The sequence below is a fragment of the Microcoleus sp. PH2017_09_SFU_O_A genome, from assembly GCF_020738625.1.
Classification (GTDB): Bacteria; Cyanobacteriota; Cyanobacteriia; order Cyanobacteriales; family Microcoleaceae; genus Microcoleus.
In genome coordinates, this window is sequence record NZ_JAEQCF010000017.1 from 38,659 (window position 1) to 91,412 (window position 52,754).

The 52,754-nt window shown below is 45.5% G+C and carries 48 protein-coding genes and 1 pseudogene; 31 read left to right on the forward strand and 18 right to left on the reverse strand.

Annotation, left to right across the window (positions count from 1 at the left end):
- Positions 1-123: 123 nt before the first annotated feature.
- Positions 124-1,374, reverse strand: a complete 1,251-nt coding sequence (locus tag JGK16_RS09175; RefSeq protein WP_293190296.1) for an RNA polymerase sigma factor — start codon at positions 1,372-1,374, stop codon at positions 124-126.
- 257 nt (positions 1,375-1,631) lie between these two features.
- Here JGK16_RS09175 and JGK16_RS09180 point away from each other — a divergent pair, with 257 nt between their 5' ends.
- From JGK16_RS09180 to JGK16_RS09270, 20 genes and pseudogenes are all read left to right on the forward strand, one after another.
- Positions 1,632-2,204 carry a TetR/AcrR family transcriptional regulator gene (locus JGK16_RS09180; protein WP_293176345.1) on the forward strand — a complete coding sequence of 191 codons (573 nt, stop codon included), beginning with the start codon at positions 1,632-1,634 and terminating at the stop codon, positions 2,202-2,204.
- Between the two features lie 97 nt (positions 2,205-2,301).
- A complete protein-coding gene (locus tag JGK16_RS09185; protein WP_293176347.1) occupies positions 2,302-3,183 on the forward strand; it encodes a sterol desaturase family protein in 882 nt (293 codons plus the stop codon).
- Between the two features lie 20 nt (positions 3,184-3,203).
- Complete coding sequence (locus tag JGK16_RS09190) at positions 3,204-4,082, forward strand: ABC transporter six-transmembrane domain-containing protein (RefSeq protein ID WP_293176349.1); 879 nt, start codon at positions 3,204-3,206, stop codon at positions 4,080-4,082.
- A 165-nt stretch (positions 4,083-4,247) separates the two neighbouring features.
- Positions 4,248-5,033: a CPBP family intramembrane glutamic endopeptidase gene (locus tag JGK16_RS09195; protein WP_293176351.1), complete on the forward strand. Its 786-nt coding sequence runs from the start codon at positions 4,248-4,250 to the stop codon at positions 5,031-5,033.
- 614 nt (positions 5,034-5,647) lie between these two features.
- A pseudogene (locus JGK16_RS32715) lies at positions 5,648-5,932 on the forward strand (transposase); the annotation flags it as partial.
- A gap of 395 nt (positions 5,933-6,327) precedes the next feature.
- A complete protein-coding gene (locus tag JGK16_RS09200; RefSeq protein ID WP_293190298.1) occupies positions 6,328-6,684 on the forward strand; it encodes a YciI family protein in 357 nt (118 codons plus the stop codon).
- A gap of 70 nt (positions 6,685-6,754) precedes the next feature.
- Complete coding sequence (locus JGK16_RS09205; protein WP_293176355.1) at positions 6,755-7,177, forward strand: VOC family protein; 423 nt, start codon at positions 6,755-6,757, stop codon at positions 7,175-7,177.
- Between the two features lie 61 nt (positions 7,178-7,238).
- On the forward strand, positions 7,239-7,721 hold the full coding sequence (locus tag JGK16_RS09210; protein ID WP_293176357.1) for a VOC family protein: 483 nt from the start codon (positions 7,239-7,241) through the stop codon (positions 7,719-7,721).
- A 56-nt stretch (positions 7,722-7,777) separates the two neighbouring features.
- The gene (locus tag JGK16_RS09215; RefSeq protein WP_293176359.1) at positions 7,778-8,182 is read left to right on the forward strand and encodes a VOC family protein; all 405 of its coding nucleotides are present in this window, start codon (positions 7,778-7,780) and stop codon (positions 8,180-8,182) included.
- Positions 8,183-8,266: 84 nt separating this feature from the next.
- On the forward strand, positions 8,267-8,746 hold the full coding sequence (locus JGK16_RS09220; protein WP_293176361.1) for a GNAT family N-acetyltransferase: 480 nt from the start codon (positions 8,267-8,269) through the stop codon (positions 8,744-8,746).
- Between the two features lie 95 nt (positions 8,747-8,841).
- The gene (locus tag JGK16_RS09225; protein ID WP_293176362.1) at positions 8,842-9,228 is read left to right on the forward strand and encodes a VOC family protein; all 387 of its coding nucleotides are present in this window, start codon (positions 8,842-8,844) and stop codon (positions 9,226-9,228) included.
- 41 nt (positions 9,229-9,269) lie between these two features.
- The gene (locus JGK16_RS09230) at positions 9,270-9,788 is read left to right on the forward strand and encodes a GNAT family N-acetyltransferase (RefSeq protein WP_293190300.1); all 519 of its coding nucleotides are present in this window, start codon (positions 9,270-9,272) and stop codon (positions 9,786-9,788) included.
- A 43-nt stretch (positions 9,789-9,831) separates the two neighbouring features.
- Complete coding sequence (locus tag JGK16_RS09235) at positions 9,832-10,365, forward strand: dihydrofolate reductase family protein (protein ID WP_293176366.1); 534 nt, start codon at positions 9,832-9,834, stop codon at positions 10,363-10,365.
- A gap of 1,114 nt (positions 10,366-11,479) precedes the next feature.
- Complete coding sequence (locus tag JGK16_RS09240; protein WP_293176368.1) at positions 11,480-12,589, forward strand: phosphotransferase; 1,110 nt, start codon at positions 11,480-11,482, stop codon at positions 12,587-12,589.
- A gap of 108 nt (positions 12,590-12,697) precedes the next feature.
- Positions 12,698-13,120 carry a hypothetical protein gene (locus JGK16_RS09245; RefSeq protein WP_293176370.1) on the forward strand — a complete coding sequence of 141 codons (423 nt, stop codon included), beginning with the start codon at positions 12,698-12,700 and terminating at the stop codon, positions 13,118-13,120.
- A gap of 245 nt (positions 13,121-13,365) precedes the next feature.
- The gene (locus tag JGK16_RS09250) at positions 13,366-14,223 is read left to right on the forward strand and encodes a hypothetical protein (RefSeq protein ID WP_293176372.1); all 858 of its coding nucleotides are present in this window, start codon (positions 13,366-13,368) and stop codon (positions 14,221-14,223) included.
- A 151-nt stretch (positions 14,224-14,374) separates the two neighbouring features.
- Positions 14,375-14,569, forward strand: coding sequence for a hypothetical protein (locus tag JGK16_RS09255; protein WP_293176374.1), 195 nt, complete (start codon positions 14,375-14,377; stop codon positions 14,567-14,569).
- A 120-nt stretch (positions 14,570-14,689) separates the two neighbouring features.
- Positions 14,690-15,772 (forward strand): transposase, encoded by a 1,083-nt coding sequence (locus JGK16_RS09260; RefSeq protein WP_293176376.1) that lies wholly within the window; start codon positions 14,690-14,692, stop codon positions 15,770-15,772.
- Positions 15,773-15,960: 188 nt separating this feature from the next.
- Positions 15,961-16,362 (forward strand): GNAT family N-acetyltransferase, encoded by a 402-nt coding sequence (locus JGK16_RS09265; RefSeq protein WP_293190332.1) that lies wholly within the window; start codon positions 15,961-15,963, stop codon positions 16,360-16,362.
- 128 nt (positions 16,363-16,490) lie between these two features.
- The gene (locus JGK16_RS09270; protein ID WP_293202986.1) at positions 16,491-16,619 is read left to right on the forward strand and encodes a hypothetical protein; all 129 of its coding nucleotides are present in this window, start codon (positions 16,491-16,493) and stop codon (positions 16,617-16,619) included.
- Here JGK16_RS09270 and JGK16_RS09275 read toward each other — a convergent pair.
- Genes JGK16_RS09275 through JGK16_RS09285 form a run of 3 tightly spaced genes read right to left on the reverse strand, consistent with a single transcriptional unit; the run spans position 16,599 to position 17,750 of the window.
- Positions 16,599-17,330 (reverse strand): WecB/TagA/CpsF family glycosyltransferase, encoded by a 732-nt coding sequence (locus tag JGK16_RS09275; protein WP_293176378.1) that lies wholly within the window; start codon positions 17,328-17,330, stop codon positions 16,599-16,601. The two genes, JGK16_RS09270 and JGK16_RS09275, sit on opposite strands and share 21 nt — an antisense overlap.
- Positions 17,331-17,366: 36 nt before the next feature.
- Positions 17,367-17,597, reverse strand: coding sequence for a hypothetical protein (locus tag JGK16_RS09280; protein ID WP_293190301.1), 231 nt, complete (start codon positions 17,595-17,597; stop codon positions 17,367-17,369).
- Between the two features lie 15 nt (positions 17,598-17,612).
- Complete coding sequence (locus JGK16_RS09285) at positions 17,613-17,750, reverse strand: hypothetical protein (protein ID WP_293190302.1); 138 nt, start codon at positions 17,748-17,750, stop codon at positions 17,613-17,615.
- Between the two features lie 111 nt (positions 17,751-17,861).
- Between JGK16_RS09285 and JGK16_RS09290 the strand changes: the two genes are divergently transcribed.
- Positions 17,862-21,071, forward strand: a complete 3,210-nt coding sequence (locus JGK16_RS09290) for a glycoside hydrolase family 15 protein (RefSeq protein ID WP_293190304.1) — start codon at positions 17,862-17,864, stop codon at positions 21,069-21,071.
- A 104-nt stretch (positions 21,072-21,175) separates the two neighbouring features.
- On the opposite strand, the gene hisB is transcribed toward JGK16_RS09290, so the two are convergent.
- The gene (hisB, locus tag JGK16_RS09295) at positions 21,176-21,838 is read right to left on the reverse strand and encodes an imidazoleglycerol-phosphate dehydratase HisB (protein ID WP_325314964.1); all 663 of its coding nucleotides are present in this window, start codon (positions 21,836-21,838) and stop codon (positions 21,176-21,178) included.
- Positions 21,839-21,985: 147 nt separating this feature from the next.
- Complete coding sequence (gene fabI, locus JGK16_RS09300; protein WP_293130545.1) at positions 21,986-22,762, reverse strand: enoyl-ACP reductase FabI; 777 nt, start codon at positions 22,760-22,762, stop codon at positions 21,986-21,988.
- A 317-nt stretch (positions 22,763-23,079) separates the two neighbouring features.
- On the opposite strand from fabI, the gene ntcA reads away from it, so the two are divergent.
- From ntcA to ruvX, 5 genes are all read left to right on the forward strand, one after another.
- The gene (gene ntcA, locus JGK16_RS09305) at positions 23,080-23,745 is read left to right on the forward strand and encodes a global nitrogen regulator NtcA (protein ID WP_293145473.1); all 666 of its coding nucleotides are present in this window, start codon (positions 23,080-23,082) and stop codon (positions 23,743-23,745) included.
- A 77-nt stretch (positions 23,746-23,822) separates the two neighbouring features.
- Positions 23,823-25,511, forward strand: coding sequence for a DUF3084 domain-containing protein (locus JGK16_RS09310; protein ID WP_293190306.1), 1,689 nt, complete (start codon positions 23,823-23,825; stop codon positions 25,509-25,511).
- Between the two features lie 96 nt (positions 25,512-25,607).
- The gene (locus tag JGK16_RS09315) at positions 25,608-25,745 is read left to right on the forward strand and encodes a hypothetical protein (RefSeq protein WP_293202988.1); all 138 of its coding nucleotides are present in this window, start codon (positions 25,608-25,610) and stop codon (positions 25,743-25,745) included.
- A gap of 58 nt (positions 25,746-25,803) precedes the next feature.
- Entirely contained in the window at positions 25,804-26,925 is a 1,122-nt protein-coding gene (locus tag JGK16_RS09320; protein ID WP_293190308.1) for a formylglycine-generating enzyme family protein, read from the forward strand.
- Positions 26,926-27,411: 486 nt separating this feature from the next.
- Positions 27,412-27,804 (forward strand): Holliday junction resolvase RuvX, encoded by a 393-nt coding sequence (gene ruvX / locus JGK16_RS09325; RefSeq protein WP_293190310.1) that lies wholly within the window; start codon positions 27,412-27,414, stop codon positions 27,802-27,804.
- A gap of 100 nt (positions 27,805-27,904) precedes the next feature.
- On the opposite strand, the gene JGK16_RS09330 is transcribed toward ruvX, so the two are convergent.
- The 3 genes from JGK16_RS09330 to JGK16_RS09340 all read right to left on the reverse strand — a co-directional run bounded on the left by JGK16_RS09330 (position 27,905) and on the right by JGK16_RS09340 (position 31,293).
- Positions 27,905-28,504 carry a hypothetical protein gene (locus tag JGK16_RS09330; protein ID WP_293176390.1) on the reverse strand — a complete coding sequence of 200 codons (600 nt, stop codon included), beginning with the start codon at positions 28,502-28,504 and terminating at the stop codon, positions 27,905-27,907.
- Positions 28,505-28,575: 71 nt separating this feature from the next.
- Entirely contained in the window at positions 28,576-29,481 is a 906-nt protein-coding gene (locus tag JGK16_RS09335; RefSeq protein WP_293176392.1) for an Rpn family recombination-promoting nuclease/putative transposase, read from the reverse strand.
- 231 nt (positions 29,482-29,712) lie between these two features.
- Positions 29,713-31,293: a photosystem II high light acclimation radical SAM protein gene (locus JGK16_RS09340; RefSeq protein WP_293176538.1), complete on the reverse strand. Its 1,581-nt coding sequence runs from the start codon at positions 31,291-31,293 to the stop codon at positions 29,713-29,715.
- A gap of 375 nt (positions 31,294-31,668) precedes the next feature.
- On the opposite strand from JGK16_RS09340, the gene JGK16_RS09345 reads away from it, so the two are divergent.
- Both JGK16_RS09345 and JGK16_RS09350 read left to right on the forward strand, forming a co-directional pair.
- Positions 31,669-32,058, forward strand: coding sequence for a DUF1830 domain-containing protein (locus JGK16_RS09345; RefSeq protein WP_293176394.1), 390 nt, complete (start codon positions 31,669-31,671; stop codon positions 32,056-32,058).
- A gap of 482 nt (positions 32,059-32,540) precedes the next feature.
- The gene (locus tag JGK16_RS09350; RefSeq protein WP_293190334.1) at positions 32,541-33,125 is read left to right on the forward strand and encodes a hypothetical protein; all 585 of its coding nucleotides are present in this window, start codon (positions 32,541-32,543) and stop codon (positions 33,123-33,125) included.
- A gap of 180 nt (positions 33,126-33,305) precedes the next feature.
- Here JGK16_RS09350 and JGK16_RS09355 read toward each other — a convergent pair whose 3' ends face one another.
- Positions 33,306-33,986: a calcium-binding protein gene (locus tag JGK16_RS09355; RefSeq protein ID WP_293195834.1), complete on the reverse strand. Its 681-nt coding sequence runs from the start codon at positions 33,984-33,986 to the stop codon at positions 33,306-33,308.
- Positions 33,987-34,458: 472 nt separating this feature from the next.
- Here JGK16_RS09355 and JGK16_RS09360 point away from each other — a divergent pair, with 472 nt between their 5' ends.
- Positions 34,459-35,358, forward strand: a complete 900-nt coding sequence (locus JGK16_RS09360; RefSeq protein WP_293190314.1) for a BTAD domain-containing putative transcriptional regulator — start codon at positions 34,459-34,461, stop codon at positions 35,356-35,358.
- Between the two features lie 5 nt (positions 35,359-35,363).
- On the opposite strand, the gene JGK16_RS09365 is transcribed toward JGK16_RS09360, so the two are convergent.
- Positions 35,364-39,041 carry an NB-ARC domain-containing protein gene (locus JGK16_RS09365; RefSeq protein ID WP_293176400.1) on the reverse strand — a complete coding sequence of 1,226 codons (3,678 nt, stop codon included), beginning with the start codon at positions 39,039-39,041 and terminating at the stop codon, positions 35,364-35,366.
- Between the two features lie 470 nt (positions 39,042-39,511).
- On the opposite strand from JGK16_RS09365, the gene JGK16_RS09370 reads away from it, so the two are divergent.
- Positions 39,512-40,876 carry a calcium-binding protein gene (locus JGK16_RS09370; RefSeq protein WP_293176402.1) on the forward strand — a complete coding sequence of 455 codons (1,365 nt, stop codon included), beginning with the start codon at positions 39,512-39,514 and terminating at the stop codon, positions 40,874-40,876.
- A 139-nt stretch (positions 40,877-41,015) separates the two neighbouring features.
- Here JGK16_RS09370 and JGK16_RS09375 read toward each other — a convergent pair whose 3' ends face one another.
- The 7 genes from JGK16_RS09375 to purL all read right to left on the reverse strand — a co-directional run bounded on the left by JGK16_RS09375 (position 41,016) and on the right by purL (position 50,142).
- On the reverse strand, positions 41,016-42,092 hold the full coding sequence (locus JGK16_RS09375; RefSeq protein WP_293176404.1) for a DUF3474 domain-containing protein: 1,077 nt from the start codon (positions 42,090-42,092) through the stop codon (positions 41,016-41,018).
- A gap of 1,064 nt (positions 42,093-43,156) precedes the next feature.
- Positions 43,157-44,623, reverse strand: a complete 1,467-nt coding sequence (gene purF, locus JGK16_RS09380; protein ID WP_293176406.1) for an amidophosphoribosyltransferase — start codon at positions 44,621-44,623, stop codon at positions 43,157-43,159.
- A 778-nt stretch (positions 44,624-45,401) separates the two neighbouring features.
- Complete coding sequence (locus tag JGK16_RS09385) at positions 45,402-45,836, reverse strand: hypothetical protein (protein WP_293176408.1); 435 nt, start codon at positions 45,834-45,836, stop codon at positions 45,402-45,404.
- Positions 45,837-45,868: 32 nt separating this feature from the next.
- Positions 45,869-46,273 (reverse strand): hypothetical protein, encoded by a 405-nt coding sequence (locus tag JGK16_RS09390; RefSeq protein ID WP_293176410.1) that lies wholly within the window; start codon positions 46,271-46,273, stop codon positions 45,869-45,871.
- 5 nt (positions 46,274-46,278) lie between these two features.
- Positions 46,279-46,494, reverse strand: coding sequence for a hypothetical protein (locus JGK16_RS09395; protein WP_293176412.1), 216 nt, complete (start codon positions 46,492-46,494; stop codon positions 46,279-46,281).
- 124 nt (positions 46,495-46,618) lie between these two features.
- Positions 46,619-47,440: a formylglycine-generating enzyme family protein gene (locus JGK16_RS09400; RefSeq protein ID WP_363319617.1), complete on the reverse strand. Its 822-nt coding sequence runs from the start codon at positions 47,438-47,440 to the stop codon at positions 46,619-46,621.
- 119 nt (positions 47,441-47,559) lie between these two features.
- Positions 47,560-50,142 (reverse strand): phosphoribosylformylglycinamidine synthase subunit PurL, encoded by a 2,583-nt coding sequence (gene purL, locus JGK16_RS09405; RefSeq protein WP_293190316.1) that lies wholly within the window; start codon positions 50,140-50,142, stop codon positions 47,560-47,562.
- A gap of 626 nt (positions 50,143-50,768) precedes the next feature.
- Here purL and JGK16_RS09410 point away from each other — a divergent pair.
- On the forward strand, positions 50,769-51,368 hold the full coding sequence (locus JGK16_RS09410) for a pentapeptide repeat-containing protein (RefSeq protein WP_293176417.1): 600 nt from the start codon (positions 50,769-50,771) through the stop codon (positions 51,366-51,368).
- Positions 51,369-52,754: the final 1,386 nt, after the last annotated feature.

A 52,754-nucleotide genomic window follows, 5' to 3' on the forward strand; every position in this document is an offset into this window, starting at 1 on the left:
TCATCGAAAGTCTAAAGACTGCGATAAGATTCGTTCGTAGTGTGGACTTTAGTCCGCAAAAAGGAGCGGAGTAAAGTCCACACTACAAGCCATTTTTGTGATGCTAATCGACTGGACATCATTTTAAGGCTGAACTTCCCGCAGCCGCCGATCGAGAAAACGGCGTTCGCTATCATTCGTAACTAGCGCCAGTGCTCTCTCATAGCTCTGTGCCGCTTCTGCTGATGCTCCCATACGGCGCAACAAATCGGCCCGCGCAGCGTGAAACAGGTGATAGCCATCGAGTTCGGGGCCGATCGCATCCAGAAGCGCGATCGCAGTTTGCGGCCCATCTACCATCGCGATCGCCACCGCCCGATTCAGCGACACAATTGGCGATGGCTGTAAGCGTTCGAGCAGATTATAAAGCTGAACAATCTGCTGCCAGTTTGTCTCTTGGGCCCGCACCGCCCGACAATGCACGGCTGCGATCGCAGCTTGCAAAGCAAACGGCCCGATCCCGCCACGGAATGCTTCCTCAACCAGCGGCAGCGCCTCGACAATCTGTGCCCTGTTCCAGCGACTGCGATCTTGCTCTTCCAGCAGGATCAGGTCGCCAGACTCATCCAGACGCGCATCGCGCCGCGAGTCGTGCAGCAACATCAGAGCCAGAAGAGCAGTCACTTCCGCTGGCGGTTGCGGTGCCATCAACATCCTCACCAGTCGCCCCAGCCGGATCGCTTCGGCGCAGAGATCCGCTCTCACTATTGTCTCGCCATGCGTCGCCGCATAACCTTCGTTAAAGATCAAATAGATCGCCGTCAGCACCGCTTCCACGCGATCGGGCAAATCCTTCGTATCCGGCACTGTGTAGGGAATGCCCGCGTCACGAATCTTGCGCTTTGCCCGTACCAGCCGCTGCGCCATCGTCGCCGTTGGTACGAGAAACGCCCGTGCGATTTCATCCGTCTCCAGGCCGCCCAGCAAACGCAGCGTCAAAGCAACCTGAGCCTCGATCGCCAGCGCGGGGTGACAGCAGGTGAAAATCAACCGCAATCGCTCGTCGGGGATTTCGCCGATATCGTCATCGATTTCTTCGATAGTTTCGATCGACTCAGAGGCAGCATACACTTCAAGTTTTTCGGCGAGTCGCGTCCGCCGTCTGAGGCGATCGATCGCCTTAAATCGAGCTGTTTTAATCAGCCACGCGCGCGGGAGATCGGGAATTCCGGCAGTCTGCCACTGCTTCAGTGCAGCCGTAAAGGCTTCCTGCGCCGCCTCTTCGGCTACGTCGAAATCTCCAACCAGTCCGATCAATGTGGCGACGATCCGACCCCAGTCCGATCGATAAACGGAGTCAATGGCTTGGGTTACGTCTGGTTTTGCGTTTGGCATCACAACCTGATGAGAAAAATTTTTGGCGAGGTGTCGATTTGAGCGATCGCCCTTCGACTTATACCATTTTTTTAAATTTATGACAGACTTTTGCCAACTAGGGAAACGAGATAATTACAACGTCTTGTCGTCGTATCAAAATCGCCAATAGCCTAACTTCTCGTTGAAACCAAAATAGCCGATAGACTTGACACAGTATAATCGCACTGCTATATTATAATGAGCGCTCGATATAAACTTTATGCCCAAAATCGTCCATGCCCAAAATCGTTGACTCTGAGGAGTATCGTAAAGAGCTTCTCCATAGATGCTTTAACCTATTTGCCGAAAGCGGATATGCTAGTGTTACAACACGACAAATCTCTAAGGCATTGGGTATCTCCACTGGAGCAATGTATCACTACTTTGCTAGTAAACAGGTGTTGTTTGAGCAATTGGTTGAGGAGATCAGTTGGCAGGATGTTTATCTATTTAAGTCGATTGCTGAAGGAGGAACGCTGACCGAACGCATTGAAAGACTTGGATGTATGCTGGTTCAGCATGAAGAACACTTTGTCAAACAGGCAGTAATTTGGACAGATTTCTACCAGCATACCGCCGTGACAGAGATTAACAGTAATCCCATTTTTCAGCAAATAGATCGGCGCTATCAACAAATGATGGAGGAACTGCTTAATCTCTCAGATCCGAAGCTCGCTCGATTTGTCTGGACTTTGATCAATGGTATCTTGATCGAGCAGATAGAACGTGAAAATAGCTTTTCCTTTGCCCAGCAGATTCACTTATTTACCAAGATGTTAATTGCCTACTGCGAAAAATACTGTATCTAGCCTTAACAGGCAGACAACTGTAAAAGCTCTATCGACATTAATTTAAATAATTCGAGCGCTCGAATTAAAACACTCAAAACACCATAGGATGTTGACTATGAACATTTCTGCCCAACCGATTCTAGAAAACTTGCAGCATCTAGAAACTTCGCTGTTCTCCCTATCGCTTATCTTGTTTTGTATTATCTTCGCTGAAATCGGCGTTGACTTTTTCTTTCGTAAACAACGGAATTACCGAGAAACGGCTGCAAATATCGGTGTTGGTATCGTTCATGATTTTCTCAGCGATCAATTAGCAAATGTTGTAGCTGTAGTTGGGCTATCCCTAATTGCGGCAGTCAGTCCTCTAAAGGTTCCTGTAAATGGCTGGACAATGCTATTAGCAGTATTCATCGCAGATTTTCTCTATTACTGGAACCATCGTGCAGAACATCGGATTCGTTTTTTTTGGGCATATCACAGCGTTCATCATAGTTCCACTGATTTTAATTTGACTGTAGCGCTGCGGCTGGCATGGGTTGAAGACTTTATCCTTTGGATTTTCTACATTCCGATGGCACTGCTGGGATTTCATCCCCTACAAGTCTTGATTGCGCTCGAAGTTGTGGGGCTATATCAAGTCTGGATTCACAATCAGAAAATTGGGCGATTGGGAATTCTCGAATCCATGATGAATACAGCTTCCAATCACCGTGTACATCATGGCTCAAATCTGCCATACATTGATAAAAATTATGGTGGCATTCTGATTGTTTGGGATAGGTTGTTTGGAACTTACCAAGCCGAGACGGAAAAGGTGATCTACGGGCTGACTGAAAATATTCAAACCCACAATCCTATTCAGATCAATATTATGGAATATTCCAGAATCATTAGCGATTTACGACGATCGCAGACTCTCAAAGAATGGTTCTTGAGTCTATTCGGTCCGCCTGAATGGAAACCACAAGCATTCAAACAACTGCCTAGCAAAGATTAAACCTACTTGAATCTATCTCTATGAAACTTCATTCTGTCTCGCAAATTTTGGAACGCCTGTTTCGATCAAATTACAGGTCTATCCTGTTTACCTATGGGCTGACGTTGCTGGAAAATACGTTTGAATTGCTATATCCGCTAGCGATCGGATTTGCTATCGATCAGCTTCTAAAGGGAAACTATAGCAACATCATCCCCTTTCTATGCATTTGGCTGGCACATGCGATTACAGCTATTTCTCGTCATGTATACGATACTCGAACCTTTACCAGTATCTATAGCAACTTAGCAACAGCGATGGTTGTAGAGCAGAGTAAGCAGGGCGCTTCAACGGCTCAAATTGCTGCGCGTTCCGTGCTTTCCAGAGAATTTGTCGATTTCTTTGAGCGAAATATTCCCCAAATTATTGCAGGGTTGTTTAGCTTTGTTGGCGCATTGGTAATGCTATTCATCTATGACATACAGATTGGCGCATATTGTTTGGCTTTGCTTATTCCGTTGATTTTGATCAATCGCAGCTATGCTCAGAAATCACAACGGTTGAATCAAAACTTGAATAATCAGCTAGAACAGGAAGTAACAGTTTTAAGCCAATCTGAGGCTGAAGTAGTGAGATCGCACTACTTGTTAATAGCAAAATGGAGAGTCCATCTTTCTAATGCAGAAGCCCTGAATTATGGATTTATAGAACTGTTTACGATTTTACTTGCTGCCACGGTTCTGATTCGTACAGTCTGGATTCCAGGCATTCAAACAGGTGAGATTTATGCCATTATTTCCTACCTGTGGAACTTTTTAAAGAGCTTAGAGAATATTCCAGCACTGGTACAGCAGTTTAGCCGGTTACAGGATATTGGGCAGAGAATGCAACTAAGTTCTGAGGCATTGAGCAAGCTGTGAATCTTGAAGTGATGGCAGCAGCCCAATAACTGTTCTGAACTAGAACGTATCAATACTAATTGATCAGTTGGGGTGCAAAGTTTGGCTGCATCTGATAGGTACATCAGTTATACAGAGAACCTTTGATAGGATCGTGATTAAAGATTAGAGTGTTGGCTCTCAGTATTGAATTTAGCTGTAATTGGAGGAACTATGATGTCAATGAGATTATTTACAATTTTGTGGCTAACAGGCATGGTAGGCATCGTTTCTCTTTGGTGGATGAAATTACCTATTCCTGAGGATGAAGAACTTCAGATGCCGCTCTGGGGAATCAAATTGATTTCTTTGATTCAACCAACCTTTCTTTTGTCTATTACTGTCTTGATTGGTGTTGTACTAGCTCATAAAGTTGGATTATCCGCACCTCTGGCTGAGGCAGTGTCTAATCGAACTTCAATTAGTTTGGCTATTCAGCCCCAAGTGCTTCCAGGAATTATTGGAGGCTTGATCGGAGTTATTGGATTAACTTTTATTCAGTTTTGTGCTAAAGTTTTTCTACCTTCTGATTTTATTACGAAGGCTGAAACTCTATCAAGCAACACCCCATTTTTGACTCGTATTCTGTATGGAGGTATTACCGAAGAATTATTGCTCAGATGGGGAATAATGACGCTTTTAGTATGGATAGGTTGGCGTATTTTTTCAAAAGGGCAGGGTGTGCCTTCCATATTCTGCTTTGTATCGGCGATCGCCCTTTCAGCATTTCTCTTTGGGCTGGGTCATTTACCCCTTGCCTTCGTACTAGGAACACAAGTCACTCCTTCAGTCATTACCTATGTGATTGTGGGTAATTCATTTTTTGGCATCATTGCAGGCTATCTGTACTGGCGTAAAGGTCTTGAAGCGGCAATGATTTCTCATATGTTGGTTCATGTTGTTATGGTTACATTTACCCGTTTAGCCCGATGATACAAGAATGGAATGTTTTCATTGACAACTCACTGTAAATGTTAGCCCCATTCGGTAGTACAATAATCCCAATGCACCAGATTGACACAAAGTTCTTAGTTGAGGATTCGAGGCAATCGGCAACTGGTGATTAGGAACGCCATCGTACAGCAAGCTCTTGGTGCTGGAAGCATAAGGAGAATTTTAGTGTTAAAATTTGCTGGGAAAGTCGGTCGAGGTAGAATCGTTTTATGCTTGCTCAATCCATCCTAGAAACAACCAGATTGATTTTGCGCCCCCTATCTCTTGCAGATGCGCCATCGCTCCAAAGTGTGGCAAGCGTTCGTGAGATTGCCGATACTATGATTTCTATTCCTCATTATAAATTAAAATCTTACCTCAAAGTTCCAAGACCCCAAAGTAATAAGGTGAACGAAGTTGCACAGACAAACTTCAAAAAAAACTGTGGGAGATTATCAAAGTAATGATTAAATATTTCGGAACAGGACAGCCTGTAAGGATATGGTGTCAGGACGAGAGTAGATTTGGATTGATTACTATGCAGGGCAAGATGATTACATTGAAGGGGATAAAACCCATCGGCAAAAAGCAATCTTTAGCGAGAAAACTTCTATCTTTATGGAGTTGTAGAACCATCAACAGGTGAACAATATTATCAAGAATTTTCTCAGCTCAATCACAACTGCTTTCAAGAGTTTTTAAATGGATTTGCTGAAAAATATTCAGAGAGTTTCAATCTAATTATCATGGATAATGGTAGCTTTCATAAAGCTCTCTTGTTAGACTGGCATGACCATGTGATGCCAATATATTTACCTGCCTATAGTCCTGAATTGAATCCGATTGAAAGATTGTGGGAACAAAAAAAGACCTCAAGTTGGCAAATTATTCGAGTTTAGAGAAACTCAAAGAACAGGTAGATATAATTATCAAATCTCTCACGAATGAAGAAGTCTTATCTCTCTGTAGTTGGGACTATATCCTTGAAGCTATATTAAGTGCAGGTTCATAGTGAATTGGTATTACACAGGGCAACAACGGAGGCAAATAGACATCTGGTAAAAAGAAATTAGGCGAGGAGCGAGCGATCGCACTTGCTCGGATCCGGGTGAAGCATTTGGACATAAAATCAAGGGTTTTAGGCATAAATTGTCGCCCTCGGCGTACGCCCTACATTTATCAAACAGATGTCTCTTCAAGATCGTAACCTGACGAGCAAAATTTTTTGGCGAGGTGTCGATTTGAGCGATCGTCCTTCGACTTACTGATACAGGGAAACAACCGAGACAAACCAATGAAATATTTGCTGCTGATTTACATGGAAGAAAACGCCATGAACCAGACCGATCGCGAACATTGTTATGGAGAATCCACACAGCTTGCACAAGAACTCCATGCAAAAGGGCAGTTTTTGTCGGCAGCCCCGCTGCACCCTGTAGCGACGGCGACTAGCGTCCGGGTGCGCGACGGCAAACAGTTTGTTACCGATGGCCCGTTTGCAGAAACTCGCGAACAACTCGGCGGGTTCTTCCTGGTTGATGCCCAGGATCTCGACGAGGCGATCGCGATCGCCGCCCGCATTCCAGGGGCGCGCGCCGGCACGATCGAAATCAGACCAGTAATTGAGGTCGCGGGATTACCTAAGAATTAGTTTTTGCACTTCTTAAAGACAATTTGAGTGCAAAAGATAACGCCTAAAACTCAACAAACAGGAGCAAGCCATGCAACTCAATCCTTATCTCTTTTTCAACGGTAACTGCGAGGCAGCTTTCAAGTTTTACGAGCAATGTTTTGGGGGCAAAATCGTCACAATGCTCACTAACGCGGATGCGCCAACTGCGGAACCAAAACCCTGTGAATTATCTACTGATTGGCTTGACAAAATTATGCACGCGTGTATGGAATTCGGAACGTATCGCTTGATGGGTTCTGATTGTCCGCCTAAGTTTTTTGAAGAAACCAAAGGCTTTTCTGTACAAATCGCGATCGACGATCCAACAGAGGCGGAACGTATCTTTCACGCCCTCGCTGAAAATGGCACAGTGAAGATGCCATTCGGGCAAACTTTTTGGGCTTTTCGGTTTGGAATGCTGGTCGATCAGTTCGGTATACCGTGGATGGTTAACTGCGAGAAAGCTGCCTAAATCAAAGAGAGGCTTAACTGTTTCCGTCACTTCCGCCACTAGAACGATTAGTAGAAACACCATGCAAAACAGTCAAAAAATCACACCATGCCTCTGGTTTAACTTTAATGCCGAAGAGGCTGTCAATTACTACCTGAGCATTTTCAATAACAGCAAGATTTTGGAAGTTTCGCACTACGGCGATGCCATACCCGAACACAAAGGCAAACTGCTTACCCTGCTGTTTGAAATTGAAGGGCAGCAGTTTCAGGCACTCAACGGTGGGCCGCAATTCCCATTCACTGAAGCCATTTCCCTCAGTGTGGACTGCGAGACACAAGAAGAAGTTGACACGCTGTGGAGCCAGTTGTCCGCAGGTGGAAGTGAAAGTCAGTGCGGCTGGCTCAAAGACAAGTTCGGGCTATCTTGGCAAATCGTACCGCGATCGCTCACAGAAATGCTGAAGGACAAGGATGCCGACAAGGCGACGCGCGTGATGCAAGCCCTGTTCGCAATGAGCAAGATTGATGTTGCTCGCTTGCAGCAAGCCTACAACCAGCAATAGCCAACAACGCAACAACTACCATTTACTTTCCCATAAAACAACAAAAGGAGAAGATCGTGGCTACTAAAATTTTCGTCAATCTGCCCGTAAAAAAGCTCGATCGATCTATTGACTTTTTTACTAAACTCGGCTTCACCTTCAATCCTCAGTTTACTGACGAGACAGCCACTTGCATGATTGTCAGCGACGACATATTCGTCATGCTTTTGACTTACGAAAAGTTCAAGACTTTTACGCCCAAAGCAATTTGTGATGCCACCAAAAGCACAGAAGTGCTGGTGTGTTTATCTACTGAGAGTCGAAAAGAAGTTGATGAAATGGTTGAGCGGGCGATCGCCGCTGGTGGAACAACCTATAATCAACCACAAGACCACGGGTTTATGTATTCCCATGGATTTCAAGACTTAGATGGTCACATTTGGGAACTTGTCTACATGGAACCAAGCGCAGTAAACCAATAGTCACTGCGTTCACAATGGAAGAAAGATTGCGATCGCCATTACAAATGTAATACACTGGTTACAACCTTTGAGATGATGATGCAAATGCGGATTGAACCTTACGACGCTCAACAACTGGATGCAATCATTCGCCTTTCTCTTCGGGCATGGACTCCGGTATTTGATTCGATTCAGAAAGCGATGGATCTGGATGTCTACCAGAGTTTCTATCCCGATGGTTGGCGCGTCAGCCAGCAAGAGGCTGTCGAAGGTGTCTGCGCTGCGGAGGATACAAATGTCTGGGTTGCTATTGATGCAGGTTCCACCGTGGGCTTTGTCGCCGTGAAACTCGATTCGGAAAGCAGCATGGGTGAAATTTACATGATCGCTGTCGATCCAGACTTTCAAGGTCGTGGCATTGGCTCCGCTCTGACAGAATTCGCTGTAAATTGGATGAAAGATGCGGGGATGTCTGTTGCAATGGTCGAAACCGGAGGCGATCCAGGTCATGCCGCAGCACGTCGCACCTATGAAAAGGCGGGTTTCGGGCTGTTACCGATCGCCAGATACTTCAAAAAGCTGTAGATTTGTCGATCGGGTGGAACGTTATTGTCATTGAACTCGTCGATCTGGTTACTTCTTCACAAGATAAATAAGCGATAATATAGTAGGAAAAATTGATGATTGACCATACTGGCATTAACATTAGTAATTTCGAGAAAAGCAAAGATTTTTACACCAAAGCCTTAGCCCCGCTTGGTTATCAATTACTGAAAGAGTTTGATGCTTCTGTGACTGGTTCTATATCTCTGGCAGGTTTTGGAATAGACGGAAAGCCCGATTTCTGGATTACACAGGGAGAGGTAAATACCCCTAGAATTCATATTGCTTTCCGCGCAGAAACTCATGAGATGGTTCAGGCTTTTTACACAGCAGCGCTAGCAGCAGGGGGGCGAGACAATGGTACTCCGGGTTTGCGACCTCACTATCATCCTGATTATTATGGTGCTTTTGTTTTAGATCCAGATGGACATAATATGGAAGCAGTATGTCATTTTCCTGTTTAACATTAATCAAGGCAGTGAAAATAAAATTTCAAAAGTAATGAATGATGATAAACCTCCGCTCCGCCACCTCCGCTGATTTAGCTCTACTGCGACATTGGGATGAGCAACCTCATGTGATTGACGCAGATCCTAACGATGATTGGGGTTGGGAAATAGAACTCGATCGCACTCCCGACTGGAGGGAGCAATTAATTGCTGAAATTGATGGCCGTGCGATCGGATTTATTCAGATTATCGATCCAGCACTTGAGGATAGTCACTACTGGGGCGATGTTCCAGCGAATCTACGTGCGATCGACATTTGGATTGGAGAAGAGACAGATTTGGGCAAAGGCTATGGCACACAAATGATGCAGCTTGCACTGACTCGATGTTTCGCCGACTCTGCTGTGACGGCTGTACTCATCGATCCACTGGCCAGCAATACCCGCGCCCACCGCTTCTACGAACGTCTTGGCTTTCAATTTGTTGAACCGCGACAGTTTGGTGACGATGACTGTTTTGTTTATCGCCTGAACCGGGCAGATTGGCACCCCAGTAATGAGAATAACGCTCAATGACTTGTTCGTTGCACAAGCATCGCCCTGGAAAGGAGGTTAATCAATGACAAAAATCGTACTTTATATTGCAACCAGTCTGGACGGTTATATTGCTCGTAAAGACGGCAGTATTGATTGGCTTACAGCTTTTGAGACGGACGAAACTGACCACGGGTATGGTGAGTTTTATCGATCGATCGATGGATTGGCGATGGGACGCAAAACCTACGAACAGGTGTTGAGCTTTGGCGAGTGGCCCCATCCCGGCAAGCCATCCTACGTTTTTACCCAGCAAAGCCGATCGCCCGATCGCGATGATGTGTTATTTACCTCCGCAACGCCCGATCGATTTCTGCACGAAATGGAGTTGCAAGGACTCAAACGAATTTGGCTAGTTGGAGGTGCAGAATTAATCGCCTCATTCCTCCAATGTCAACTGATTGATGAATATATTCTGTCGATCGCACCTATCATGTTAGGCGAAGGAATTCCCTTATTCTTGCCATCTCCCATGGAGATGAAATTAAAGTTAATAGAAGTACAGAAGTATCCGACCGAGTTAGTTCAAGTAAGATACACCAAATATAAAAGTAAATAAAAAATACAGACAAAGGAAGCTCTCACATGAGCAAAGTTCGCATTTAATTCTGCTGAGGAATCAGTACAGGTTTTATTGATCGAGTGATGTCTAGCTTTAAAATGATTAGAGGCGTACCAATTGCATCGGGATAGCGACGGTTAACAACAACTTTGAATGCCAACTCAATTTGAGTCTGAGGAAAGTTTTGTGAAACCCATGCTGGCGAAAAATTGTATTAAGCAGACGATGGCGACAGTCCTAATAATGAATGTAATTGTTGGCAATCCGTTTCAGCAACAAACAATCTCAGATGTACCAGATAGGAATCTCCTCAGAATACAGTCTTATCGTCAGTCAGTTTTCCTGTTCTTGAATTAGTACAGGTCAAGGGAATTTTCAAGGTCAAAATTCATTCTTTATTGTAGAATATCTTTGAGCAAACTCCACAGCAGCAATCGGGTGGGCTCAAAGCCTCTGTCCACAACCAGAAGTTTGATGAAAGCCGACGAACTCCCGCGATTGCTATCAGTCAAGCCCCTCTCTATCCCAGGGCTGATTTATTCTAATATCAATTTACGATTTAAATCTGGACAAAGCTTTTAGTAGCAAGGAAAACAGGAGTTTTTAATAATTTGCTAAGCCTGCTACAGAAAGATCTACCCAACGCCTCATAACATAAGGGTTAGAGAGATTGGAAAATTTTAGAAGGAATCAGCCCTGCTCTCTATCCCAATCTCCTGCTGCTTCAAAAGCAGAGTTTGCCTAATATCGATAGGGACTGTTGACATTTGGTAAAATCCCCATGTATTGTTAACGGAAAATTAGTACCCCGTGAGGACGGTGATTATATCTATTCAGGCGATCGTCTCAATTGAGACTGATTACCAGGAATATTTGGTGAGGTCAGACAGGAAAATGTCAGTGATGCAACCGCATCAAAATCTCGCAATCGAATCGGATTTGCAGCGGTATGGTTAACGGCTTGAAAACACTCAGGCTGTTATGAGTTTCCTTGGGCGCTGCCCTACAGCTTGCTTGGAACAATTGAGATCAATGGTAATGGCGCCGACAAAGTTATTGTCAAACGTGCTCTGAGTATGAAGGCACTAGCTTTGAGTTCTAGGAATACAGAATGGTCAACTCAATCGCATTTTCAGGGGTGAAGGGTACGGTTGTCAAAGTTGTTTTCCAGGAATGTAAATTCGTTGAGGATTTTATGCCAAACTCTACTTTGAAATCATCGATCCCAGAAGCAAAACTCGAAGCAGTTGAAACAGCAATTCAAACTGCTTTTAATACCAGAAATGTCGAAAGTATCCAGCTTCTAACTGGAGGGTTCTCCTCAGCGCTGGTTTATAAAATTACCGTGAATGGTAAAGCTTATGTATTAAGGCTGATTATGCAGATCGATCCGCTCAGCGATCCCGTTCGGCAATATGCTTGCATGAATTTGGCCGCAGAAGCTGGCATTTCACCACAGGTTTATTATTTCAGCACGGAAGATGCTTTAGCAATTACCGACTTTATCGAAGCTGTACCTTTGTCGAAATATGTTGGCTCGCGAGATGATTTGCTGGCAGAATTCGCAAAAATGATTGAATCGATTCATGCTACCTCGCTTTTTCCAAAATTCGTGAATTTCATGGATGGCATTGACGGTTTTATTCAGGAGTTTAAGGCTTCAAAAGTATTGCCAGAAACTGCAACAGCAGAAGTTTTCAAATATTACTCAGAAATCCAGATGGTTTATCCGCGTCACGATCGCGATTTAGTCTCAAGTCACAACGATTTGAACCCACACAATATTCTTTTTGATGGCAATAAATTCTGGGTTATTGATTGGGAGGGAGCCTTTGGGAGCGATCGCTATGTGGATTTGGCGATCCTTGCCAATAGCTTTGTCACCACCGAAAAGCAGGAAAACATCTATCTAAAGGCATACTTCGGTGACGCACTGGATGACTGCAAGCGCGATCGCTTGTTCCTGATGCAGCAAGTTTGTCACATTTTCTACGCGCTACCGTTTATGAAGTTTGCTGCGGCGTTGCGTCCCCCCAATTTCGTCCATGACAGCAGCATGGATACGCCTGGTTACAGACAATTTTGCTGGCAACTTGGGGCTGGTGAAGTTTCGCTTAATTCCTATGAAGGAAAACTATTGTTTGGAAAAGTCTTGTTGAACGAGGCTTTGCACAATATGAAAACAGCGCGATTTGTAAGAGCGATCGAGCAAATGGCATAATAAGATATGATGTTCGCAACCTAACTCTGTGAATTCAGATTCCATCTCTTGAGAGCAAAACAGTTCCATAGATCGCGATTAAGGGGTAGCACATTGATTTCCACAGCAATGCAAAATCAAGAAATCACAGATTTTGGAATCAAACTGATTGCAACGGTGAATGGGATTGCAGCCTTACTGCACTTGGGTTTCTGGATATTTGCTTTCCTGCGGCTGCCCCGTCCATCGGTTGTCGAGACAGAAGCAGAACGTGTTGACCTAATCGTGACTTACGGGTTGGGAGTTGCGGATCTTTTATGGTCTGTACCTCTGTTGATTGTGGGTTGTTTTTGGCTTTACAATGGCAGGGAAATTGGTTGGCTAGCGGCACAAATGGCAAACGTGCTTTATTGGTACTCTTTTACGTTCATTCTGATCCGCGAACTGAATGCTAAGTCTATTCGTTTTGGCACCCTGCTATTTTCGCCGTTTGCGATGTTCTCACTGTGGGCGGCCTGGTATCTATGGCAGGTTCGCACCATGTTTTATTAACCAGAAAATAGATTAGATTAATAGTGCAGAAAAAGTTCTAGCTGGATGATTCTGAAGCAAAACTACTGGTTGGAAAAGTCTTGTTGAACGAGGCTTTGCACAATATGAAAACAGCGCGATTTGTAAGAGCGATCGAGCAAATGGCTCGATAAAATCTACGCTTTAGTCATGACATTCAGGGAAATTGCCTGCGTTTAGTAAGCGGGATAGTTAGATATAAATTCCACCTTTTTGCCGATCGTTGAATGAAACATACCGCAATTGATATGCCGCGCATTCCCACCGCGCCGAGTTCAATTCAGAAGGGAGTTCCTCTGAAGCATCTGCTTGGGTCAGAAGCAGTTGATTGTTTGGCACACAATATCTTGCTCGCGTACCCGCAATTTGATGAAAAATCGTTTCGTCAGGTTGCGTTAGATGGATTGGATTCGCTTGAACTTATGGAACGCGGCCGACATCTGGCATTAGCACTCCGTCAATGTTTGCCTGATAAATATGCGACAGCTATTGAGATACTTGTGGCTTCTTTGACACCGCCACTAACTCAAACAGATGGACTCAAACTAGCAGTATTTTTTTATCTTCCTCATATTTGTTTCATTGCTAAGTATGGTATAGAACTAAAAGATAATGATGGACAAGATCCGTTTGAAATATCCATGCTTGCCCAATACGAACTTACCAAACGGTTTAGTGCGGAGTTTTCCATACGACCGTTTCTAATTCAACAACAATATCGCACCCTTTCGCAACTGCTTGATTGGACATCGGATCCAGACCCCCATGTCCGTCGTCTTTGTTCTGAAGGTACGCGATCCAGACTTCCTTGGGGAACGCGAATCCCCGCTTTCATCGCCAACCCAGCCCCCGTATTCCCAATCCTTGATGCCCTGAAGGACGATCGCAGCCTTTACGTGCGTCGCAGTGTCGCCAACAATCTGGGCGATATTGCCAAAGACCACCCCGAACAGGTATTTGCAATTTGCGATCGTTGGCTAAACGGTGCCTCTAATGAAGTCAAATGGCTCATCCGCCATGCTCTTCGGTACCCAGCAAAAAAAGGAAATAAAACCGCTCTCCAACTTAGAGTCGCAGCTAAATAACGAAAATCACTTTAATAAACCTCTCCTAAAAAGATTCTGGAGGCCTTGCTATATGACGATTTTAAAATACAATAAAAATAAAAGTGTTTTTGTTGCGTAAGTCATATTTGAATTAAATTTCCAATCAAATATCGATCGAGAAGGCAGAACCATGATTGAGACGACTAATCTGCAACTATTCCCCGTCGAACGGATACACATCAAGGCTTTTTTGAGCAGTAAAAGCGAGCTGGCAGAACTTTTGCAAGTCACAGTACCTAATAACTGGCCGCAGTTCCCTCACCGAAAACGAGCGGGAAGCCCCGGGCTACCGACATGGGGAGGAACGCGGCTGCGACTTATTTAGTCGCCTACATCTTTTTTGAGAATAAATCTTTTCATAGTCGCCTACAAAATGTTTTTTATTGGCAAAATCCCACCTTAAATAAGATTGCTATGCTAATCTAATAATCAGGAGGAAATAGAAATGTTTGGATGTCAACAAAATCTCATTAGTCCCGATAATAATCTCAAAGCAATTCTAGAATTCCTGTGCAGTGAGTCATCAAAATTGACGAATTGCGGAATTTATTATGCTCGACAGATGTACTTCAAGACTGGTAAAATACCGACGAGGGCAGAGTTACACAAAGTGTTAGGCACGGAGAATCAAAATCTGCATTACAAGGCATTCTATTCGGACACGGCACAGCAGATTTTAACTACTGTCGCCGAGTCTTTTAAATCCTATATTGGACTTCTAGAAGGCATCAAAAAAGGGACGGTAACTCAAAGACCTAGATTACCTAATTATCGACAAGGTGGTCTAGCTTTGGTGACTTATACAGGTCGCTCCGTTCGACTTAAAGACGGACTTTTGAGATTTCCGCTGGGTACTAAAGTTAAAGCCTGGTTCGGATTGGATGCTTTTTATCTACCTTGGCCTACAAACTTAGACGACAAAGCAATCAGAGAATATCGAATCCTACCTAGAAACGGCTGCTTCTATTTGGAATTAGTCTACAAAACGGCAGATATCCAAGCAGATGTAGACCCATCTAAAGCTTTGATGATCGACCACGGAATGAACAACTGGCTAACTTGTGTTAGTAATATAGGAACTAGCTTGATCGTTGATGGGTTACATTTGAAGTCGCTCAATCAAGGATACAATAAGCGTGTTGCTTTTTTGATGTCAGGGAAGGCAAATGGTTATTGGTCAAAACGACTGGCGCGTTTGACAGAAAATCGCAATCGGACGATGCGAGATGCTATTAATAAAGCAGCTCGAAAAGTGATAAATCATTGCTTAAGCAACAATCTTGGTACTGTTATATTTGGTTGGAATGCTGGCATGAAGAATGCTATTAATCTTGGCTCTCAAACCAATCAGAATTTTGTGCAAATTCCGACGGGTAGACTCAAGAATAGAATTGCTAAACTGTGTGAAGAATACGGGATTAAGTTTGTAGAAACGGAAGAGTCGTATACTTCCAAGGCTTCATTTATTGACCTTGATTTGCTACCTAAATTCTGCGAAAAACTTTCGTGGGTGGCAACCTTGTGGTAAACGAGTTAAGCGCGGATTGTATCGTACTCTTGAAGGTTTGTTGATTAATGCAGACTGCAATGGGGCAGCGAATATTGGTCGAAAAGTAGCGGCAACCTTGGGGATAAGTCTCAAGGGAGTCAGTAGAGGTGCTTTGATAACGCCTTTGAAAGTCCCTTTGTGGTCTTAGTCAAGAATCCCCCTGATTCATCAGTGGGGAGTATCAAGCATTTTCCCTCCCTGAGGATGAATCCTTACCGCTTCCTAATGGTTGGAATGGATATTTGTTTATTCACCCGCAACAGGCAGTGCTTGTGGGTAATGGAGGTTTCAAAGGTGAACCAAATGAGTCGGGCATTGTAGAAATTGGTTATGAAATAGCTGCCGAATACTGGAATCGCGGATTGGCAACTGAGGCAGTACAGGGGCTAATTGACTATGCTTTCGATCGCGAGGAAGTGCGAGCAGTCAACGCTCATACTCTGGGTGAAGCTAATGCTTCCAATCGGGTACTACAGAAGGTGGGGATGCGGTTTGTGTCCGATGTTGTTCATTCTCAATTAGGTACAATCTGGCTCTGGCAGATCGATCGAGATTCTGCCAATCGTTGATGGAATTGATGAGGATTTTTGTAGCAAGGTCAACAGGTGCGATCGATCGCCCGCAATGACTCGCCAGTTGTTTCGAGCATCCGCTTTAACACTCGCTGCATCACCTGTGCTTCATCATCATGTAGAATATGCTGGATCTGTCAAATAAATTAACCACAATTATTGTAGAGACGGGTTCGCGGGCGATCGCAAATATCAGCAATAACACCCGCAAACCGGATTTGATTGGGAACTTTCTAAGCTCGCAAATCGCCTAAAGCTTTCAAGGCAAATTGTGGCAAAGCCAACATCCTGCGCCAGCGCCAAGGTTCTTGATAAAGCCGGTACAACCATTCTAAATGATTGTCGCAAAACCACGCCGGTGCGCGGTCTTTTGTTCCAGCCCAAATATCAAAACTGCCGCCAACTCCCACCCAAATTGACTGCGGACAAAGGTGGCGGTGTTCGGCAATCCAAAACTCTTGGCGCGGCACTCCTAAGCCGACAAAAATAATTTTTGGCTGTATTTGTTTGAGGCTTTCACAGAATTCTGTTTCTTCCTCAGCAGAAAGATAGCCGTGTTGAGCAGAAATAGACAATCGATTAACTTTTTGCTGCCAACTTTCCGCCGCCTTCGCCGTGACTCCGGGTGCACCTCCAAAGAAAAATATTGGTTCGGAATTCGGCAATTTTCCGGCCTGTTGCAGCAGCGATTCTGCTAGTTCAATCCCCGGAAACCGCTGTGCCGATTTGCCGCGCATTCGCAAATACAGCACTACTCCAGAACCGTCGGGTATCACGAGCTCGGCAGAGCGAATTACATCGGCTAAAGCCGGGTTTTGTTCGGCTTGCATTGCCATTTCAGCATTCAGCGTCACGACGTGAGTCCCTAACCCTTGATGCAGGCGCTCTATCAGCCAACCTGCATAATCGTCTAATATGTGAACTGGTAGTCCCAGGACTGAGAATTGCGGGCGCGATCGATCCATATTTCTTTACTTTGAGATTCCTACATACCTAGTTGTTTAAATTAGCTTAGTTTGGCGATCGCCGCACTTGCCACTTCTGGACGCCAAAAATCCGGTTGGTGCCGAAAATAGGGGAAAATTAAGGGTGAGAGCTTTTCTCTGAGTGCGATCGCACTTTTGCTTGCTGGTATAGCGGTTCTCTCGCTTGCTGTGAGGTACCCGCCAGTTAATTACCAATGCCCCAAATGCCCAATCTAAAATATAAAATCTAAAATCTAAAATTTCCACCTGTGCGATCGCCTCTTAGCGTTCCATTTTCTTGACAGAGCCGTCAGCGTACCATTCCATCGGCACGAGTTCAATTTTACCATTAATTTTCACTGTAGAGTAGACAATCTTTACGAAAGCAACGCTGTTGTTATTGTTGTTGCGGCTAGACATGGCAAATACCTTGTTATGTTTGTAGAACTTGAGAAATGATAGAAACTCTGATATATTTAAAAGTCTATTCACCGCAATTCGGCTCGCATCAGGAAAACTAAGGAAAACGAAATGGCGATCGCAACAACCCAGCGGCAAACCCGGTTAGATTATTACTACCAGCAAATCAAAAACGTCATCCTCAAACGCCAGAACCCAATAACCGGTTTGCTGCCGGCGAGTACGGCTGTTAACGCCCACGGCGACTACACCGATGCCTGGGTGCGCGATAACGTGTACAGCATTTTGGCAGTGTGGGGTTTGGGTTTAGCTTACCGCAAAATTGATGGCGATCGCGGCAGAACATTTGAACTCGAACACAGCACAGTCAAACTAATGCGCGGCTTGATGTTTGCGATGATGCAGCAAGCAAACAAAGTCGAACGTTTTAAAAATACTCAATTGCCCCTAGATGCCCTGCACGCCAAATACAATACTCAAACCGGAAACATTGTTGTCGGCGATGACGAGTGGGGACATTTGCAGTTAGATGCTACCTCTATCTTTTTGTTAATTCTTGCTCAAATGACGGCTTCGGGATTGCATATAGTTTTTACAATCGATGAAGTCAATTTTGTCCAAAATTTAGTTTACTACATCGGTAGAGCTTACCGCACGCCCGATTACGGAATTTGGGAAAGAGGCCATAAAATCAATCGCGGTAATGCCGAATTAAATGCCAGTTCTGTGGGTATGGCAAAAGCAGCACTGGAAGCAATCAATGGATTGGATTTGTTCGGAGTTAACGGTTCTCAAGCATCGGTAATTCACGTTTTACCGGATGAAATTGCCAGAAGCCGCATCACTTTAGAATCGCTTTTGCCTCGCGAATCTAGTTCAAAAGAAGTAGATGCTGCTTTATTGAGCGTGATTAGTTTTCCTGCTTTTGCTGTGGAAGACAAAGAATTAGTAGCACGGACTCGCAATAAAATTATTGACAAATTACAGGGAAATTACGGCTGCAAGCGGTTTCTGCGGGACGGACACCAAACAGTTTTAGAAGATGCCGATCGCCTGCATTACGAACCGACAGAATTAAAGCAGTTCGAGCATATAGAATGCGAGTGGCCGCTATTTTTCACTTATCTGCTCTTGGACGGTATATTTGAGGGAAATCAAGCCCAAGTCGAAGAGTACCAGCAGCGTCTGGCATCTCTGGCAGTCGATCGCTCTGGTTTACCTTTACTACCAGAATTGTACTACGTCCCCGCCGTAAATATAGAAGCCGAAAAATTAAATCCCCGCAGCCAGCAGCGCTTACCCAACGAAAATGTTCCCCTAGTTTGGGCGCAAAGTTTATATTTTCTCGGTCAATTGCTGAACGAGAAATTAATTGCAGTGGGCGATATCGACCCGCTAGGAAGGCATCTGTCAGTCGGCCAGCAAAGAGAACCTTTAGTGCAAATTGCCCTGTTAGCTGAAGACGAAGATTTGCAAGCAGAACTAGCCGCTAACGGCATTGCAGCCCAAACGCCCAAGCAAGTAGCACCCATTCAAGTCCGCCAGACTAAGGAATTATCCGCTATTTACGCGGAGATTGGACGCAACGATCCGCTAGGCTTAACCGGCCGCCCCGTGCGCCGTTTGCGGAGTTTGACGACTTCCCGGGTGTTCAAAATTCGCGGAGAGGCGATCGTATTTCTCCCCTCATTTTTGGACAGAGAAGAATTTTACCTAACCCTAGACTACCATTTTCTAGTATCTAAAATCCAAAGTGAAATCGCTCACATTCACCGCCACTGGTATCAGTTAGGACGCCCCACAGTAACGCTGATGTTAACTCATGCGATGCTGGAAACCGGCCGGGAAGCATTGTTAGACTTGATGAAAGAACTCCGGGACGGACACTGCAAAAACACGCCAGTTAAACTCGGGAATCTCAACCAGTTAATGCTGACTGCGGGTACGGAAAGAATTGATTTCATGCACGATTTTGAATTCACCGAATCTCCGGTAACAGGTGCAATAGAAACCCGCAGCTATCTCGGTTACAATCCCGAAAAAACTTGGCCTTTGGGTCACACGCAAGAATTCAAACTAGAGTGCGAAACTAATACTAAATTGCTGCTCGCTAGCCTGCGCGGTTCAGAGAACTTGTACGAACAAATAGAGCTGCTGCACACATTGATTCGACTAAAAGGACTAAATTTCGATACAGGATTTGGAGGCGCCGAAGCAACAGTAAAAGTTGTGGATTTGCTCAACGAAGTTTATACAAAAGCTGGAGAAAGTTCGCAGTCAAAAATCCAATGGGCAGTCATCCGCTATGCCGCAGGTTTGCTCGACAAGGTTGATATCAGCTTGTCTGATGCAGTGACAGACATTTTGGTCAGGCAAAAACAAATTGCTGTGGGGAAAGCCTACAGCGAAGATTCGGTGATTTCGCGGCCTGGTTCTTACATGGAAGTGATGGATAAAATTCGGGAATTCTGCGGAGAAGATGTTCGCGATCGAGTTCTCACCCAAGAAGTTATTATCTATCTCAGCGTCCTAATTAAAGCCGAACCGCAGTTATTTAAAGGTCTGCTGACACTGAGAGTTAGCTACTTTATTTTGTTGTTAACCAGCGAATTAGCCCGCGAATTGGGAGTTACGCAAAACGAAGCTTACGAACATTTAATGCAGCTAAGTCCCTTTGAAATCAAAAATCGCCTGCGCCAAGTTTTGACAGAATACGAGGAAATGAATCAAATCCTCAAAGAGCAAGAATCCCTGCGCGTCAAACAGCCGGAAAAAGATATTGAATGGGTAGTCGCGCCTGTTTTTGAAGAACCACAAATGCCTGCGGGAGGATGGCGTCGCAAGCGGCAAATGGAAGGTGCAGTCAATCGCGTACCGAAAGATTTTTATCCGAGTGTTTGGGGATTACTGCGGCACTGTAAAGGCTTGATTATTGGCGACAAATTAGAGCGCCGAAATCGCTTGGACAGCGATGTTATTTTATCGGAAATGACCCCGGGCGAAAAGAATTTTGCGCTACAAATTGAGCATTTGCTGAACAAGATTGTGGCACCGGAATATCGACAAGTAAATATTGAGGCGCTGATGGAGTTGGCTGCGATCGCCCAGCGGAATCCAGAATTGAAAGTAGAAGAATACATTGTTTTAGATGTATTAGTCGGTCACGCGGTGCGGCTGAATTGGCAAGGAAAACACCCGGAAAGAGCGGACAGGTATGATGAAGATAAGGCGGCGGCGTGGCAAGGTTTTTACAATACTTCGCCCTACGTTTGTGCGAGTCACGTCCTCGATGCTTTCCGATTCTTGACGACGTTTGGATAGGTAGTAGGGTGTTGTGAATTTAAATTGCATATTCGGGGTGGTGCTGCGAAGCCCACCCCACTAATTGTTTGATTGTTTTTTGGGACGCAGTTACTACCCCTAAACTACAAAACTCCTTTAGAGCTCGGAATCCGACTGGCGCGCCGAGGATCGATCGCCACCGCCATCCGCAGAGCCCGCGCAAATGCCTTAAACGCGGCTTCGACAATGTGATGAGAATTCCCGCCCTGCAACTGTCTGACGTGCAGTGTCATTTGAGTGTGGTTCACCACCGCAGCAAAAAACTCTCTCACTAACTCGGTGTCGTAACTACCGATGCGCTGGGTGGGAATTTCCAAGTTGTAACTTAAATGAGGCCTTCCCGAAAAATCTAGCACTACTTCAATTAATGCTTCATCCAGCGGGGCGATGAAGTGTCCGAAACGAGAAATGCCCGATCGATCTCCGACAGCTTTTGCTAGGGTTTGACCTAAGGTAATGCCCACATCTTCGTTCGTGTGATGGTCGTCGATCGCCAAATCGCCGATCGCCTGCACGTCCAAATCAATCAATCCGTGAGAAGAAATCTGCTGCAACATATGGTCTAAAAACGGAATTCCTGTAGACGCCTTGCAAGTTCCCGAACCGTCGAGATTGAGGCTGACAGTGACATCCGTTTCGAGTGTTGTGCGCTTCACCAAGGCGGCCCTGGCGATCGTGTTACTAGAAATTGGAGGAGGTACAGGCGGGCGATCGATTATTTCCATAATTCGCAATTGGTCATTCATTAGAATTAATTAGTAATTTGGGATTAACACTTTTGTAGCGAACAAAAGACAGTTATTGACAGTTGACTGTTTGCAAATCTTGCTGTCAACTGTCTAAAAACTTCGCTGTCAACTGTCAACTGTCAACTGTCAACTGTTTAAAAGCTGTTACATTCCCATGATTTCGTAACCGGCATCGACATACAAAACTTGACCCGTAATCCCGCTAGATAGATTGCTGCACAGAAAAGCCGCAGCATTTCCCACTTCCTGCTGAGTTACCGTCCGCCGCAGCGGTGCCACTTCCTCAACGTGGTGGATCATGTCCAGAATGCCGCCAACTGCTGACGAAGCCAGAGTCCGAATCGGGCCTGAAGAAATGGCATTTACCCGAATATTTAACGGGCCGAGTTCCGCCGCCAGATACCGAACATTCATTTCCAAAGCAGCCTTAGCAATTCCCATGACATTATAATTAGGAACTACCCGCACACCGCCCAAATAAGTTAGCGTGATAATACTGCCGCCTTCGGCCATCAGCGGTTTAGCAGCAGCACAAAGCCGCACCAGCGAGTAAGCGCTAATATCCAAAGCATTGGAGAAGCCTTGACGCGAGGTGTTGCTGAAATCTCCGGAAAGTTCGTCTTTGCCGGCAAAAGCCAGACAGTGAACTAGGACATCTAACTTGCCCCACTTGTCGGCGATGGTTTTAAAAGTAGACTCGATTTCGCTTTCGTCTTGGACATTGCAGGGCAGATACAGACTGGGATTGAGCGGTTCCACGAGTTCAGCGACTTTGCGCTCGTGCTTGCCTTTTTCGTCCTTCAAATAAGTTATGCCGAGATTAGCCCCAGCTTTGTGGAGCTGCTGGGCGATGCCCCAGGCGATCGAGCGATTGTTGGCAATGCCCGTAACAAGAGCATTTTTTCCGGTCAAATCTATCATCTGTATTTTTTTAAGAAGCAACTAGCACCGTTCTCATTGGCTGTATGCGACAACCCCGCCAGTTTAGACACAACCGATTCAGATTTAACTGATTCAGACACAATTGAGACACAATTGATATTAATTTTGCTGTGGAGCTAGATGGGGCGGAATTGAAAAAGTTAAGAGAAGGGCTAGATTTAATCATACAGCGTGTGCTTACCTTAACATTAGATGACAGTAACAGAATCCCTAGAGATTGGAGGTTGGGCAGTATATTTACTCAATAAGGTTAATCGACAAGTTACAAAGTATTGATTAGTACAAAGGATCTCGTCGTGACACATGATAGACCGCTAGCAGCCGTGTTCCGCCAAATCAGCGGCGGGGCGTTTCCGCCCATTGTCGAAAACTTTGAACGGGGCAAGACAATTTTTTTCCCTGGAGATCCGGCTGAGCGCGTCTACGTTCTCATTAAAGGCGCTGTGAAGCTCTCCAGGGTGTACGAAGCAGGGGAAGAAATTACAGTCGCCCTCCTGCGCGAAAACAGCGTATTTGGGGTGCTGTCTCTGATTACGGGACACAGATCGGATAGGTTTTACCACGCGGTAGCCTTTACACCGGTGGAATTGATCTCGCTGCCGATCGAACAAGTCGAGAAAGCGCTCAAGGAAGACCCGGAATTGTCGATGGTGATGCTCCGGGGACTCTCTTCTCGGATTTTGCAAACCGAGATGATGATCGAAACGCTGGCACACCGAGATATGGGTTCGAGACTCGTCAGCTTTTTGCTGATTCTATGCCGGGATTTTGGGGTGCCGAGTACGGATGGGATTACGATTGATTTGAAGCTGTCCCATCAGGCGATCGCCGAGGCGATCGGCTCGACGCGGGTAACTGTGACTCGTTTGCTGGGGGATCTCAGACAAGAAACAATGATCTCGATCCACAAGAAAAAGATCACAGTTCACAATCCGGTGGCCTTAAGCCAGCAATTCACTTGATGCCGAGAAATTATACGATTTTGGATTTTGGATTCTTTCTTCAATCCAAAATCCACAATCTAAAATAAGAAATCGGAATGACTGCTGGATACATCTTAATATTTGTAATGTTAGTGTTGGGCGGCGTGATCGCTACTGTTAGCGATCGCCTTGGGACGAAAGTCGGCAAGGCCAGATTGAGTTTGTTCAAACTGCGCCCCCGCGATACCGCTGTTGTAGTGACAGTGATGGCCGGCAGCATCCTGTCAGCCATTACTCTGGGCATTTTATTTGCTACCAGCAAGCCGCTGCGAACCGGAGTTTTTAGCATAGACGAGATTCAAAAAAGACTCAACAACGCCCGCAGAGAAATCAAACAAGCCACTCAAGAGAAAAATCGAGTTGAAACTGAATTAGCTCAAGCTTTGGCGGCTCAATCCCAAGCTAAAGCCAATTTAGAGCAAATTAATCAATCGCTCCAAGCAGCTAATGCCGAGCAAGCTAAGACGCAAACAAAATTAAATTCGCTGCGGGCCCAACTTAACAGCGTGCAAGCAGCCAAGTCTAAAACTGAACAGCAGTTAAGTCAGGTAGAAGCGGCTAAATCGCAAACGGAAGAACAGCTTGCTACTGTGGAAGCGGCTAAATCTCAGACAGAAGAACAATTGAAATTGGTGGAAACGGCGCGATCGACTACCAGAGTTCAGCTCGATCGCACTGAGAATCAATTGAAGACTGTTTCAGGGCAAAAAACGACTTTGAGCTCGGAAATCGCCCAACTGCAAGCGGAACGCCAACAGTTAATCGAGCAGCGAGAGCAGGTTAAAACTCAAATTGCTCAGCGGGACAAGGAAATTGCCCAGCGAGAGGCAGAAATTACAAAACGAAATGTGGCAATTGTCGATCGCAACAAGCTAATTGCTGAGCGAGACAAGGAAATTGCCCAGCGTGCGGAAAATCTCGCCCAGCGCGATCGCATAATTGTCGAGAGGGACAAGGTAATTGCCGAGAGGGAAGCACTTTTAGAAACCCTGGGACAGCAACAAGCTCAACTCGAACAGCAACAAACTTTATTGCAGCAGCAAATGCAAGTTTTGGAACGCGATTTTCAAGCCATCCGCGAGGGAACAGTTGCGATCAGGCGCGGTCAAATTTTAGCTGCTGGTGTTGTTAGCATCAAAGAAGCGGGTACGGAAAGCCGCGCGATCGATCGACTGTTGCAAGAAGCAAATAAAACCACCGTCGAACTGATGCAGCCGGAAAATAATAAGGTTAGAGAGCAGGTTATTCAAATTACTAAAGCGGAAATCGATCAATTAATCAGTCAGATCAAAGACGGTAAAGACTACGTGGTGCGGATTGTAGCCGGCGCTAATTACCTGCGACAAGAAAAGGTAATTAAGGTATTTGCAGAAGCCGAAATCAATCGAGTGGTGTTCCGGGCTGGAGATGTGATTGCAGGGGTTGCTGTCGATCCCGTAGCTTTACCTGACGAACAGGTGCGACAACAGTTGCAGCAATTGATCGAAGCTTGTCAATTTCGCGCTCGGTTAATTGGTGTTGTCGGCGGTAGAGTCCAAGTTGCGGACAATCGGATTGAAACTTTGGGCGGTTTTGTCGATCGACTACAGCAGTACGATAAACCATTGGAGGTTCGGGCGATCGCCGCGGATGTCACTTACATCGCCGGGCCGCTGAAAATAGATTTAGTTGCCCTCTCAAACGGAGTCGTGGTTTTCCGCACCGGACAACAAGATCCAGGTAGGGGAGATTTGAAACTTAGATAAGAAGTGCGATCGATCTATCGAATTTGATGAAATATTTTGGGCGATCGAACCGCAATTTTGCTTGACATTTTCGCGCCATTGACATATCATTAAATCATGGGAATCCGTGTCGCCATATATATAGCAATCGTAGGGTATGTCGCCACCAAAAATCTGGAAGCACCACCAACAATCTCACAGCGACGCACCGCACCGCTAAAAGGTCAAAGAGAGAAATTAAGAATCGATCCCTGAGATATTGACATCACAAAACAAAATTTTACTCAATTAAAATGCAGGACAGTGCGGTGTAATGTCAGAGAATAAAAATGAACCCAGAGAATACGATGCCGTCCGTGGCGGTCAAAATTCAATTCCTGTCAATGCTGCGGTACTCGGAGGCATTCCCGGTGTTAAAAGCCGCTTAGCCTCACCCATTGTCGAAGCGAGAATCGCCGCACTCTCCGAAGCACTCAAATATGGAGAAGCTGGCTTAGATTTGATAATTCAAGCATTGCACGATGAATCGATGCAGGTGAAATTGGCTGCCTATTCACTCCTGAAATATAGAGATGACTTAAAGATTAAACCTCCGTTTCAAGACTATCTCCCTACATTTGAATTTGATGTCATCACAGTGGATGCTGAAGGAAAAGAAAACAGTCGTAGAAAGTCTTTTGCTCATTACTTCCCGGAAGACTTAGGTAATGGAGTTGTGATCGAAATGGTTTACATTCCCGGAGGCACATTTATGATGGGTTGGCCAGCAACAAAATCAGCTAGGTACGATAACGAAAGTCCGCCGCCTCAAGTAATAGTACCGACTTTTTATGCAGGAAAATACCCCATCACCCAAGCACAGTGGCAAGCAGTGATGGGAAATAATCCATCGCGCTTTAAAGGTGAAAAACGTCCTGTAGAAAGTGTAAGCTGGCATGAGGCTGTAGCATTCTGCCGGAAACTTTCTGAAAAATCAGGCAAGATTTATCGCTTACTTTCGGAAGCTGAATGGGAATATGCTTGTCGCGCCGGAACTATAACACCTTTCTATTTTGGCGAGACAATTACCCCGGATTTAGCTAATTATGACGGGAGTTATCCCTTCGGTGGTGCACCGATGGGATTTGGCCGCCACCAAACAATGGATGTGGGGAGTTTTCCTCCGAATCCCTTTGGACTTTATGATATGCACGGTCAGGTTGGCGAATGGTGCAGCGATAAGGAACACGATAACTATGACGGCGCACCGACTGACGGAAGTTTTTGGAAAACTGGAACAAATGATTACCGTGTGGTGCGTGGAGGTTCGTGGAACTACCATGCGCTCTATTGCCGTGCTGCCTACCGCTGCTACATCTCGGGCCGCGGGCACGGGGACGGGGGTTTTCGGGTAGCGGTAGCTTTGGCTGTCCCTTCCTCCCTGTCTTGTGTGTGAGGACTCTTTTCTACTCTTTAGCCCTTTAGCTTTTTTCCCTGTTTCCTCTTTACCCTCTTGCGCGCGCTTTAATTTTTTTTTGCACTCATCTTTGCACGCGATTCAAAATAGTAGGGTGCGTCGCCATCTGCAATTTGCAAATCAAATCGACAATCTCACAGCGACGCACCGCCTGCACAAGGGTGAAAGAAACCCGGTTTTTGCGCGGGGAGTCAAAGAAACCGAGTTTTTTCGATAAATTAAAACGGGAAAGCAAAGATTGTGACAAAAACCCGGTTTCTGATTTTAGGCATTATATGGCCGCACAGATTCCCATGATGATATAATATGTCAATCCCACAAAAAAGTCAAGCAAAATAAGTGCGATCGCCCGCAAAGATTTAGAGACATTCAGAAATGCAAGTATCAGATTAGATATAGGTTGGCGATGGGTTTCCTCGACTACAACAGCGCAACTACAAACTTAATAACACAGGACTCATAAATATGATTTTAGGTTTCGATCCGGGGAAAGACAAGTGCGGCATCGCCGTGATGGGTAGAGATAAGAACATCTGCTACCATCAAGTAGTGCTGTCCGACGAAGCAATATCTACCATTCAATCACTGTGCAAACAGTTTCCCATTGAGTTATTAGTCATGGGAGACCAAACAACTTCCAAAAGTTGGAAACAAAAACTGACGCAGAGTTTGTCGCCCTTTATAAAAATTGTGCAGATTGACGAGAGGTTCAGCAGTCTAGAAGCGAAGGATCGTTACTGGGAAATGTACCCTGCGACGGGAATTTCTCGCTTGATTCCCCAGGGAATGCGGACTCCGCCGCGGCCTGTAGATGATATTGTGGCGATCGTCCTAATTGAAAGATATTTAAACAGTTGACAGTTGACAGTTGACAGTTGACAGCGAGGTTTTTAAGCAAGTTCTAAAAACTTTGGGTTTAGTGCGAAATCCTATTTTTTACTGAATAAGTGAAATCTAGCTAAGTCTGTTGAACCATCCACACCAAGAATCCTAAAATGGTTTCCACGGGAAGCAGCGGATAATCGGTAAGATCGATCGCCACTGTGGTTCCTGAAAGCTTGAGAAAACGCCATTGAGTGCCGCTGCTGATACAACCGTAGATAGTTGCGATCGGGTGTTCTGCTGCTTCGTTAAAGCGCTGTGCTGCTACCATTTCAGCAATACATTGACCGATCCCTTCGTTCAAATCGGCTTTTTTTGCTTCCACAACTACGATCGCGGGCGCTTCAACGGTAAGCTGTTCGGGCGATCGGCTAATTAAAAAATCGACGTATCCGGTAAGATCGCAACTGGGGTCAACATTAAATTCCCGTCCCGAAAATAAACTGATTTGGCGGTTCATCAAGCGCCGGACTTCTTGCAAAACTGGGTAGACAAGGGCTTCCGATCTCGCTTTTTCGGAACCAACTGCGATCGTCCAAGGCAAATCTTCTAATTCGCTAGTCAATCTCGGACTGGGATTAATTGATTCCACCTCAGGAAAAAACCGAGTTCCCTCCACGATAGTTAACTGAAAGTCTTTTTTAGCTTTAGTAATTGTGAATTGACTGTAAGGCATAATGTGCGATCGCTCTTTATGAAATTGAAAATGCTATAGACAAGATACGCAAGGCGCACTCTGACTTTTTACTATCGATCGCCCATTTCCTGCAACCAACTCACCAAATCTTCCGCGCTATTAAAATCAAGCACAGCTTCTGTCAAACTATCGATTCGATCGCTAGATAACTGTGCAATTCTAGATTTAATTGACTCATCCAACGTTCCCAGCTTTCGTTCCAGCAAACGAATCACAGTATTAATTTGACCCCGCTGAGCTCCGGTTTCTAAGGCTTCTTCTATAGACCTTTGCTGATCTTGGAGATAAAATACCTGTGCTTCCAATTGATCTAATTCTTTGCGACTGAGGTTCACGGTATTAGCAATACCAAAAGCTTGCTGAATCGGTGCAGTTGTTTCCAGCGATTCTGGAACCATTTCCAAATTTGGTGCTTCTCTGATAAAATAAATCCACTTGTCAGATAGAGATTCTAACTCATCAACAGACTTATTAAATTTTGGTAACTCCACAAAAATTAGCGTCATTGTCGGACAGATATAATCAAAATGTTCCTCTTCTTCTTTAAAAGAAAAACGCGAAATAATTTTATTGGTGTTTTCAAACAAAATAAAATCCGTAATTGTGATGGCAATTACTGGGTCTAAACTGAAGTAGCCCTTGCCCCGCGTGAGTTGATTTCCGTAAGCTTTCGCTGCATTGTAGGCAATCCGTTTTTCAAAGGCTTTAACATTCAAAACTTGCATTTCGATAATCACGATCGTCCCGTTATCTAGGGTTGCTTTGACATCTAAATACGAGTCTTTCAATCCCACAACTTCTCCGGCTTGATACGGATCGATCATTTGTAAATCTTGAATTGTGGGATTGCCTTGATAAATCAGACCGTTGAGAAAGCTAATCAGAATAGGTTTACTTTCTGCGGAAGCAAATATTCTTTTAAATGCAAAATCCGTTCTGGGGTCGATAAAAGTCATGATGTTTATCTCCTATTTATGATTCTGTTTTCCAAGTGTTGACAATGTGAAAAAATTAGGTTCGTAGTAAGGACTTTAGTCCGGTTTGTTTTAATTTCCGAAGGACTGAAGTCCTCACTACGAACCTTCTTGAAGGACTAAAGTCCTCACTACGAACCTTTTTGTCGTAAAGACTTTAGTCCGGCTTATCTTAATTTGGAAGGACTGAAGTCCTCACTACAAACCAGGAAATCAACGAACAGCAGTTAACTGTTTGTCTTTGATTTCAACAGGTGCAGTCAAAGCTGCTTCCAAATCCGCACAGCCGAGTTTTTCCTCCAAAATCGCCATCACTTCGCGGCCGAAATCATTGGAATTTCGCTGCCAAGCTTCTAAACAAATTTGTCCGAAAAACGAGCCCAAAGGTTCGGGATTCCACAGCAGTTTGCGCGCTGTCCAAGGCATCAAACTCATCGGATCGTAACCGGGTTGCAGAATATCTTTTTTGAAGGCGTATTCTTCTAAAATTGTGTGCGGCTGTAACCCGATAAAGAAAATCGCTGGTTCTACTTTATCGACTCCGAAAATCCGCTCTAATTCCCGGTGATAGGCAATTGTTTGGCGGATGGTTTCAAGGGTTTCGTCAATGACGTTGAATGAGTAATTTACCGAAACTACATCGTTGTAACCGGCGGCTTTTAAATCGCGGCAATTTTCCAAAACTACTCGCAAGTTGTAGCCCATCCGCATTTTACGAACAAGTTCTTGGGAACCGCTGGTGATGCCGATTTCAAAGTAATTCATTCCCGTTTTTACCATCAAATCGCACAATTCGGGTGTGAGATTGTCCGCACGGATGTAAGCAGCCCAGTGGATGTCACTCATGCCGTCGGCGATGATTTTTTGCAATAATTCGATCGCATCATCGATGAATTTGCGCGCCGGGATAAATTGAGCGTCGGTAAACCAGAAATTGCGGATACCTCGATCGTACAATTGGCGCATCTCCGCCACCACCTCATCCGCCGGATTGATCCGCACTTGCTTCCCTTCAATCACCGTATAGATGCAGTAACAGCAATTGTGAGGACAGCCGCGCTTGGTTTGGACTCCGAGGTAGAAGTCCATATCCTGTAGATAATAGGAAAATTCTGGCCAAATGCTCTCGATGTAGTTATAGTTGCAAGCAGTTTTCTCGATGTTGGCTGGCTTTTCGTGAATTAGTCGATCGCGCGGTACAGTTTCTCCTACTACATAACACCTTTCCTGTGCCAAATCTTCGCCTTTAATCAACTTCTCCAGCAAAGCCTCGCCTTCGCCCACCGAAACCACAGTCCCGGCCGGCAAGCTGCGGCCCAACTGCTCGTAAAACACGCTCACAGCACCGCCACCGACGACTGCGCGCGCTTCCGGATGGTATTTCCGGGCCCGCTTCAATCCGCGCTTAAGCAGTCCCAGATTGCGCCAGAGTTCGGTGTAGTAGGACGTGGCCAAACGCAATCCTCCGAGAGCTCCCCGGAACTTGGTTAGGGGATTTTTGGCGTAGTAAAACTCGAAGGCATTTTGCAGCGGATTTCCGCCTCTACCGCCCACGGGCGCGTAAATTTGAATGTCCCGCCAAGAGAAAACTAACAGCGTTGGCCTAAACTCATCTACGATCGCATCCAAACCTTTAGCGTAATCCAGCGGGGGCACCGCGCCTAAGTCGAAAATCCGCTGTTGGACATCGGGAAACAGCTTGTGCACGTGATCCGAAAGGTACACAACTCCGATCGGGAAAATGGGATTGCAAGGGAGGCGAACGTACAAAACTCGGTTTTCTCGGCTTTCCATGATTGCCATATCCTAATGTGGAACTTTTTTAACTATGTTTATATTCTTTTAATATAACTTTACATTCAATCTAATTTTCGCAATTTAATATTAAATATTCTTAAATTTTGCTAAGAGGCTTAAGGGTGAGCTGGTGGGTGTCGATGGGCGATCGCAGCAGAAAAAAGTTAAATTTTAAGCAAATACAGCGTATATTGACCGAAAATCGCCGGAAAAAGTCAAAAATTTGGTATTTTTTTGGGTAAAGACAAGTATGAGGTGCGATCGGTCTCTCATCTGTTATTCAGTTGGTAGTCGGCTTTACAGTAGGCCGGGATCGCAAGATGTTAGCCTGAGAAGATAACTAAAACTTTTAGGCAAAGCCCCTCAGCATTTATGGCTCAAATTCTTGACCCAGTACCCTCAGACGCCGACAGCAAAATTCTCTGCTGCTACGTCAACGCCACGAGTCAAATTCAGATTGCTCGCATCTGCAACATTCCTAACTGGTATTTTGAACGAGTGGTGTTTCCCGGACAGCGTTTAGTCTTTGAAGCGATGCGGGCCGCAGCATTGGAAATTCACACCGGGATGATGGCCAGTGCAATTTTGTCGGATAAAATTCCTTGCGATCGCTTGCAGATTAACGAAGGCCCTTATTCAAGCGTCAATCCTAGCAGATCCCGAGGCAAAGCTCAGGGCGATCGCGCCATGATGGCCGGCCGCCCCAAATCCCGAGAAATCTCAGAACCTTTGACAGTACCCGCATTAACAGCCGTTGATTAATATAAGTTGTGAGTTTTGAGTTATAAATTGTCCGTTAATTGATAACTGGGCACTCAAGATTCCAACTCCTGCAAATCGGTAAAAACTCAACAGTTAAAAATCAAAGTTTCTGAATAGAATTTTAGCTCGAAAGTCAACAGTGCAAATATAGTCATGTTTTGCATATTTGCCTGAGTATTTGTAGGGTGCGGATCCATCAACAATCCCTCCCATTTAATCGACTTTTCGAGTGGCGACGCACCTTATACCATTTCTTTCAAGTATTGGTACATAATTATTGAGTTTGTTTGCTCGACTATTCACAAGTATAGGTGCGTCGCTATTAGACGAGCGATTTTTATTTGGGGATTTTTAATGGCGACGCACCCTACGGCTCAAAACTTCATGAATATAGCCGATACCCGTGCTGCATCAATGATTTGATTCGGGTTCTGCAACTGTCAACTGTCAACTGTCCACTGTCCACTGCTATAATTTCAGCCATGTCAGCAGAACCGATCGCACTTTCGCCATCTTCCCCCCCAGTATTTGAGCCGGCAGTATTCCGGCTTTCTCCGCTGATTAGAATCACGCTGTTGAGTTTGTACTTCGCCCTGAGTATTCCGTTACCGTTTCTGTCGGAGGTAACGAAAGCACCCGTTCCGCCCGCTGCACTCTGGGTGGCAATTGCGATCGGCGCAGCGGGCCTTTACGGCGTGCTCAGCGAACGGGTAATCCTCACCGAGGAGGTGATTGAAGTTACCTATCCGAACTGGTTTCCGCGCGTGTTTCGCAGGGGTTGGGATCTTCCTTGGACTGAGGTGAAGGCTCTTAAACCTCGATCGACCGGTCAAGGAGGTTTAGTGTACTATTTTTTGAGTCATGCGGGTGAAGGTTATTTGTTGCCGATGCGGGTGGCTGGATTTGCTAAATTAGTGCGTTTGGTGCAAGCGAAAACGGGTATTGATACTAGAGATGTTCGCCCTTTGTCTCAACCTTGGATGTATCTTATTTTACTTTTATGTACGCTGTTGTTGCTGTTGGTGGATGCGTGGACGATCGCAACGGCGATTAGCATAAAAAGTTAAGAATTTCAAGTAATAATTGGTAATCGGTAATTGCTAATCGGTCAGTCCTGGACGCAACCATCAAAGAAATAGGGGCAACCACGAGTGGATTGCCTCTATAAAACGCTATATGTTGGTGTGTTATATGGCGTCATGCACCCTGCATGACTCGATTATGGATCCTTTATTTCGAGCAGATCCCTAAACGCTAAAGAACGAGGAATTAGGCACATTGATCGTGTCTTGAATAACAGCAATCCGGTTTCCGTTTAACAGAATCTCCGTGTCAAATGCGCTGCCCCCCAGTTGAAGGTCACGATCCTTCCTTAGCGTGTACTGAGACAGACTGCCCTTAATCTGAATCTTGTCGCCCTCACCCGGTGCAAAACCTCGGATCAGCGCGAATTGGTTGGATGCAGTGTAGAAGGCAGTGGAGAAATTGCCAAGCACATAGGTATCTGCACCACCTCCACCAAGAAGATCGTCAACTTGAGAACCAGATTGATTGCCGAAGCCATTCAAGGTGTCATTGCCCAATCCCCCCGTTAGGAAATCTGAGCCCGCCTCACCATTCAAGACATCGTTGCCTTGGCCACCGCTCAACTGATCGTTGCCAGTACCACCGAAAAGTACGTCATTGCCACCATTACCCTGGACGTTATCATTTCCGTTTCCAGCAAAGATTGTGTCATTACCATCGCTCGGCAGGGCTGCACCACCGTTATCACCAAAGATGCGATCGTCTCCGTCAAGACCTTGAATGAAATCGTTTCCTCCAAGTCCCCTGATTGTATCAGCTTGTAAAGAGCCGATCAGATTGTTGTTGCCGTTAGTACCTGTAATATCCATGTTGGGTTTCCTGTTTCTTGTTAATTCAGTCATGTGTAGAACCTAACAAGGCATCGTCTACGCATCGTCCACAGCAGCGTGAATCGATCGTGAATTGGTAAAAATTTCTGGCTTTACTGTTTTGGCTCCCATTGCCAAACTCAGCAATTTTATAAAGATCATCTTTTTCCTCAGTACCTCTGTGGGTACTTTGTCTGCTCCTGAATGAATACATACGACTTTTTATGACTTTTTCTGGCTGGCATTGTCAGTGCATTCGTTTAACTTGGGTTTATCAGGTCAAATAAACCCGCTGATACTAATACTATTCCCTAAAACTCATGCAACAGTAAAAAGAGTAGGTTGATTGCCTGAAATCAAGCCAAGGATGCAGAGTGTAGCAAGAGTTTTTAGAATTGGTATCTCCAGCAAAGATAACTGACTCAAACGCACAATTTAAGTTCTGGGAATTGACCCAAATCACACACTATTCACTCAATTAAGTTTTTGTAAGAGGCACAATATTATGACTCGATTAGCGTTAGCATTGCTCGGACAAATGCAAGTAATGGTGAACGGGCAGCCAATCCTGAATTTCCCCTATGAGAAAGTGCGGGCGCTGTTTGCTTATTTAGCGATCGAATCAAGCTATCCCCATCACCGCGATTCTCTGGCTGCGCTGTTGTGGTCAGATCGGTGCGAGTCAAACGCTCGCAGCAATCTTCGCAAAGCCTTATGCACGCTCCGCCATCTGCTAGCAGATTCGACGGTTCACTCACCGCTATTTCTCACCACGCGCAATACGATTCAGTTTAATCCTGCGGGCGAGCATACGTCTGATGTCGCTATATTAACTCAATTGCTTGATGGTCACAGCGAACATTCCTATGCCGGTGGTGAACTCGATCCAGAATGCGTGTCTGATTTAGAACAAGCAGTTGCTTTGTATCGGGGAGCGTTTCTCGATCGCATTCAACTTCCAGATAGCGAAGCTTTTGAAGCATGGGTGATGCTGAATCGCCAACGCTTCCACGAATTTGTTGTCAACGCCTGTATGGCACTTGTCACACACTACGAACACCAGCATAACTATCAAAAAGCACAACATTACGTTCAACGGCAGCTTCAACTAGAACCCTGGAATGAATCAGCCCATCAATGTTTGATACGGATTTTGGCACAGTGCGGGCGGCGCACGGCTGCTTTGAAGCAGTACGATCGCTGTTGTCAGGTTCTCGAACAAGAATTAGCCACTGAACCTGAACCCGCAACGATCGCCTTATGGGAAGCGATTCGATCGGGCACATTTCCTGGCCGGGCGAGTGCAGAGTTCGATCGGGTGAATCTACTATCCATCTCTGCGGTTTCTCAGCACTCGGTTCGAGAATCCTTAGCGGTAGTGGGACAGTGCGGACGGCAGACATGATATAACTAATAACTATTCGCAATTTCCACTGCTCCGAGCGCCTTGAGTGTTGATTTTTGAGCATCGGTTATACCCGTGACACCTGCAATATTCATGCCTTCATAAATCCTGGGCGATCGCATATTTCCAACAGATTCTGCCGTCTCCATTTCCCACAGATTAATAGCTCCATCGGCGCTGCCGCTGGCTATGGTCTTACCATCGGGAGAAATTGCGATCGCCCAAACTTCAGATGTATAGTTCTGGATGGTTTTAACACATTCCCCGGAGCACACATCCCACAACTTAATTGTTTTATCGTGACTGCCGCTGACCAAAATTCGCCCATCTAAACTAAACCGCACGCACCAAACTAAAGCTGCGTGACCTTGCAAGGTTTTCAGACATTCTCCAGACTCAACATCCCACAGTTTTACCGTTTTGTCGTCACCGCTACTTGCTAGAATCTTTCCATCTGGGCTAAAAGCAACCGAAAACAGCAAACTGGTATGACCTGAAAGGGTTTTGAAACATTCCCCAGAACGCACATCCCACAATCTCACCAGTCTATCATCGCTGCCACTGGCTAAAATTGTGCCATCTGGACTGAAAGCAACTGACCAAGCACGACAATTATCTGACAGAATTTGGCAGCATTCACCAGTCTGAACGTTCCACAATCGGAGAGTATGAGCATTATCGCTACTTGCCAATGTGCGACCGTCTGGACTGAAGCTAATGGCAAACACGACATTCGGAATGCTTGTACTCCCCTGCATTACCCGCAGCAATTGACCTGTAGCGACATCCCACAAGCGGATAATGCCACGATTACTGCTGCTAGCAAGCATTTGACCATCTGGACTGAAGGCAACCCACCAAACCCAATTTGTATGTCCTTGCAGTGTTTTGCTGCACTCACCAGATTGGACATCCCATAATTTGAGTGTTGTGTCATCGCTACCGCTGGCTAATAACTGTCCATCTGGACTAAAAGCAAGCGATTTAATCCCAGCGCTGTAGCCGTGCAGCGTCCTGAATGATTCTCCTGTTTCCCGATTCCAGAGCGTGACGGTGCAATCTAAGCTACCACTTGCTAGAGTATGACCTTGCGGGTGAAATGCGATCGACCAGATCCAACCGCAGTGTTTCTGCATAATTTTGAAACACAGTCCAGTCGCAACATCCCAGAGTCGAACCGTGCAATCATAACTGGCACTAGCGATCGCGCAACCATCGGGACTAAACGCGACTCCTGCAACAGGATCGGTATGTCCCCGCAAAATCTTTAAACATTGTCCTGTAGAAATCTCCCACAAGCGAACAGTACCATCCCAACTGCCACTGACCAGAGTTTGATTATCTGGACTAAAAGCAATCGACCGAATGATGTGTGTATGCCCTTGCAATGTGTTAATAATTTCCCCTGTTTCAAGCAGCCACAATTTTATAGTTTTGTCGTAACTACAAGTCGCCAAAAGTTTACCTTCGGGACTAAAAATCACCGATGTTACAAAATTGGTATGTCCCTGAAGCGTCTTTAAACATTCACCCGTTGCCACATCCCACAACTTAATTGTGCAGTCCCAACTACCACTAGCTAAGGTTCGACCGTCTGGACTAAATACAACAGAATCCGCCCATCCGGTATGCTCTCTTAATGTTTGAATACACTCACCAGTAGCCAAATCCCATAACTTGACGGTATGGTCAAAAGAGGCACTTGCTAAAGTTTGATTGTTCGGACTGAAAGCAACACGAGCAATCCAACTGGTGTGTCCTTCACAGGTGAGAAAATCTCGATAATCTTGGGTGCGGCAGACTCGAATCTTACCATCCGCATTGCCGACTGCCAAAAAATTACCATCGGAGCTAAAGGCAACAGATACAGCCCCATTTGAATTGCTGGTAAAAACGGATTTAGATAGATCGGAATTGGCAAAGTTCACTCGATGCAAGTTGGTACCAATCAGATAAGCTTGCCAGATACTCAAGTACGAGAAATCATAGTCGCTTAAATTTATTTTTAATTGAAGTAACAGGTTAATCAAATTGCCACCCGCATATCCCACTGAGTTAGGAAATTGCGATCGCATCCGAAACAAAACCTGATTTAGTTGATATTCGACCTCTTTATTAGAGCGGTATTCGCCGATTAGTCGTTCGGCAAACGGTGCTAAAATTAAGCGAGTTTGGCTTTCTCTGACGTAATCTTTAGCCTCGGCTTTAATCAGGGCGTGGGTTATGAATAAATCTAGATTCTGCGACTGAATTTCCCGCTCGAACCGCTCGATCAACTGTTCGGTAACGTACTCCATCACCACAGGTTGCAAGGTGAATTGTCCGGCATTTTTTTCGATCAGCGATCGCCCTCTTAGCGACAACAAAGCATCCAGCAGTTTAGATTGTGAAGGGAGGGAAACAAAATCCGCCCGTAACTCGGCAAGCGTTATCCATTCTCGATCGATCGCCAGCCAATACACGATCTGCTTTTCCAAGTCTGACAAACGACGAAATTGCCCGTCGAGCAGAATATTGATATCTCCAAACGCGATCGCTCCATGCTCCAAAAAGTTGGTAATATTGCCATCAAATAAATCTCGCACGGTTGTGGAGACAATTTTGAGCGCTAGGGGATTTCCGCAATAATGTTGAGTTAAATTTACCCAATCTGTTTCTGTTGTGGAAAAACACCCATTGGCTTGTAAAATATTTTGCACTTCCTCGGAACTTAAGCCTATTAAGGGTAAGGTTCGCACAGGTGAGTTTTCGCCTTCCAACGGCATCAAAGTTGTGGGTTTTTCCCGACTTGTTAATAGCAGACAACTGGAATGCCCTTCGCTTCCCACTCGTGTCAGAAGTTCCCCATATCCCTCGTAACCTTCTCGATATTGTTCTACTATACCTGTGGGAAAACTCTGGTTTGGCAGGCATCCTGCCTGTCTTTGTGCTTCTGGGCTGGATAAATTTGCGGGGGACTTTGCGCCATCATTACTGCCGAGAATTGCCTCAAGGTTATCCAGGATTAAAAGACAGCGTGAGGCACGTAAATATCCCATTAATTGAGAAATTTGAGCCGACAGCGATGTCGGGAGTGCAGTTTCTTGCTGCCCAGAAAGGATTTGAATCAAATTTAACAATACATCTTCAATTGGTGGCGCGTTGCGTAAGGATTGCCAGATCAGGAAGTCAAAGTTATTTTGAAGTGCGATCGCGAGTTTTGCAGCCAGTGACGTTTTGCCAATTCCACCCATTCCAATCAAGGCAACCAAACGGCAGGAGTCGCTCACAATCCATTGTTGCAGTCGCGCTAATTCCTGATTTCGGCCGTAGAATGCGGAGACATCAACGATTTCTCCCCAGTGGCGGTGTGTAGAAAATTCTTGTTGTTGAATTTGCTGTTGCAGTGGCTGTATTTTTTGTATCTCTGTGCTGGATGATTCTACGGATACCTGACGCGCTCGCCGCCCTATTACTGCTTGAAGATTGCTTTTAGTAACCTTTTCTCCAAGTGCTTGACTGAGTAGTTGCCATAACTTGTAACCCACATCTTTTATATAACTAGCATCATAGCCAGCGCTACCAGCAATATCTAAATAAGATAGCCCTTCCCAAGATTGGCGAAATACGATCTCTTGGATGTTGCTCAGAGAAGTTGGCGCGATCGCACTATCTAAAATTTTCAGTGCTTCTTCCACAGTCATGGCTTTACAGCACTCCTAAATTAGTCTTCTGATATCTTGCTTTTCTTATTTTACGTGAGATAAGTTTTCCAGCCCATCTCACAAGAAAAATTAACCTCTTGCAGGTAAGTATCTCGCCTGCCTAGTCTGTGGATGCAAAATCTGAGTCCTCTTACTTTAACAAGATTTTTCTATGTTTTTACAAAAATAGCGATCTCAACATTTATCGCCCGCCAGCGGACGAACAATGGTCATCGAACTTGCCAATCTTAATCGTACTGACTTTTTCAGACTATTTATTCCTGACTTTTTACGGCCTTTTCTTGTCGTCATATCAAAGCTGATTGCTTAACTTGGGTCTAGAGCGAAACAAAACTTGCATTGTACGCAGCAAGAGTCGCTCAATTGTCAATCATTCATTTGGATGATTTTCTTGAGTTTGTAACAAAAGAGAAACATTCAAACCTAAACAAATAAGGAGAAACAAAATCATGGCGATTATCGGAAACCCAACCCCTGGTAACGACTTAATTCTTGGTGATGCAGCGAATAACTTCATCGATGCCCTCGCAGGCGATGATACTGTCAATGGTAACGGTGGCGATGATTCCCTCCTCGGTGGATTGGGCAATGACCAACTTCTGGGTGCAGTTGGCAATGACACCCTGATCGGTGGAGGAGGCAATGACGTTCTCGTTGGGGATATTTTTGGAGGCACGGGCAATGACAGCCTCAATGGTGGTGCGGGCGACGATGTACTTAACGGAGGCTTAGGTGCAGATACTATCGCTGGCGGCCCCGGAAACGATACCTACAGTGTCGGCTCACTTAATGCCACCTTTATCGAGCAGGCTAATGAAGGCAATGACATCGTTAATTCTCCTATCAGCTTCACTCTACCAAACAACATCGAAAGATTGACTTTGGTGGGAACTGCTAACATCAACGGCACTGGCAATGCCCTTGGGAATAGCATTCTCGGTAATGCCGCTAATAACAGTTTGAGTGGCTTAGCAGGGGATGATACAATTAACGGTCTTGATGGCAATGATACTCTCAATGGTGGTGATGGCATTGACATTCTCAATGGTAACAATGGCGATGACATCCTCAACGGTGGTGCTGGTAATGATGTCATCAATGGTGGTGCTGGAATCGATCGAGTCAAGGTGAATGCTGTTGGAAGTAACATCGTGCTGACTAACACCAGCGTGACGGGTGAGGGGGTTGATAGCCTGAATGGAATTGAGAATGCTGAACTGTTTGTCTTCCAAAGTAACAATATTCCCGGCAACATTGATGCTTCAGCTTTTACCTTAGGATCTGTTACCCTCGATGGTGGAATTGGCAGTAACGTCCTCATTGGTGGCAGTGGCAATGACTTTTTGGATGGAGAAGGTGCCAATGACACTCTCACCGGTGGCAGCGGCGATGACACTCTCAATGGTGGATCTGGTAACGATTTGCTCACTGGCGGTGCTGGTGCCGATCGATTCCTTTACGAAACTGGTCGAGCATTTATTGCTTCCGATGTTGGCCTTGATACTGTCACTTCTTTCAGCGTTAGTTCCGACAAATTCGTTCTATCCAAAAAGACTTTCGATACTCTTATCACTGCTGCTGGTGGAACGTTACTCAGTTCGGAATTTGAAGTTGTAGATAGTTTCATCGAACAGTTTTCAAGCAATGCCAAAATTACTTACAATCGTGTAAGTGGCGATTTGTCTTTTAACCGCAACGGTTCTATCCTAGTTGGCGGAGATGCAGAGGGCGGTTTTATTGCGGATCTCAATCCTGGAAACGTAGCGGGTGGTGCTCCTCTGCTGAGTGCTTCAAATATTCGGATTGTGGCGTAGGGAAGTTGTATGGGATTGGAAAAAATGTAAATAAAAGAAACCCGGTTTTATTGCAAAACCGGGTTTTTGAGTCGGAAGAGTTTTAAACAGTGGACAATTGTCAATAGTCAATTGTCCACTATTAAATTAACCTGCTAACTCAATTCGATTTCCGACTGTTAGGCGATTCGTAGTAAACTCCAGAACCTGTATCGGAAACAAAGTGACAATCCCAGTAAGAGCGAATAAAGCTCTTCCAAATGGGATCGGTTGATTTGCGATAATAATCGCCCAACAGTGGCTTGATGGCTTCTGTGGCTTCCTTCAAGTGATAGTGCGGCATTGTCGAGAAGATGTGGTGGGCGACGTGGGTGCCGATGTCGTGATGGATGGAATTGATGATTCCGTAATCGCGATCGATCGTAGATAGCGCACCTTTCAAGAAATACCAGTCATCTCCGCGATACCAGGGAATATCGGCTTCTGTGTGGTGCAGGAATGTTACCAAATCCAGCCACATTACGAAGATTACGTAGGGAACTAGGTAGAACTTCAGTAAAAACAGCCAACCAAATTGATAGGTTAACGCACCCAAAAAGGCTACCATCAATACCAATGATGCGGAACTCGTCAATACGTCCGCTTTTTCGGAAGGACGGAAAATCGGGCTACCGGGCATGAAGTGAGAACCTACCCGATCGGGCGATCGCCGAAACAGATAAATTGGATAAGCAAATAACATCAAATAAAAGCGTCCCAGCTTCTCGTACCAGGGCATTTGATTGTATTTGCTCTCCGACACTGGATACCAGCTTTCATCGTTGTCCAAGCTGCCTGTATTGGCGTGGTGGGTTCTGTGGCTGATCCGCCAACCGTGGAAGGGTACGAGAATGGGTGCGTGGGAAAGGTGTCCGATCAGGTTGTTGAGCCATTTGCTCTTAGAAAATGAACCGTGCCCGCAGTCGTGCCCGACTACAAACAATGCCCAAAACATGGTTCCCTGCATGAACCAGAAGATTGGATAAAATAACCAGGAATCTAGGCTGTAGGCGATCGCGTATAAACCTGCGATAATTCCAAGATCCAAAAAGAAATAAGCTAGAGATCTCCAAGCCGAGGGTTCAAAACAATGGGCTGGAATGGCTGCTTTGACATCACCAAGAGTAAAAGGTAACTCTTTTGTACGAGAGGATGAGCTGGTATTGCTCGGCTGATTGAGAACAGTATCTAATTGCACGAAGTTTCCGATTTAAGCTGACTTGAGAAACCGCATTCCGCCTTTTAACTTTCACTTTCAGCCCGCAAGGAGCCATATTTTTTACTCTGCAAGGGTTTCTAAAGTTCTTTAGTTCCGCATGAATCGCCCGCCCGCGATTCTCAAGCAAGTTGGCTTGTAGAATATTTGTGTGGGGAGATTTAGCGCGATCGACCCTGTTATCTGAAAAAATCCTATGTGTCCGTTGTTGGTACGAAATGCGACTTCAATTTGAGATCGCACTTTCTGGAGAAACTATCTCCAGTTCGCAGGTAGCATACAACATTTCCAGCAGGTATTGTCAACGAGAGTGTAGGTTGAGCCGATCGATTTTAGATTGGCGATTTTAGATTCAAGGACAAATCTCAAATCCGAAATCTCAAATCGGAGTCTTGGGTTTCACATCAAGCTCTACCTCAATACGCTTGGGCTAACACTGTTTATTGCCCGGAGATCCCCCTCGCATCCCCCTTAAGAAGGGGGACTTTGAGAAGATTCTTGTCCCCCCTTTTTAACGGGGGTTAGGGGGGATCTGTCTTAAACCAAGCCTATTGAGTTCTACCCAACTGATCGCTCCCTACAGTTCACAAATTCTGCCAGAGTTGCTAGAGCTAAGTTAATTTAACATTTCTACACACACTCTGGCAATGACTTACCAGAAAATTTTTTTCAATCGACAAATCGCGGAAAGCGAGCTAAGTAGATGAGTATGAAAATACACAAGTATGTCCGAAGAGAGCGAAACGAAGTGAAGCGAAGCATAAGCCCTAGCCCTTTCAGGGCGGCTTCGCCAACGGGCAGGCACGCGGCTACGCAGGGGTTACGGTTGCTTTACGTTCTGTTACATGAACCGATTTATTTACACCCACCTACTTACCCAAAAACGGATAGAAGCGCTAAACAATCGTCGCGAATACAGCAGAGTTTTAGACTAAAGTTTTAGATATCAGATTCACTGTGCGAGCCGTGTGAATCTAAAATCTAAAATCTAAAATCTAAAATCTAAAATCTACTGACTGGCGATCGCTTTCTCGCTGTTTGGTTTTCTAGGTTGCAGCCTTTTCTAATAAGAGCTTCGCCCGTTTGACCATTTCCGGAATCTCGATCGGATAATCGCCGGTGAAACACGCCGAACAAAAACTTTTCGTGTCTTCGTTAGTCGCACTCAGCATTCCTTCCCGGCTCAAGAAAGCCAAGGAATCCACCCCAATTTGAACGCCAATTTCGGCGACGGACTTGGTAGCAGCAATCAACTGATCTTGATTGTCGGTGTCGATGCCGTAAAAACAAGGATGAGTCACTGGGGGCGAAGAAATTCTCATGTGAACTTCGGTGGCGCCCGCATCCCGCAAGGCTTTGACAATTTTGCGGCTGGTAGTGCCGCGGACGATAGAATCGTCGATAATAATGACCCGCTTTCCTTCCAACACATCTTTGAGAGGGTTGAGTTTCATGCGGATTCCTGACTCGCGCATTGTCTGAGTCGGTTGAATAAAAGTGCGTCCGACGTAGCGATTTTTAATCAATCCTTCGGCGTAAGGAATGCCGGAAGCTTGAGAAAAGCCGATCGCCGCTGGGATTCCAGAATCGGGAACACCGATGACTATATCAGCATCAATCGGAGATTCGACTGCCAACCTCCGCCCGATCCGCAGTCGGTAGGTATATAAATTTTCACCTTCCATAATGCTGTCTGGTCGAGCAAAATAGATCATTTCAAAGACGCAAAGTTTGCGTTTTTGCTGCTGACTCCAGTGGAAAGAAGCCATACCTTCCTCTGTAATCCAAACTAATTCTCCCGGTTCTACGTCCCGCAAAAATTCAGCACCGATAATATCTAATCCGCAGGTTTCCGATGCTAAAACGTACCGTTGCGGAGTTGTGGGGAGGGTGCCAATTACCAGCGGGCGGACGCCGTGGGGGTCGCGGACTCCCATGACGCCTTGGGGGGTGGCGATCGTCAAACTAAAGGCTCCTTGGCACATAGCAAAGGCACTGATCGCAGCTTCCAGCCAGTCTTTGCCCTGGTCTACCTCCCAACCGATCGCCACTGCGATCGCCTCTGAATCCGTCGTGCTGACAAACTCGCACTTCCGAGACAGCAATTCTTCCCGCAATTCTTTAGTATTGACAAGATTCCCGTTATGTGCTAGAGCCAGACTTCCCAAGCGAGTTTCGACAACCACAGGCTGAGCGTTGACCACGCGGGACGAGCCGGTAGTAGAGTAGCGAGTGTGCCCTACGGCTAAGTTACCGGGCAAATGACCTAAATTCGATTCGTTGAAGACTTGGGAAACCAGTCCCATCTCCTTGTGCAGGTGGACTGTTTCACCATCAAAAGTAGCAATTCCGGCGGATTCCTGACCTCGGTGCTGCAAAGCATACAAGCCGAAGTAGGTCAACTTGGCGACATCTTCACCCGGTGCGTAGATACCGAAAACGCCGCAAGCTTCCTCGGGCTTGTCTGGTTTGCTAGAATGCTCGTCAGCCTCGAAGGAATGGTTGGGAATCATAGATGGGTGGGCTCCTAATGGGAACGGTGGGTTAGCGGGAAAGTTTCAGCGGGAAGTTTTGTTTGCGATCGCGTCGCATAACTTAATAATTCCTTAATATTGCCACGGATCGAACATTAATTTCAAGTTGTTTGGCATTCTGGCTGGGGATGTGGGGCGTTTAAGGGGATTGTAATATCGATCGCCCATATCTCTGATAGTAGCGTTTATTCACGGGGGGCGATCCTCTTCGAGGGCTTCGCTAACGGGGGGAAAACCCGCATAAGTAATTCGGGATTCGCAAATCGATAGATTTTGTAGGGAAAATAGGTCTTTTTCAAAGATTAAGATATCGAGGGCGATTTCCTACGGGATAGCTACGCTTCACGGGCTGTTTGAAATATTAGCATTTAATGGCGATCGCTCTTGACTTTTGTGTGAGATTGACATACTATATCATCATGGGAATCTGTGCGGCCATATAAATCATTTTTGACACGACAAGTTATGTCAATAGCACAGAGCAGATAAATTTTTCAGTCTAATTGGTAGGGTGCGTCGCTGCGAGATTCTTGATGAAACTTGCAGATTGTAGATGGCGATGCACCTTACTATTGTGTGGTGCGTCGCTCCGAGATTGTCGATCGAAATTGCAGATTTTCGATGCGACGCACCCTACGGATTAAGTCCATGCACTTGCTATTATGTGGTGCGTCGCTGCGAGATTGTCGATTTGATTTGTAGATTGTTGATAGCGACGCACCCTACGGCTTCAACCCGCACATCCTCCGGGTTTTGTTTATCTAGACGCGGTTTCAACCGCCGCTTCCAATTCTTGAAAAATTTTGTAACTACCGCAAACTACTTCGATACAAATATCTCCTTCCAGCCGAAAGTAGAAAAGAGTTGAAGAACCTGTCTCAACCAAACCCTCTTGATTTTGAAAAGGATAGGACAAAGCAGATAAAATTTGACTTTTATCTTCTGTCAGTTGTCTTAATTCTGCGTTACCTACCCAGAAGCAAGAGTCTTCTGAGTCGGCGTTGACAGGTTGAGAGATTACCTGATGCACGAGTTGATAGAATTCGATCGCAGTATCGTAGATCCCGGTTCCGAAAGTAAAGTCCAAACGCAAGGTTAAAGGTTGAGGGATGAGAGAAATACCTGTGAGGTCGGCACTTTTCAGGTCTTCTATGCAAAAATGTTTTAAAGGGCGATCGGTTGTAGCAGTCATAGAATTACCGTGCCAATAAATTATGGTGGAAATTAACGCTTCAGCTCAATATCAAACTCAAGCCGAGAACGATAAAAGTGAACGTCAAATTCTAAGAAAAAATTTGTCTGTCCCAGAATCAATGATACGCTATCACTTTTTGCCCAAGCAAATACTAATCTTACCGGAGCAAACTCCCCTATTTCAGCCATGAAAAATACTGGCATCGCTGGTTGATTACCAACGTTACCAGCCAGTCGAATAATGGCTTTGCTGTCATCCCACACTAAGCCAAGCTGAATTCCTATTTTGTAAGGCAATACACTCACTGTTGCACCGCTGTCTACTAACCCAACAACTTCGACTCTCTGGTTATTGTGGTGCAGAATCAAGGGAATGCGCGGTAAGCTGTCAAACTCATCTTGAGAGGGGTGATTGGTAGAGTATTGAAATCGCATAATACTCACTTTTCGTTGCTGTTAGCCAGATTCATTGCCTGCATCAAAGCTGTACCAGCACCAAAAGTATTGTAGGGAGTTGGCAAGTAGTAAGTCTTGTAAGGTTCCAAAGGAAAAATATTCTGACTGATATCTTCTTCCGCCATAAGAATACGGATTAACTCTCGTTTATCGATCGCAGACAGTTTTTTAATGGTAGGGAGTAATTCTGTTAGTGTCATCGGTTGTTTTCCTACGATGCGTCTATCTTGATGATAGCAGGTGAACAGTGTTTGTAGGGTGCGTCGCTGTGAGATTGTCAATTTGATTTGTAGATTGTTGATAGCGACGCACCTACAAGTGAGACTACCCAGAAACAAGAGCAACGCGAAAACCTCTGTCGTCGTCGCCTGCCCTATTCCCGGAGCGATAGGCACTGCGACAATTCACCGCATGACATTTCCAGGAACCGCCACGAAGAACTCTCAAGTCAGAGTGAGTTTCCCAAGAACTTCCATCATTTGGTGCGCCATTGTAGTTAAAATTCACGCTATCGCTGCACCATTCGTTAACATTCCCGTGCATATCGTAAAGTCCAAAAGCATTCGGAGGAAAACTCCCGACATCCGTTGTTTCTTTGCGGGAAGGTTCCCATTGTGCAGAACCATAGGGATAGCCACTATAATTGACTAAATCCGCGGTAATTGTTTCGCCAAAGTGAAAAGGTGTTTTAGTTCTCGCGCGACAAGCATATTCCCACTCGGCTTCCGAAGGTAAGCGATAAGTCTTGCCTGTTTTTTGGGAAAGTTTCTCGCAGAATTCCACAGCATCATTCCAACTTACTTTTTCTACAGGACGTTTCGCGCCTTTGAATTTAGATGGATTATTTTCCATCACTGCTTGCCACTGCTCTTGAGTGACTTCATACTTGCCCATAAAAAAAAGGAGAGATGTTAACTTTGTGTTGATGTTAACTTTGTGTTGCGGATTTTCCATATTTTCTTTCCCTACTTCCTCAGTGGGGGAGCCCATCAGGAAACTGCCTCCAGGGATTGCTATCATTTCTAAGCTTGCACCGCCACCTAAATCTTCGCTAATAAATTGTGCTTGATTGTCTTTACGGTTAGTTATATTACCCTGGACATCAACTGTCACTGTTTCAAAATCAAACGTTTGTAAATTTCTCATAATTGTGGGTTTTAAAGAAGAAAAGATATTGTAGAAATTTAACCCGCGCAGGCGGGTTTTGTCAGTGTAGCGGTGGTTGAAACCAGGCACTTTCAACCACCGCTACTTATCGCTCGCCATCAAACAGATCCAATTCGACGCTCGATCGCATTATAGAACCGATCGCCCATATCACCCATCCCGACCTCAATCAACCCCAAATTATCCGCACTCAACACCCGCAAAGGCGAGTCAGCACCCCCAACTACACCGATTTTCTGCCACATTTTAGCCAAATGTTCTTGCAAGTAAGCTTCCCAAACTCCTTGATTTTCCGGCGCGATGGAAACAATAATGCAGTTGCCCATTTCACCAAACAAAACTTCATCCCAACGGCTAACATTTGCCGAATTCAAGCCCAGATGGATTTCCGCACCCAGTTTACCAGAGATGCAGGATTCCGCCAGGGCGATCGCAATTCCACCTTCCGCAGCATCGTGGGCCGAACATACCCAACCGCTGCGAATACCGTCGCGACAAACTGATTGCACTTTCCTTTCCAATTCAAAATTAATCCTTGGCGGTTTCCCCGCTACAATCCCGTGAACTGCCGCTAAATATTCCGAACCTCCGAGAGTAGCAAAAGCCGATTTCTTCGGAGTTTCAGTTTTCAATTCAGAATTAGCCGATTGAAAAAAGGTCAGTTCATCCTGACTATTTGCTCCAATTCCCAACACATAAATTAAATCGCCCTTCTTTTGCCAACCTTGACCGCAAATCTTCGTCAAATCTGGAATCAATCCCACCATTCCGATTACCGGAGTTGGATAAATCGGTTGAGGATTGCCATCAGAATCAACCGTTTCATTGTACAGAGAAACATTACCCCCAGTCACAGGTGTTTTCAACTCGCGACAAGCATCAGCAATCCCGCGACAAGCCGATGCTAACTGCCAATATCCTACAGGTTTTTCGGGACTGCCAAAATTGAGATTGTCCGTAACTGCAATAGGTTCAGCACCGACACAACTTAAGTTTCTCGCTGCTTCCGCTACGACGGCTTTTGCACCTTCATAAGGGTCGAGATAAACATAGCGAGAATTGCAATCAACCGTCGCCGCAACTCCGGGAATAACCCCCCCTGGCGAGGGCGGGCACGGGGGCACCGCCCCTACAAGGGGGGGAGAAAATTCGGCAGTTTCTCTTCCTTGTGCTTTCTTAAATAAGGGAATAGCTTCTGCTTCCTCTTGTAGCGTCGCCTTAGTAAGGGCGGGTTCTTCCTCTTGTAGCCCCCCCTTAGCAAGGGGGGGTTGGGGGGGTTCTTTTTGACATGGTTCCAGAGGCCGCAATCTGACCACAGCAGCATCAGCGCCTCCCGGCAAAACAACAGTATTATTTTGCACCTGATGGTCGTATTGGCGATAAACCCAGCGTTTAGAAGCGATGGTGGGAGTATCTAAAAGAGTCAGCAAAATCTGATTCCAAGTTTGGAAATCACCTTGAACTTCGATACCGGCTGCGGTGCATTCCGGCAACTTGTCCGCCGTCCATTCCCATGCTTTTCTAGCATATTCTGGCGCTTCCGTTAACAATTCGCGGTGATAAATTGGCGTATTATCTGCCAAAGCAGTCGCGGTAATTTCAGCAGCGATTTCGCCTTTAAACAGAATTCGGACGATCGGCTCTGCGATGACTGTCCCCGCGACTACGGCGTGCAATCCCCAGCGATGAAAAATATCAATTAATTCCTGTTCCCGTCCTTTCTGTGCGACAAACAACATCCGTTCTTGCGATTCCGAAAGCAGGTATTCGTAGGGAACCATACCGCTTTCTCGAACCGGAACTTTATCTAAATCAAATTCAATTCCGACACCACCTTTGGCTGCCATTTCCGATGTCGAACAGGTGATTCCTGCCGCGCCCATATCTTGGGCGGCGACGACAGCACCAGTTTTGAATGCTGCCAAACAAGCTTCAATTAAGGATTTTTCGAGAAACGGATCTCCTACTTGGACTGCTGGGCGGTCATCCATTGATTTGTCGGTCAATTCTGCACTAGCAAAACTTGCGCCTCCCATGCCATCTCTGCCAGTAGTTGAACCCACATAAAGCACAGGATTTCCGATTCCCGATGCGCCAGATTTAACAATTTCTTGAGTTTCCATTAAACCCAAAGCCATGACATTAACTAGCGGGTTTTCAGAATAAGCAGCATCGAAATAAACTTCGCCGCCAACCGTGGGTACGCCGATGCAGTTTCCGTAGTGACTGATTCCCGATACAACACCTTTGAACAATCTCTGAGTTTTGCTATCATCTAAATTGCCGAAACGTAGAGAATTCAAAAGTGCGATCGGGCGAGCGCCCATTGTAAAGATATCGCGGAGAATCCCACCGACGCCAGTTGCAGCACCTTGGAAAGGTTCCACTGCTGACGGGTGGTTGTGGGATTCAATTTTGAAAGCAAGTTGCAAGCCATCTCCCAAGTCTACAACGCCGGCATTTTCTCCAGGGCCGACAAGAATGCGATCGCCCTCTGTGGGAAACTGTTTTAATAGCGGCCGCGAATTTTTGTAGCAGCAGTGTTCGCTCCACATCACGCCGAACATTCCCAATTCAGCCTTATTGGGATGGCGGCCGAGACGCTGAACGATTTCTTCATATTCTTCGGGTTTGAGTCTTTCAGCGGCAATTTGTTCGGGGGAAAATGGGAGGTTTGGCATAATAATTGCGATGTTTTGTAGATTTTACATCCCGACTTGGGATTTTGTCGATCGGGATTTAGGTATCAAGACCAAAGAAACCGGGTTTTTTATTTAATCTGAGGGTTGGAAGGAAATCTTTGGGTGCATCTGGTTTTTGAGGAGGGCGAAGCATGACCGCATATAAATTATTAGTTATAATCCCATATTGACTGCGGTCATGCTTCGCCCCTACAAACATATTTGTCTTGCGCCAGATGCACCCAAATCTTTTCGGTAAAAAACCCGGTTTCTGACCACTCTTGCATCCAGGACTGTTAATGCTAATTTCTAGGATGACAGAGTTTGTGGATAACAGCATTCAGATTTTAATTTCTAGCATGAATTGAAGGGGCTGCATTGTTGTCAACTTAATCTCAAAGATCGTAGCAGTTTTTGGCGGCTCCGATGAGTTCCTAGGACGCGATCGATCGTACAGGGAAACTGAGAAGTTACCAAATATCGGATAATAATTGACATATATCTTATTTTCTGCTAAAGAAGTCGCACCCGACAGTTAAGATATTCTTAATTCCTCAAACCCTCTTCCTTCTTCCCTCTTCCCTCTTCCTTCTTCCTTCTTCCTTCTTCCTTCTTCCCTCTTCCTTATGACTCAAAATCTCAATTTTGCCAACCAAAACTTGCGGAACCGTTCATTTAAAGGGCTGGACTTATCAGGGGCGAACTTCAGCGGTTGCGACATTCGAGGCTGCAATTTCACCGGGGCGATTTTGAGAGGGGCAAATTTTCAGGGCGTCAGAACCGGACAAAGCCGCCGCCGAGTAAAAAAATTGATTGCTAGGGCTGGGGTGACAGCGGTGATAGTGACGGCTGCTGGGGCTTTGATTGGACTGATTGGCGGGGTGGATGCGGGGGCTGTGGCTGTGGCTGGGACTGCTGCGACGGCGATTGCTGCGACTCGGGGCGAGGCGGGAATTGTGGCGGGGGCTGTAGCTGGGGCTGCTGCTGCGATCGGCGCTAACGGTATTGTGACATTTTTGGGCGGGGATACTCTGAGGGGAATTGGTTTATTTTTGGTTTCTGGGGTTATTTTGGGGTTATGTGCGATCGGCTTTTTTATCGCGGTTGAAGAAATCGAAAAATTGTCAGTAACGTCGTTTAGAAAAGCTGATTTAACTGGCGCTATATTCGATCCGGGGGCGGTTCTCGATGCTGATTTTTCCGATGCGCGAGGCTTGCCGTGGTAAGCTGCACAATTGAATGAATTATTTTTGCTTGTTAGGGCGATCGTACTAGCTTTAAGATTTTAAAGTTTTGTGACAGTTCTAAGTTTTGGACAATTATTGAGGTAGGAGCGTAGGTAAAGGCGATCGACCCATCAAAGCATAGTCATCAGACAAATAGGTACGTAGTTGCGCTTCAGCGCTCTTTATCAATATATGTAAAGAGCATAGTCATCAGACAAATAGGTACGTAGTTGCGCTTCAGCGCTCTTTATCAATATATGTAAAGAGCGTCTATATGTAAAAGTTTCGTAAAGATGCCACACAGCTATTGACACGTTATAACGGTTATTAGTAAGCTCAACAAAGCAACAAAAACAGCCGAACAAAAAAAGAGCGATCGGCACAAACATCTTTCATCAACATCTTTCATCAGAGCGCCGACCATCAGAGCGCAACTGACAGTTTAACGCTGAGTGTAGCGCTTTTATTCGCGCTGCATAAAACTCAATCATTGGCTGATAAATTCCAAAAAACAAAAGTCAATACTATCCTTGAACGTCCAAGGAAACGCATTAACATTTGAAAAATCAGGGAAGCAACTAATGTTATCAATCAACTCGCTCACCCCCAGCACAACTACCAGCACATCCATAATTCCTGACATTACAGAAAAGACGCAGTTAGGAAACATTGCCAGCACTTATCATTCCCCCCCCAGAAAAAAACATACAGCCAAGCGAATTAGACACGATCAACATCTGTCCAGAATTGTTAAAGGAAAGGCAATTATCAGTCGAAAGCAACACAGAGTTACCGATAAAAACCACAGAAATAGACGCTTTACTGATTGAAAAGCCCGGAACGACAATCGATACTCTACCTAAAAAAGACGCAACAACAACCTCCACAATAGATCCAATTACTGGCAACAGCACAAAATTAGAAACTACCAATAACCTCAAAACTGACTCCAGCACATTCACAGCAGAAGCTAAAAATGGGACTGTTTCGGACATTACCAATTCTGTGACAACTCCTGCCGAAATAAAACCAAATTCCTCCGCTACCGAGACTAAAGTTGCAACAGTTTCCGAAGATTCAACTAATACCAAAAATCTGATCGAGGCAAAAACAGATTCTCCAACAGTAGAAACCAAAAACGCAACAGCGACAGCTTCCGAAATTCCCGACAGCAACGCAACAACAGCAGACACAACTCCTGAAAAGTGTAAATGTACTGAAGTGGCAGAAACCAAAAATACGACAGTTTCAGAAATTCCCACTTCTACGACAAAGCCTGCGGAGGTGAAAGCAGATTCTCCAGCCACAGAAACTAAAAACACGACAAAGCCTGCGGAGGTGAAAGCAGATTCCTCCGCGACAGACACGAAGAATACGACAGTTTCA

What these genes read in the sequence shown, in the direction of transcription:
- JGK16_RS09200 (WP_293190298.1), top strand. Translation starts at nt 6,328, where the DNA reads ATGAAATATTTGCTGCTGATTTACATGGAAGAAAACGCCATGAACCAG.
- JGK16_RS09355 (WP_293195834.1), bottom strand. Translation starts at nt 33,986, where the DNA reads ATGACTGAATTAACAAGAAACAGGAAACCCAACATGGATATTACAGGT.
- JGK16_RS09360 (WP_293190314.1), top strand. Translation starts at nt 34,459, where the DNA reads ATGACTCGATTAGCGTTAGCATTGCTCGGACAAATGCAAGTAATGGTG.
- JGK16_RS09180 (WP_293176345.1), top strand. Translation starts at nt 1,632, where the DNA reads ATGCCCAAAATCGTTGACTCTGAGGAGTATCGTAAAGAGCTTCTCCAT.
- JGK16_RS09270 (WP_293202986.1), top strand. Translation starts at nt 16,491, where the DNA reads ATGCTGGATCTGTCAAATAAATTAACCACAATTATTGTAGAGACGGGT.
- JGK16_RS09310 (WP_293190306.1), top strand. Translation starts at nt 23,823, where the DNA reads ATGACTGCTGGATACATCTTAATATTTGTAATGTTAGTGTTGGGCGGC.
- JGK16_RS09335 (WP_293176392.1), bottom strand. Translation starts at nt 29,481, where the DNA reads ATGACTTTTATCGACCCCAGAACGGATTTTGCATTTAAAAGAATATTT.
- JGK16_RS09250 (WP_293176372.1), top strand. Translation starts at nt 13,366, where the DNA reads ATGAAACATACCGCAATTGATATGCCGCGCATTCCCACCGCGCCGAGT.
- JGK16_RS09345 (WP_293176394.1), top strand. Translation starts at nt 31,669, where the DNA reads ATGGCTCAAATTCTTGACCCAGTACCCTCAGACGCCGACAGCAAAATT.
- JGK16_RS09390 (WP_293176410.1), bottom strand. Translation starts at nt 46,273, where the DNA reads ATGCGATTTCAATACTCTACCAATCACCCCTCTCAAGATGAGTTTGAC.
- JGK16_RS09260 (WP_293176376.1), top strand. Translation starts at nt 14,690, where the DNA reads ATGTTTGGATGTCAACAAAATCTCATTAGTCCCGATAATAATCTCAAA.
- JGK16_RS09385 (WP_293176408.1), bottom strand. Translation starts at nt 45,836, where the DNA reads ATGACTGCTACAACCGATCGCCCTTTAAAACATTTTTGCATAGAAGAC.
- JGK16_RS09340 (WP_293176538.1), bottom strand. Translation starts at nt 31,293, where the DNA reads ATGGAAAGCCGAGAAAACCGAGTTTTGTACGTTCGCCTCCCTTGCAAT.
- JGK16_RS09285 (WP_293190302.1), bottom strand. Translation starts at nt 17,750, where the DNA reads ATGTCTAGCCGCAACAACAATAACAACAGCGTTGCTTTCGTAAAGATT.
- ruvX (WP_293190310.1), top strand. Translation starts at nt 27,412, where the DNA reads ATGATTTTAGGTTTCGATCCGGGGAAAGACAAGTGCGGCATCGCCGTG.
- JGK16_RS09395 (WP_293176412.1), bottom strand. Translation starts at nt 46,494, where the DNA reads ATGACACTAACAGAATTACTCCCTACCATTAAAAAACTGTCTGCGATC.
- JGK16_RS09235 (WP_293176366.1), top strand. Translation starts at nt 9,832, where the DNA reads ATGACAAAAATCGTACTTTATATTGCAACCAGTCTGGACGGTTATATT.
- purL (WP_293190316.1), bottom strand. Translation starts at nt 50,142, where the DNA reads ATGCCAAACCTCCCATTTTCCCCCGAACAAATTGCCGCTGAAAGACTC.
- JGK16_RS09230 (WP_293190300.1), top strand. Translation starts at nt 9,270, where the DNA reads ATGATGATAAACCTCCGCTCCGCCACCTCCGCTGATTTAGCTCTACTG.
- fabI (WP_293130545.1), bottom strand. Translation starts at nt 22,762, where the DNA reads ATGATAGATTTGACCGGAAAAAATGCTCTTGTTACGGGCATTGCCAAC.
- JGK16_RS09320 (WP_293190308.1), top strand. Translation starts at nt 25,804, where the DNA reads ATGTCAGAGAATAAAAATGAACCCAGAGAATACGATGCCGTCCGTGGC.
- hisB (WP_325314964.1), bottom strand. Translation starts at nt 21,838, where the DNA reads ATGAATGACCAATTGCGAATTATGGAAATAATCGATCGCCCGCCTGTA.
- JGK16_RS09220 (WP_293176361.1), top strand. Translation starts at nt 8,267, where the DNA reads ATGCGGATTGAACCTTACGACGCTCAACAACTGGATGCAATCATTCGC.
- JGK16_RS09225 (WP_293176362.1), top strand. Translation starts at nt 8,842, where the DNA reads ATGATTGACCATACTGGCATTAACATTAGTAATTTCGAGAAAAGCAAA.
- JGK16_RS09370 (WP_293176402.1), top strand. Translation starts at nt 39,512, where the DNA reads ATGGCGATTATCGGAAACCCAACCCCTGGTAACGACTTAATTCTTGGT.
- JGK16_RS09315 (WP_293202988.1), top strand. Translation starts at nt 25,608, where the DNA reads ATGGGAATCCGTGTCGCCATATATATAGCAATCGTAGGGTATGTCGCC.
- JGK16_RS09275 (WP_293176378.1), bottom strand. Translation starts at nt 17,330, where the DNA reads ATGGATCGATCGCGCCCGCAATTCTCAGTCCTGGGACTACCAGTTCAC.
- JGK16_RS09255 (WP_293176374.1), top strand. Translation starts at nt 14,375, where the DNA reads ATGATTGAGACGACTAATCTGCAACTATTCCCCGTCGAACGGATACAC.
- JGK16_RS09175 (WP_293190296.1), bottom strand. Translation starts at nt 1,374, where the DNA reads ATGCCAAACGCAAAACCAGACGTAACCCAAGCCATTGACTCCGTTTAT.
- JGK16_RS09350 (WP_293190334.1), top strand. Translation starts at nt 32,541, where the DNA reads ATGTCAGCAGAACCGATCGCACTTTCGCCATCTTCCCCCCCAGTATTT.
- JGK16_RS09210 (WP_293176357.1), top strand. Translation starts at nt 7,239, where the DNA reads ATGCAAAACAGTCAAAAAATCACACCATGCCTCTGGTTTAACTTTAAT.
- JGK16_RS09365 (WP_293176400.1), bottom strand. Translation starts at nt 39,041, where the DNA reads ATGACTGTGGAAGAAGCACTGAAAATTTTAGATAGTGCGATCGCGCCA.
- JGK16_RS09290 (WP_293190304.1), top strand. Translation starts at nt 17,862, where the DNA reads ATGGCGATCGCAACAACCCAGCGGCAAACCCGGTTAGATTATTACTAC.
- JGK16_RS09245 (WP_293176370.1), top strand. Translation starts at nt 12,698, where the DNA reads ATGCAAAATCAAGAAATCACAGATTTTGGAATCAAACTGATTGCAACG.
- JGK16_RS09205 (WP_293176355.1), top strand. Translation starts at nt 6,755, where the DNA reads ATGCAACTCAATCCTTATCTCTTTTTCAACGGTAACTGCGAGGCAGCT.
- purF (WP_293176406.1), bottom strand. Translation starts at nt 44,623, where the DNA reads ATGATTCCCAACCATTCCTTCGAGGCTGACGAGCATTCTAGCAAACCA.
- JGK16_RS09410 (WP_293176417.1), top strand. Translation starts at nt 50,769, where the DNA reads ATGACTCAAAATCTCAATTTTGCCAACCAAAACTTGCGGAACCGTTCA.
- JGK16_RS09330 (WP_293176390.1), bottom strand. Translation starts at nt 28,504, where the DNA reads ATGCCTTACAGTCAATTCACAATTACTAAAGCTAAAAAAGACTTTCAG.
- JGK16_RS09185 (WP_293176347.1), top strand. Translation starts at nt 2,302, where the DNA reads ATGAACATTTCTGCCCAACCGATTCTAGAAAACTTGCAGCATCTAGAA.
- JGK16_RS09190 (WP_293176349.1), top strand. Translation starts at nt 3,204, where the DNA reads ATGAAACTTCATTCTGTCTCGCAAATTTTGGAACGCCTGTTTCGATCA.
- JGK16_RS09400 (WP_363319617.1), bottom strand. Translation starts at nt 47,440, where the DNA reads ATGAGAAATTTACAAACGTTTGATTTTGAAACAGTGACAGTTGATGTC.
- JGK16_RS09240 (WP_293176368.1), top strand. Translation starts at nt 11,480, where the DNA reads ATGGTCAACTCAATCGCATTTTCAGGGGTGAAGGGTACGGTTGTCAAA.